54 protein-coding genes and 2 pseudogenes (1 of these 56 running past the window's edge) are annotated in these 56,339 nt (G+C 62.7%); 21 read left to right on the top strand and 35 right to left on the bottom strand.

Annotated elements, in window-relative coordinates; genetic code table 11:
- From NKI16_RS24845 to NKI16_RS24835, 3 genes are all read left to right on the top strand, one after another.
- Window positions 1–188 carry the final stretch of a pilus assembly protein N-terminal domain-containing protein gene (locus NKI16_RS24845; RefSeq protein WP_352455128.1) on the top strand. 235 nt of this gene lie to the left of the window's left edge, so the window shows 188 of its 423 coding nt (coding positions 236–423); the start codon falls outside the window, past its left edge; the stop codon is at window positions 186–188.
- Window positions 189–340: 152 nt separating this feature from the next.
- On the top strand, window positions 341–901 hold the full coding sequence (locus NKI16_RS24840; protein WP_352455127.1) for a TadE/TadG family type IV pilus assembly protein: 561 nt from the start codon (window positions 341–343) through the stop codon (window positions 899–901).
- A 30-nt stretch (window positions 902–931) separates the two neighbouring features.
- The gene (locus NKI16_RS24835) at window positions 932–1,552 is read left to right on the top strand and encodes a TadE/TadG family type IV pilus assembly protein (RefSeq protein WP_023676926.1); all 621 of its coding nucleotides are present in this window, start codon (window positions 932–934) and stop codon (window positions 1,550–1,552) included.
- Window positions 1,553–1,654: 102 nt separating this feature from the next.
- On the opposite strand, the pseudogene NKI16_RS34105 reads toward NKI16_RS24835, so the two are convergent.
- Window positions 1,655–1,783, bottom strand: a pseudogene (locus NKI16_RS34105) (phosphate/phosphite/phosphonate ABC transporter substrate-binding protein); the annotation flags it as partial.
- Window positions 1,784–1,942: 159 nt separating this feature from the next.
- Here NKI16_RS34105 and NKI16_RS24830 point away from each other — a divergent pair.
- The 9 genes from NKI16_RS24830 (at window position 1,943) to NKI16_RS24790 (ending at window position 11,497) form a co-directional block, all read left to right on the top strand.
- Window positions 1,943–3,184, top strand: a complete 1,242-nt coding sequence (locus NKI16_RS24830) for a phosphopentomutase (RefSeq protein ID WP_352570350.1) — start codon at window positions 1,943–1,945, stop codon at window positions 3,182–3,184.
- A complete protein-coding gene (gene mutM / locus NKI16_RS24825; RefSeq protein WP_352448614.1) occupies window positions 3,177–4,067 on the top strand; it encodes a bifunctional DNA-formamidopyrimidine glycosylase/DNA-(apurinic or apyrimidinic site) lyase in 891 nt (296 codons plus the stop codon). Before NKI16_RS24830 ends, mutM begins: the two co-directional genes overlap by 8 nt.
- Before the next feature lie 24 nt (window positions 4,068–4,091).
- On the top strand, window positions 4,092–4,865 hold the full coding sequence (locus tag NKI16_RS24820) for an enoyl-CoA hydratase (protein WP_352448613.1): 774 nt from the start codon (window positions 4,092–4,094) through the stop codon (window positions 4,863–4,865).
- Between the two features lie 160 nt (window positions 4,866–5,025).
- Window positions 5,026–5,292: a 30S ribosomal protein S20 gene (gene rpsT, locus NKI16_RS24815; RefSeq protein WP_023676922.1), complete on the top strand. Its 267-nt coding sequence runs from the start codon at window positions 5,026–5,028 to the stop codon at window positions 5,290–5,292.
- Between the two features lie 916 nt (window positions 5,293–6,208).
- Window positions 6,209–7,681, top strand: coding sequence for a chromosomal replication initiator protein DnaA (dnaA, locus tag NKI16_RS24810; RefSeq protein WP_352570349.1), 1,473 nt, complete (start codon window positions 6,209–6,211; stop codon window positions 7,679–7,681).
- Between the two features lie 199 nt (window positions 7,682–7,880).
- Complete coding sequence (dnaN, locus tag NKI16_RS24805; RefSeq protein WP_023676920.1) at window positions 7,881–8,999, top strand: DNA polymerase III subunit beta; 1,119 nt, start codon at window positions 7,881–7,883, stop codon at window positions 8,997–8,999.
- Window positions 9,000–9,025: 26 nt separating this feature from the next.
- Window positions 9,026–10,174, top strand: a complete 1,149-nt coding sequence (gene recF / locus NKI16_RS24800) for a DNA replication/repair protein RecF (protein WP_352576939.1) — start codon at window positions 9,026–9,028, stop codon at window positions 10,172–10,174.
- A 76-nt stretch (window positions 10,175–10,250) separates the two neighbouring features.
- Window positions 10,251–11,012, top strand: a complete 762-nt coding sequence (locus NKI16_RS24795; protein ID WP_352570347.1) for a molybdopterin-synthase adenylyltransferase MoeB — start codon at window positions 10,251–10,253, stop codon at window positions 11,010–11,012.
- Window positions 11,009–11,497 carry a GNAT family N-acetyltransferase gene (locus NKI16_RS24790; protein ID WP_352570346.1) on the top strand — a complete coding sequence of 163 codons (489 nt, stop codon included), beginning with the start codon at window positions 11,009–11,011 and terminating at the stop codon, window positions 11,495–11,497. Before NKI16_RS24795 ends, NKI16_RS24790 begins: the two co-directional genes overlap by 4 nt.
- Before the next feature lie 64 nt (window positions 11,498–11,561).
- Here NKI16_RS24790 and NKI16_RS24785 read toward each other — a convergent pair whose 3' ends face one another.
- Window positions 11,562–12,563, bottom strand: a complete 1,002-nt coding sequence (locus NKI16_RS24785) for a 2-hydroxyacid dehydrogenase (RefSeq protein ID WP_352570345.1) — start codon at window positions 12,561–12,563, stop codon at window positions 11,562–11,564.
- Window positions 12,564–12,720: 157 nt separating this feature from the next.
- Between NKI16_RS24785 and NKI16_RS24780 the strand changes: the two genes are divergently transcribed.
- Window positions 12,721–13,278: an SH3 domain-containing protein gene (locus NKI16_RS24780; protein WP_023676915.1), complete on the top strand. Its 558-nt coding sequence runs from the start codon at window positions 12,721–12,723 to the stop codon at window positions 13,276–13,278.
- Between the two features lie 81 nt (window positions 13,279–13,359).
- Here the strand turns inward: NKI16_RS24780 and NKI16_RS24775 are convergent, their stop codons facing one another.
- Entirely contained in the window at window positions 13,360–13,719 is a 360-nt protein-coding gene (locus NKI16_RS24775; RefSeq protein WP_352570343.1) for a DUF4260 domain-containing protein, read from the bottom strand.
- 10 nt (window positions 13,720–13,729) lie between these two features.
- Entirely contained in the window at window positions 13,730–14,161 is a 432-nt protein-coding gene (gene irrA / locus NKI16_RS24770; protein ID WP_023676913.1) for an iron response transcriptional regulator IrrA, read from the bottom strand.
- A gap of 240 nt (window positions 14,162–14,401) precedes the next feature.
- Here irrA and fabA point away from each other — a divergent pair, with 240 nt between their 5' ends.
- The 3 genes from fabA to fabI all read left to right on the top strand — a co-directional run bounded on the left by fabA (window position 14,402) and on the right by fabI (window position 17,089).
- Window positions 14,402–14,920, top strand: coding sequence for a 3-hydroxyacyl-[acyl-carrier-protein] dehydratase FabA (fabA, locus tag NKI16_RS24765; protein ID WP_023676912.1), 519 nt, complete (start codon window positions 14,402–14,404; stop codon window positions 14,918–14,920).
- Between the two features lie 122 nt (window positions 14,921–15,042).
- Entirely contained in the window at window positions 15,043–16,263 is a 1,221-nt protein-coding gene (fabB, locus tag NKI16_RS24760; RefSeq protein ID WP_352570342.1) for a beta-ketoacyl-ACP synthase I, read from the top strand.
- Window positions 16,264–16,276: 13 nt separating this feature from the next.
- Window positions 16,277–17,089, top strand: a complete 813-nt coding sequence (fabI, locus tag NKI16_RS24755; RefSeq protein ID WP_023676910.1) for an enoyl-ACP reductase FabI — start codon at window positions 16,277–16,279, stop codon at window positions 17,087–17,089.
- A 36-nt stretch (window positions 17,090–17,125) separates the two neighbouring features.
- Here the strand turns inward: fabI and NKI16_RS24750 are convergent, their stop codons facing one another.
- The 10 genes from NKI16_RS24750 to rimP all read right to left on the bottom strand — a co-directional run bounded on the left by NKI16_RS24750 (window position 17,126) and on the right by rimP (window position 29,494).
- Window positions 17,126–18,139 carry a class I SAM-dependent methyltransferase gene (locus NKI16_RS24750; RefSeq protein WP_352570340.1) on the bottom strand — a complete coding sequence of 338 codons (1,014 nt, stop codon included), beginning with the start codon at window positions 18,137–18,139 and terminating at the stop codon, window positions 17,126–17,128.
- Between the two features lie 89 nt (window positions 18,140–18,228).
- Window positions 18,229–20,376 carry a polyribonucleotide nucleotidyltransferase gene (gene pnp / locus NKI16_RS24745; RefSeq protein ID WP_292654001.1) on the bottom strand — a complete coding sequence of 716 codons (2,148 nt, stop codon included), beginning with the start codon at window positions 20,374–20,376 and terminating at the stop codon, window positions 18,229–18,231.
- Window positions 20,377–20,783: 407 nt separating this feature from the next.
- Entirely contained in the window at window positions 20,784–21,095 is a 312-nt protein-coding gene (gene rpsO, locus NKI16_RS24740) for a 30S ribosomal protein S15 (protein WP_280940423.1), read from the bottom strand.
- A 140-nt stretch (window positions 21,096–21,235) separates the two neighbouring features.
- A complete protein-coding gene (corA, locus tag NKI16_RS24735) occupies window positions 21,236–22,330 on the bottom strand; it encodes a magnesium/cobalt transporter CorA (RefSeq protein ID WP_023676906.1) in 1,095 nt (364 codons plus the stop codon).
- Window positions 22,331–22,463: 133 nt separating this feature from the next.
- On the bottom strand, window positions 22,464–23,417 hold the full coding sequence (gene truB / locus NKI16_RS24730; protein WP_352455118.1) for a tRNA pseudouridine(55) synthase TruB: 954 nt from the start codon (window positions 23,415–23,417) through the stop codon (window positions 22,464–22,466).
- A complete protein-coding gene (gene rbfA / locus NKI16_RS24725; RefSeq protein WP_023676904.1) occupies window positions 23,417–23,842 on the bottom strand; it encodes a 30S ribosome-binding factor RbfA in 426 nt (141 codons plus the stop codon). Before rbfA ends, truB begins: the two co-directional genes overlap by 1 nt.
- A 123-nt stretch (window positions 23,843–23,965) precedes the next feature.
- Window positions 23,966–26,533 carry a translation initiation factor IF-2 gene (gene infB / locus NKI16_RS24720; protein ID WP_352570339.1) on the bottom strand — a complete coding sequence of 856 codons (2,568 nt, stop codon included), beginning with the start codon at window positions 26,531–26,533 and terminating at the stop codon, window positions 23,966–23,968.
- A complete protein-coding gene (locus tag NKI16_RS24715; protein ID WP_352455116.1) occupies window positions 26,530–27,180 on the bottom strand; it encodes an RNA-binding protein in 651 nt (216 codons plus the stop codon). Before NKI16_RS24715 ends, infB begins: the two co-directional genes overlap by 4 nt.
- A 38-nt stretch (window positions 27,181–27,218) precedes the next feature.
- On the bottom strand, window positions 27,219–28,814 hold the full coding sequence (gene nusA, locus NKI16_RS24710; RefSeq protein ID WP_023676901.1) for a transcription termination factor NusA: 1,596 nt from the start codon (window positions 28,812–28,814) through the stop codon (window positions 27,219–27,221).
- Between the two features lie 47 nt (window positions 28,815–28,861).
- Window positions 28,862–29,494 carry a ribosome maturation factor RimP gene (gene rimP, locus NKI16_RS24705; RefSeq protein ID WP_023676900.1) on the bottom strand — a complete coding sequence of 211 codons (633 nt, stop codon included), beginning with the start codon at window positions 29,492–29,494 and terminating at the stop codon, window positions 28,862–28,864.
- 281 nt (window positions 29,495–29,775) lie between these two features.
- Here rimP and NKI16_RS24700 point away from each other — a divergent pair, with 281 nt between their 5' ends.
- On the top strand, window positions 29,776–29,940 hold the full coding sequence (locus NKI16_RS24700; RefSeq protein ID WP_352448601.1) for a hypothetical protein: 165 nt from the start codon (window positions 29,776–29,778) through the stop codon (window positions 29,938–29,940).
- Window positions 29,941–30,000: 60 nt separating this feature from the next.
- Here the strand turns inward: NKI16_RS24700 and trmB are convergent, their stop codons facing one another.
- The 18 genes and pseudogenes from trmB to NKI16_RS24610 all read right to left on the bottom strand — a co-directional run bounded on the left by trmB (window position 30,001) and on the right by NKI16_RS24610 (window position 47,365).
- Window positions 30,001–30,702, bottom strand: coding sequence for a tRNA (guanine(46)-N(7))-methyltransferase TrmB (trmB, locus tag NKI16_RS24695; protein ID WP_352614602.1), 702 nt, complete (start codon window positions 30,700–30,702; stop codon window positions 30,001–30,003).
- 11 nt (window positions 30,703–30,713) lie between these two features.
- The gene (gene metK / locus NKI16_RS24690) at window positions 30,714–32,003 is read right to left on the bottom strand and encodes a methionine adenosyltransferase (RefSeq protein WP_023676896.1); all 1,290 of its coding nucleotides are present in this window, start codon (window positions 32,001–32,003) and stop codon (window positions 30,714–30,716) included.
- 330 nt (window positions 32,004–32,333) lie between these two features.
- The gene (locus NKI16_RS24685; protein ID WP_023676895.1) at window positions 32,334–32,753 is read right to left on the bottom strand and encodes a helix-turn-helix domain-containing protein; all 420 of its coding nucleotides are present in this window, start codon (window positions 32,751–32,753) and stop codon (window positions 32,334–32,336) included.
- A gap of 137 nt (window positions 32,754–32,890) precedes the next feature.
- Complete coding sequence (lnt, locus tag NKI16_RS24680) at window positions 32,891–34,477, bottom strand: apolipoprotein N-acyltransferase (protein WP_352756025.1); 1,587 nt, start codon at window positions 34,475–34,477, stop codon at window positions 32,891–32,893.
- Window positions 34,478–34,570: 93 nt separating this feature from the next.
- Window positions 34,571–35,040 (bottom strand): annotated as a pseudogene (locus NKI16_RS24675) (VOC family protein).
- A 17-nt stretch (window positions 35,041–35,057) separates the two neighbouring features.
- A complete protein-coding gene (locus NKI16_RS24670; protein WP_023676893.1) occupies window positions 35,058–36,131 on the bottom strand; it encodes a hemolysin family protein in 1,074 nt (357 codons plus the stop codon).
- Between the two features lie 28 nt (window positions 36,132–36,159).
- Complete coding sequence (ybeY, locus tag NKI16_RS24665; RefSeq protein ID WP_023676892.1) at window positions 36,160–36,657, bottom strand: rRNA maturation RNase YbeY; 498 nt, start codon at window positions 36,655–36,657, stop codon at window positions 36,160–36,162.
- Between the two features lie 17 nt (window positions 36,658–36,674).
- On the bottom strand, window positions 36,675–37,724 hold the full coding sequence (locus tag NKI16_RS24660) for a PhoH family protein (RefSeq protein ID WP_023676891.1): 1,050 nt from the start codon (window positions 37,722–37,724) through the stop codon (window positions 36,675–36,677).
- Between the two features lie 26 nt (window positions 37,725–37,750).
- Window positions 37,751–39,160, bottom strand: coding sequence for a tRNA (N6-isopentenyl adenosine(37)-C2)-methylthiotransferase MiaB (gene miaB / locus NKI16_RS24655; protein WP_023676890.1), 1,410 nt, complete (start codon window positions 39,158–39,160; stop codon window positions 37,751–37,753).
- Between the two features lie 63 nt (window positions 39,161–39,223).
- Window positions 39,224–40,024 (bottom strand): lyso-ornithine lipid O-acyltransferase, encoded by an 801-nt coding sequence (olsA, locus tag NKI16_RS24650; RefSeq protein WP_023676889.1) that lies wholly within the window; start codon window positions 40,022–40,024, stop codon window positions 39,224–39,226.
- 21 nt (window positions 40,025–40,045) lie between these two features.
- Window positions 40,046–40,540 (bottom strand): ribosomal protein S18-alanine N-acetyltransferase, encoded by a 495-nt coding sequence (gene rimI, locus NKI16_RS24645; protein WP_023676888.1) that lies wholly within the window; start codon window positions 40,538–40,540, stop codon window positions 40,046–40,048.
- Window positions 40,540–41,292 carry a tRNA (adenosine(37)-N6)-threonylcarbamoyltransferase complex dimerization subunit type 1 TsaB gene (tsaB, locus tag NKI16_RS24640; RefSeq protein WP_352923770.1) on the bottom strand — a complete coding sequence of 251 codons (753 nt, stop codon included), beginning with the start codon at window positions 41,290–41,292 and terminating at the stop codon, window positions 40,540–40,542. The genes rimI and tsaB overlap by 1 nt, the downstream gene beginning before the upstream one ends.
- A 159-nt stretch (window positions 41,293–41,451) precedes the next feature.
- On the bottom strand, window positions 41,452–42,558 hold the full coding sequence (locus NKI16_RS24635; protein ID WP_023676886.1) for a DUF1513 domain-containing protein: 1,107 nt from the start codon (window positions 42,556–42,558) through the stop codon (window positions 41,452–41,454).
- A gap of 2 nt (window positions 42,559–42,560) precedes the next feature.
- Window positions 42,561–43,634 (bottom strand): imelysin family protein, encoded by a 1,074-nt coding sequence (locus tag NKI16_RS24630; RefSeq protein ID WP_023676885.1) that lies wholly within the window; start codon window positions 43,632–43,634, stop codon window positions 42,561–42,563.
- Window positions 43,634–45,241 carry a di-heme oxidoreductase family protein gene (locus NKI16_RS24625; RefSeq protein WP_352646426.1) on the bottom strand — a complete coding sequence of 536 codons (1,608 nt, stop codon included), beginning with the start codon at window positions 45,239–45,241 and terminating at the stop codon, window positions 43,634–43,636. Before NKI16_RS24625 ends, NKI16_RS24630 begins: the two co-directional genes overlap by 1 nt.
- A gap of 12 nt (window positions 45,242–45,253) precedes the next feature.
- Window positions 45,254–45,739, bottom strand: coding sequence for a bacterioferritin (gene bfr, locus NKI16_RS24620; protein ID WP_023676883.1), 486 nt, complete (start codon window positions 45,737–45,739; stop codon window positions 45,254–45,256).
- Window positions 45,705–46,016, bottom strand: coding sequence for a (2Fe-2S)-binding protein (locus NKI16_RS24615; protein ID WP_023676882.1), 312 nt, complete (start codon window positions 46,014–46,016; stop codon window positions 45,705–45,707). The genes bfr and NKI16_RS24615 overlap by 35 nt, the downstream gene beginning before the upstream one ends.
- A gap of 56 nt (window positions 46,017–46,072) precedes the next feature.
- The gene (locus NKI16_RS24610) at window positions 46,073–47,365 is read right to left on the bottom strand and encodes an imelysin family protein (RefSeq protein WP_031211806.1); all 1,293 of its coding nucleotides are present in this window, start codon (window positions 47,363–47,365) and stop codon (window positions 46,073–46,075) included.
- A gap of 423 nt (window positions 47,366–47,788) precedes the next feature.
- Here NKI16_RS24610 and NKI16_RS24605 point away from each other — a divergent pair, with 423 nt between their 5' ends.
- The gene (locus NKI16_RS24605) at window positions 47,789–49,042 is read left to right on the top strand and encodes an NAD(P)/FAD-dependent oxidoreductase (RefSeq protein ID WP_352698164.1); all 1,254 of its coding nucleotides are present in this window, start codon (window positions 47,789–47,791) and stop codon (window positions 49,040–49,042) included.
- 9 nt (window positions 49,043–49,051) lie between these two features.
- Here NKI16_RS24605 and NKI16_RS24600 read toward each other — a convergent pair whose 3' ends face one another.
- Both NKI16_RS24600 and NKI16_RS24595 read right to left on the bottom strand, forming a co-directional pair.
- Window positions 49,052–50,329: a 4-aminobutyrate--2-oxoglutarate transaminase gene (locus NKI16_RS24600; protein ID WP_023676879.1), complete on the bottom strand. Its 1,278-nt coding sequence runs from the start codon at window positions 50,327–50,329 to the stop codon at window positions 49,052–49,054.
- Window positions 50,330–50,389: 60 nt separating this feature from the next.
- Entirely contained in the window at window positions 50,390–50,737 is a 348-nt protein-coding gene (locus NKI16_RS24595) for a hypothetical protein (protein ID WP_352756024.1), read from the bottom strand.
- On the opposite strand from NKI16_RS24595, the gene NKI16_RS24590 reads away from it, so the two are divergent.
- Genes NKI16_RS24590 through NKI16_RS24580 form a run of 3 tightly spaced genes read left to right on the top strand, consistent with a single transcriptional unit; the run spans window position 50,736 to window position 55,899 of the window.
- On the top strand, window positions 50,736–51,719 hold the full coding sequence (locus tag NKI16_RS24590) for an efflux RND transporter periplasmic adaptor subunit (protein ID WP_352756022.1): 984 nt from the start codon (window positions 50,736–50,738) through the stop codon (window positions 51,717–51,719). The two genes, NKI16_RS24595 and NKI16_RS24590, sit on opposite strands and share 2 nt — an antisense overlap.
- Window positions 51,716–52,804, top strand: coding sequence for an efflux RND transporter periplasmic adaptor subunit (locus NKI16_RS24585; protein WP_352923769.1), 1,089 nt, complete (start codon window positions 51,716–51,718; stop codon window positions 52,802–52,804). Before NKI16_RS24590 ends, NKI16_RS24585 begins: the two co-directional genes overlap by 4 nt.
- Window positions 52,801–55,899, top strand: coding sequence for an efflux RND transporter permease subunit (locus NKI16_RS24580; RefSeq protein ID WP_352756020.1), 3,099 nt, complete (start codon window positions 52,801–52,803; stop codon window positions 55,897–55,899). The genes NKI16_RS24585 and NKI16_RS24580 overlap by 4 nt, the downstream gene beginning before the upstream one ends.
- A gap of 126 nt (window positions 55,900–56,025) precedes the next feature.
- Here NKI16_RS24580 and NKI16_RS24575 read toward each other — a convergent pair.
- Window positions 56,026–56,339, bottom strand: a 314-nt coding sequence (locus tag NKI16_RS24575; RefSeq protein WP_352923768.1) for a transposase, incomplete at its 5' end; no start/stop codon positions are given.

The raw sequence follows: 56,339 nt of genomic DNA, 5'->3' as shown, positions 1-56,339 counted from the left end.
TCGTCCTCGACCAGGAGGGTAACCCGATCGTCGATGAGCAAATAACCGTCGTGCGCCAGGCAGCGTCGTCGGTGCGCATCTATCGGCGTTCCGAAGTACAGACCATGTCCTGCGCGCCATATTGCGAAAGCTCGTATAAGAGCGATGCCGAGAAGGCCTCTGAAGCCGAAATGAGCGCCGGGCATTAGCTAGCCGACGTGTCCGCCTTTGGCGGGAACGTGCTTCGGTTATCGCCGGGTTAAGGCCTTCCCGTTGAATTTAACGGTCATTCCAACCGGACTTCAATCGGTTCCGACTAAGGGTGGGACCGATACAGAAGCGGCATCGGCGGGCAGAGGACATGAACAAGGCAGGACGAGCAGGTTCTCCAAGACGGTTTTTGGGCGACCGCCGCGGAAGCACGGCGATCGAATTCGCCATGCTTGCAATTCCTTTCGCGCTTCTTGTCTTCGCCATCCTGGAGAGCTGCATTTCTTTTGCCGCACAGGAAGTGATGGCAAACGCCACCGACGACATCGCGCGCCAGCTGCGTACCGGCCAACTAAGACCGGCCGATGTGTCCGGGACCAAGCTGCGGGATATGATCTGCACCAAATTGGAGATCATGGTCGCCAAGACCTGTCCCGGATTGCTGGTGGACTTGCGGGAATATCCGACCTTCGCCGATGCGGCGCTGGCCGGTTTCAAGATTCAGGATGGCGATGTCGTGCTGACCAAGGGCACGAGCACACAGACCTTCACCGTCGCACCTGGCCTGGCGGAGTCGAGAAACATGCTGCGTGTTTTTTACAAATGGCCGGTGATGACCGACTTCATGGCCAAATCGATGGCCAACCTGAAGGACGGCAAAACGCTGCATTTTGCTTCGATCACTTGGCAGAACGAGCCGTTCGACAACTGAACCACGTAGTCGCTTGAAAAGGGCAAAGCCATGATTCGTGCGGGGGCACAGCTGGGCATCGCAGGGATTTGTACAAGAGCAGTCCGGCTTTGCTCGGACCGCCGCGGTATTGCGGCTGTCGAGTTTGCCCTCATCGTGCCTGTCCTGTTGATCATGTACTTTATGACAATGGAGGCCTCGCAAGCCATCGAGACCAGCAAGAAGGTCAGCCGCATCGGCAGCATGGTAGCGGACCTCGTCACGCAGCAGCAGACCGTCAAGGCGGCCGATGTCGATGCCATCATGGCGATCGGCAGTTCCACGCTCCAGCCCTACAACCGCTCGAAACCGAAGATCATTATCACGGCGATACAGGTGACGAACGAGACGACGCCGAAAGTCCTGGTCGTGTGGTCGCGCAAACTGGTCGATGGCGTCTCTAGCGTCGACGCTGTCAAGGATTCCACCACAACGGTCCCGAGCGCGCTCAAGATCAAAGGCACGTTCCTCATTCGGGTCGAAAGCGATCTCGCCTACAAGCCAATCATCACCTGGTCGGCGGACGGCCAAAGCCGGTTCGGGTTGAGCTCGGTCTTCAATTCGATATCGATGGCGGAAACTTATTATCTGCGGCCGCGCAGGAGCCCGACCATTCCGTGCAGCGATTGCTGACGCCTGAAGCCCGCTAACCGGTCTGTTGCTATTGCTTGCGACCGCGGGCCGAGACTAGACGCACGATGGCTGCAGCCAGCACATAGTCCCTCGGACCGGCAACGGTTCGGCGACGATACCGATACGGAACGTTCCGATAACATCGCGCCAATCGGCTCGCGCCAGGTTTGTGCAAGACGCATCCAGCAGCAAAGCCAGTACGGCGGCGAATGCCGTCAGGGCAAGCCTCATGCGAGCTCCGCGCCGCGCATTTCCATCCGCAGATCGACCATGCCGCGATTCGTCTCTCCGGGACCAGCACGCCAAGCCGTGCCGTTGGGTTTCCGAATTGCCAATGGCGGCGCGGAACCCTATGTCTGAGCCAACACACAGGCAATGATGAACCTTTCGATGGCACGCGCCTTCCTTTTTGTCCTCGACTCCTTCGGCATCGGCGGCGCGGCCGATGCCGAACGTTATGGCGACACCGGCTCTAATACGTTCGCACACATCGCGCGGGCCTGCGCAGAAGGCCGCGCCGATCGCGAAAGCCTGCGTGCCGGACCCCTTCTTGTACCAAACATGCTCGCGCTCGGCCTCGGCCAGGCCGCGGCAACGGCGACGGGTTTCAGGTTCGAGAATGCCGGCAGTGCGCCGCTTGCCGCCGCCTTTCACGGCGCGGCCCAAGAGGTTTCGAGCGGCAAGGACACGCCATCGGGCCATTGGGAAATAGCCGGCCTGCCGGTCCGTTTCGACTGGGGTTACTTCCCAGACAAGATTCCCGCCTTTCCGGCCGAGTTGACCGACGCAATGGTGCGTGAAGGGAAGGTGCCTGGCATCCTCGGCAATTGCCATGCTCCGGGCACCGAGATTATCGAACGGTTCGGCGAAGGCCATATCCGCACCGGCAAGCCGATCTGCTACACCTCGATCGACTCCGTCCTGCAGATCGCCGCGCATGAGGTTCATTTCGGCCTGGAACGGCTTTACGAGTTCTGCAAAGTGGTGCGCAGGCTCGTCGATCCGCTGAATATCGGCCGCGTCATCGCGAGGCCGTTTATCGGTGAAACCGCCGCCACGTTCGAGCGAACGCATAATCGTCGCGACTATGCCGTACCGCCGCCGGAACCGACGCTGCTCGATCGGCTGACGGCGCGCGGCAGCCGGGTTATCGCGATCGGCAAGATCGGCGACATTTTCGCCCATCGGGGGATCTCGGAAGTCCGCAAGGCTGCCGGCAACATGGCGATGTTCGACAAAACGCTTGGTGCCATGGAAGACGCCCGCGACGGCGACCTCGTCTTCGCGAACTTTGTCGACTTCGACACCGAGTTCGGGCATCGGCGCGACGTTGCGGGATATGCCGCCGCACTCGAAGCTTTCGACCGGCGCCTGCCCGAGGCATTCGCACGGCTGAGGCCAGGCGATCTGCTCATTTTGACCGCCGATCACGGCAACGATCCGACGTGGCGCGGCACCGACCACACGCGCGAGCGTATTCCGATTATCGGGACACGGCCGGGTTTCAAAGGCGCAGAGATCGGACTGAGGACAACATTTGCCGACATCGGCGAAACCGTGGCCGAACATCTCGGGCTGGCGCGCGGCCGTCACGGCACCTCCTTCCATGCCACGATAGGTGGCCATGCCTGAGCTGCCGGAGGTAGAGACAGTCAGGCGCGGTCTGCAGCCGGCCCTTGAAGGTGCCCGCATTGTCGGTGTCGAGGCACGCCGGCCGGATTTGCGGTTTCCGTTCCCCGAGAGATTTTCGGAGCGGCTGACCGGCAAGACGATTGCGGCGCTCGGCCGCCGTGCCAAATATCTGACAATGCACATGGACAACGGCCCGGTTCTGATCTGCCATCTCGGCATGTCGGGTTCGTTTCGCATCGAAACGGCCGACGAGAGCGCAACGCCCGGCGCGTTCCACCACGAACGTTCGAAAAACACTGCTCACGATCACGTCGTCTTCGACATCGCATCCCCTGCCGGCGTCCGCTCTCGCGTGATCTTCAACGACCCGCGCCGCTTCGGGTTCATGCTGTTTTCGGAAGGCGAGCCCGACATGCATCCGATGCTGGCGGGATTAGGCGTCGAGCCTACAGGCAACGCACTGGACGGCGCGCTGCTCGCTTCGTTGCTGAAAGGTCGCAAGTCACCGCTGAAAGCGGCACTTCTGGACCAGAGGCTGATTGCCGGGCTAGGCAATATCTACGTCTCGGAAGCGCTTTGGCGGGCCGGCCTGTCGCCGCTGCGCGAAGCGGGCACCCTCGCGAGAGCCGGCAAGAAAGCCAAAGAGCAGAGCGAACGCCTGGCCGAAGCAATCCGCTCGGTCGTCGCCGATGCGATCGCCGCCGGCGGCTCGTCGTTGCGCGATTATATGCAGACCGATGGATCGCTGGGCTACTTCCAGCATTCCTTCGCGGTTTACGATCGCGAGGGGGAAGCCTGCTCCAAGCCTGGTTGTGGCGGCCACATCGAGCGTATCGTGCAAAGCGGTCGTTCGACTTTCCACTGCCGGGCCTGTCAGGCTTGAACCAGAAGCGAGGAGGAGCAAAGCATGGGCTATGAAACCATCATCGTCGAAACCCGCGGCAAGGTCGGGCTGATTACGCTGAACCGGCCGCAGGCGCTCAACGCGCTGAATTCACAAGTGCTGGCGGAACTGGTCGCGTCGGTGAATAGCATGGGCGCCAATGCCGACATCGGCGCCATGGTCATCACTGGTTCGGAAAAGGCTTTCGCGGCAGGTGCCGATATCAAGGAAATGCAGTCCATCTCCTATGTGGATGCCTATCTGCAGGATTTCTTCGTCGGCTGGGAAGAATTTACGCGGGCACGAAAGCCGATCATCGCGGCGGTGGCGGGCTATGCGCTGGGGGGCGGCTGCGAACTGGCGATGATGTGCGACTTCATCATCGCCGCCGACACCGCCAAGTTTGGCCAACCCGAGATCACGCTGGGCGTCATGCCCGGCATGGGCGGATCGCAGCGCCTGACCCGCTTTGTCGGCAAGTCAAAGGCGATGGATATGTGCCTGACGGGTCGAATGATGGACGCAGCCGAGGCCGAGCGTTCCGGCCTTGTCTCGCGCGTGGTGCCAGCCGGCGAGTTGATCGAGGAAGCGCTTAAGGCAGCGTCCAAGATCGCTGGTTTTTCCTTGCCGTCGGTGATGATGGCAAAGGAGGCCGTCAACCGCGCCTATGAGACGACGCTCACCGAGGGTCTGCGGTTCGAGCGCCGGCTGTTTCATTCGCTGTTTGCGCTGGATGACCAGAAGGAAGGCATGGCGGCCTTCAGCGGCAAGCGGAAGCCGAATTTCACGAACCGATGAGATGACGAAGGCGCCGGTCAAAAAGAAAGCGCTGCAGCGTTGACGCGCCGGAAAAGCTGAACTATAAGCCGCACCAACCGAGGCGGCCCTGTGGCTGCCCGTTTGTTTTTTGCGCCCTGCGGTATCCCGCAAGCGCCCACCAGATCAGAAGAGAGGCACCATGGCCAATACCTCCTCGGCCAAAAAGGCAACGCGCAAGATCGCCCGTCGCGCAGCGATCAACAAGAACCGCCGCTCCCGCGTCCGGACCTACATCCGCCAGGTCGAAGAGGCGCTCGCGGCTGGCGATAAGGCGGCCGCACAGGCTGCCTTCAAGGTGGCCGAGCCGGAATTGATGCGCGCCGCGACCAAGGGCGTGGTGCACAAGAACACGGCATCGCGCAAGGTGTCGCGGTTGGCCCAACGGGTCAAGGTGCTGTCGGCCTAATATACCTTTTCCTGAACTGCGCTTCTTCAAACCCGGCCAATCGCGCCGGGTTTTTTTTCGTTTGCCGGCAAGTACTTAAAAGAAAGCCCGCAAAATGGCGCTCCGGGTGCATTTCAAAGTTCGAAATGCTTTGCCGGCATATACATGCCCGCTGATATTCGCAGCCTTCGAAACCGCCAATACGAAAATTTCCGAGCGTCACAGATTACTGTTTTTTTTCAGAGGCTTACCGATGGTGATCCACAGCTTGTTCACATCGGCTGTGGCCGATAGGCGGCAATTGGCTGTCAAGTGAATTATTTCAGAAAATTTCGCATTGTGTGGCCTTTTTCACATTCGCCGGAAAAGGGTTTGAATCACAATGGCTTTGTCAAAATCAACTGTTGCAGCATGGCGTTCGAAACGTCCCTTTCTAGTCAGATTCCTTAAAAATCCGTTAGGGGTGGCCTTGCCCTATCCACAGCGATTTCGGTAATGTCTGTCCATCGAAGGGACGGGCCCTTGGCCCTTGACCAGCCTGAAACCGGCCAGCTCAAATTGGCAGAGTTTACACCGCGGATTCAACTCCGCGGACGGGGTTGGTTTGTCTTTTCGATACGGTAGGGGACTGGCGTAATTGTACATGGCAGGTCGACGGTGCGCCGGCGGTTTTTCGCCGGACGGCATTTTGTTGCCCTGACATGACCAAAGCGGATCGGCTCTTCGGCGCCGGACCGACAACGAGGCGATTCATCAGCCGGCGGCGGCGATGGTGTCGCAGCGAAGACACGGTCGCCGGAAACATGGATGCAGGAGGCGCATCCCCGGCGGAAAACAGGTACAAGAGACAAGGAACTCGATCATGCAGAGCGGCGGCATCGAAAGGGAGCTTACAGGCGACCTCCCATTTCCTGGAACGTTAATCGGAAGGAACGACATGGCGGCTTCCAATGAAGCTGAACAGAAGTTCGATCGGGTCAAGGCCCAGTTGAAGGCGCGTCTGGGAACCGAGGTCTATTCGAGCTGGTTCGGGCGCATGAAGGTCGCTGAATCCTCTAAGGGCATTGTCCGCATCTCAGTGCCAACCGCATTCCTGCGTTCATGGATCAACGGCCACTATCTCGATCTCATCACCGAGTTGTGGAAGCACGAGGATCCGGAGATCCTCAAGATCGAGATAGTGGTTCGCACCGCCACACGGCAGGGCCGCAACAACGTCGAGCCAGAAGTGGCCCCGGCGCGCAAGATGACCAGGCAGACGCAAACCGCGCTCTCTGCGGGCACGGCGAGCCCCAGCAGGGTCGAACGGGTCCCGGTACCCCGCCCGGGGATGCCGGCAGAAACCGAGTTCCGGCACAATGTTCTCGGTTCGCCACTCGATCCACGCTATACTTTCACCTCCTTCATCGAAGGACCATCGAACCGAGTGGCTTTTGCCGCCGCCAAGGCGGTCGCGGAATCGCAGTCGAGCGCGGTGCGTTTCAATCCGCTCTTTCTTCACGCGACGGTCGGGCTGGGCAAAACGCACCTGTTGCAGGCGATCGCCGCAGAATCGCTGAAGCAGAATCCGAAATCGCGGGTCGTCTATCTGACGGCTGAGTATTTCATGTGGCGGTTCGCCACCGCGATCCGCGACAACAACGCACTGACGCTGAAAGAACAGCTGCGCGACATCGACCTCCTCATCATCGACGACATGCAGTTCCTGCAGGGCAAGTCGATCCAGCACGAATTCTGCCATTTGATCAACATGCTGCTCGACAGCGCCAAGCAAGTGGTGGTCGCTGCCGACCGGCCGCCGTCGGAATTGGAGTCGCTGGAGCCACGCGTCCGCTCGCGCCTCAACGGCGGCGTCGCGCTGGAAATGTCAGCCCCGGATTTCGCCATGCGTATCGGTATGCTCAAGCTCAGGCTTGCCACCGCCAAGCTCGACGATGCGTCGCTCGATATTTCCGAAGAGATCCTCAACCACGTCGCCCGCACGGTGACCGGCAGCGGACGCGAGCTCGAAGGTGCCTTCAACCAGCTTTTGTTTCGTCAATCCTTCGAACCGCAGATCACCATCGACCGCATCGACGAGATCCTTGGCCACATCTATCGTTCGGGCGAACCCAAGCGGGTGCGTATCGAGGACATCCAGCGCATCGTCGCGCGCCACTACAACGTGTCGAAGACCGAACTTCTGTCCAACCGGCGCACACGCACCATCGTCAAGCCACGGCAGGTCGCCATGTATCTGTCGAAGGTGATGACGCCGCGCTCGCTGCCGGAGATCGGGCGGCGGTTCGGCGGTCGTGACCATACGACCGTGCTGCATGCGGTGCGCAAGATCGAGGATCTTTCCGGTGCCGACAACACACTGGCGCAGGAACTCGAATTGCTGAGAAGGCTGATCAACGACCAGGCCTGACGGCCCGAAAAACGCCGGCTCGCGGACTCCGGCCTTTTTATCCCCAGAAAGCCCGTGCAGCCGGTCCGAACCGGTGGCGCGGGCTTGCGTTTGCCGGGTTTTTCCTGTCAGTTTACGCAGATTCTGAGCCTGTTCAGACCTTTCGCGGGGCGCCGCTTGCCGGAGACCCGTTCATTCATTCAAGCGAGCCTGTTTCGTCATGCGTGTTATCCTGGAACGGTCAAATCTCCTGAAGTCGCTCAACCATGTTCACCGCGTGGTCGAGCGGCGCAATACCATTCCGATCCTGTCGAACGTGCTGCTCAGCGCCGAGGGGGCCAGCCTTGAAATGAAGGCGACCGACCTCGACCTGGAGGTGACCGAAGCAACGCCGGCAAAGGTCGAACGTGGCGGGGCGACGACGGTCCCGGCACATCTGCTCTACGACATCGTGCGCAAGCTTGCCGACGGCGCGGAGGTGGCGCTGAAGACCGACGAAGACGGCAACGCCATGACGGTGACGTCGGGGCGCTCGAGCTTCCGCCTGCAATGCCTGCCGCAGTCCGACTTTCCCGAGCTTTCAGCCGGGTCGTTCTCGCATATTTTCCGGCTCGATTCCGTCGGACTAAAGGGCCTCATTGAAAAGACCCAGTTCGCCATCTCGACCGAGGAGACGCGCTATTATCTGAACGGCATTTATCTGCACACGCACGAGGCCGGCGGCAAGCTGAAGCTGCGCTCTGTCGCGACCGACGGCCACCGGCTGGCGCGCGCCGAGATCGATGCGCCGGCAGGCTCTGAGGGCATGCCTGGCGTCATAATCCCGCGAAAGACGGTCAGCGAGCTGCAAAAGCTGGTCGACGATCCCGATGTTGCAGTCACCACCGAGTTGTCCGACACCAAGATCCGTTTCACCATCGGCAGCGTTATCTTGACCTCCAAGCTGATCGACGGCACTTTCCCGGACTACCAGCGCGTCATTCCGACCGGCAACGACAAGAAGCTGATTATCGATCGCCAGAGTTTCGCCGCTGCCGTCGATCGCGTTTCGACCATTTCGTCCGAACGCGGCCGGGCGGTGAAGCTTTCGATCGCCGAAGGGCAGGTCACGCTTGCGGTCAACAACCCGGATTCGGGCAGTGCCACCGAGGAACTGGCGGCCGACTATTCGTCCGATCCGATCGAAATCGGCTTCAACGCCAAATACCTGCTCGACGTTGCCGCGCAACTGACCGGCACGGAGGCGAAGTTCATGCTGGCGGATGCCGGTTCCCCGACGCTGATCCACGACATGGCCGACGAGACCGCGCTCTACGTGCTGATGCCGATGCGGGTGTAGGGCCCGAACGGGGCCATCTTGCTGTCGTGACCAGATCTGCAAAACCGCAGCAGACGTACATAAGTAAGCTCACACTTACGAATTTCCGCAACTATGCGGCGTTGGCAATCGACCTTGATCCCGGTGCTGTGGTTTTCTCCGGCGACAATGGCGCCGGCAAGACCAATCTGCTTGAAGCGATCTCGCTGCTCACGCCGGGCCGCGGCCTGCGCCGCGCACCCTATTCCGAGGTGGCGCGCGAAGGCGGCGACGGTGGCTTTGCGCTGCATGCCCGGCTTGACGGGCCGGAAGGCCAGGTCGAGATCGGTACCGGAATATCGGGCAGCGACGGCGAAGCCGGCCGGCGGGTGCGGATCAACGGCGCGACGGCACGCTCAGCCGAAGACATGCTGGAATGGCTGCGCGTGGTCTGGCTGACACCGGCCATGGACGGCCTGTTCCCCGGGCCGGCTGCCGACCGCCGGCGCTTCCTAGACCGGCTGGTGCTGGCGATCGATCCTGGCCACGGCCAGCGCGCGCTTGACTACGAAAAGGCAATGCGCGGCCGCAACAGACTGCTCGCCGACGGTTCACGCGACGGTGCCTGGTTCGATGCGATCGAGATGCAAATGGCCGAGACCGGCGTGGCGATTGCCGCGGCGCGTGCCGAACTGGTGCGCCTGCTCGCCGCCATGATCGACCGGCTGCCCGGCGACGGACCGTTTCCGCAAGCCGACATCGGCATCTCTGGCGAACTGGAAGGCGAACTCGGTATTTTGCCGGCCGTCGACGTAGAGGAACGGTTCCGTCGTGCGCTTGCCCAGGGGCGCGACCGCGACCGCACCGCCGGACGCACGCTCGACGGCCCGCACCGTTCCGACCTCGTGGTGCGCCACCGGCCCAAGGCGATGCCGGCCGAGCTCTGTTCGACCGGCGAGCAGAAGGCGCTGCTGGTCGGCATTGTCTTGTCGCATGCGCGGCTAACCGGCGAGATGTCGGGCATGACACCGATCCTGCTGCTCGACGAGATCGCCGCCCATCTCGACGGCGGTCGACGGGCGGCCTTGTTCTCGATCCTGGAGGAACTAAACTGCCAGGCCTTCATGACCGGGACCGATGCCGCGTTGTTTGACAGCCTCAAGGGACGCGCGCAATTCCTGACCGTCGATCACGGCACGGTCAGGCCGACCATTTGAATTTCGTCCATGGCGCATTTCTGAGCTGCATGCATTGACGCCTGACAAGTTTTTTCCTCCGTTATATGGTCCGGCGATGATCACAGCCGCCCTCACCGATGAAGAGCTCGAACGCTACGCCCGCCACATCGTGCTGCCCGAGATCGGCGGCGCCGGCCAGCAGCGGCTGAAGCGGGCGCGGGTGCTCGTCATTGGCGCCGGCGGATTGGGAGCGCCGGTGCTCGAATATCTCGCCGCCGCAGGGATTGGCACTCTCGGTATCGTCGACGACGACATCGTTTCGCTTTCCAACCTGCAACGACAAGTGATCCACGCCACGCGCGATGTCGGGGTGGCGAAAACCGACAGCGCCAGAGCGGCGATCATCCGCATCAATCCAAACGTCGTCGTGGAAGAGCACAATTTCAGGCTGACCGTGGACAACGCCCCTACCCTCATTGCCCGTTATGACATCGTCGTTGACGGCTCCGACAATTTCGAGACACGCTACGCGGTGGCCGACGCCTGCGCCGCGGAAAGCCGGCCGCTCGTGCATGCCGCCGTTGGCCGCTTCGACGGCTCGGTCACCGTACTGAAGCCATTCGAAACCGGCCCGGACGGCAAGTTGAACCCAAGCTACCGCGATCTCTTTCCCGAGGCGCCGCCGCCGGGACTGGTGCCATCCTGCGCGGTGGCCGGCATTGTCGGCGCGCTGACCGGGGTCATCGGCACGCTGCAAGCCATGGAAGCGATCAAGCTGATCACCGGGATTGGCGAGCCGCTGGTCGGACGACTGCTGCTCTACGATGCGCTGGCGGCACGCTTCGACACGATCCGCTACAAGCGAACCAGCCCGTGAGCCTGCCTGCCGACGTTTCCATCGTGCAGCTTGCAGCCGATTTCGACCGTTGGGACGAGGTGCTGGCGCTGGTCATGCGCGCCTTCGCCTTTATGGACGGGGTTATTGACCCGCCGTCCTCGGCGCATCGGCTCACCGTTGAAAATCTCAGGGCTAGAGCGCTGGAGGAGACAGCATTCCTGGCGCTGAAGGAAAACGAGATCGTCGGTTGCGTCTTCATCCTGAAGCGCGCAGACGAGCTCTATGTTGGAAAGCTCGCGGTCGAGCCGGTTCTTCAGGGACAAGGCATTGGAAAACAGCTGATGCAGGCCGTCGAAGATCTTGCCCGCAGCCACAACAGGACCGCCATCGAGCTCCAGACCCGGATCGAGCTGACCGGAAATCACGCAGCCTTTGCCCGCCTCGGTTTTCGTGAAACCGAACGGACAGCGCACAAGGGCTACGACCGGCCGACCTCAATCACCATGCGCAAGGCGTTTTCGTAAGCCAAAGCTATCCAACGACGAACGCGTGGTTGCCGCGGCAAGACTGTGCCGGCGTGACGGCAGGTCACGCCCTCAACGGCAGCACGCGGTCGGGCGGGCGATGACCATCGAAGAAGGCGCGGATATTGATGATCACCTTCTCGCCCATGTCGATACGGCCTTCGAGCGTCGCCGAACCCATATGCGGCAACAGCACGACCTTGCCTTTGTGGGCAAGCTTCAGCAGCTTGCTGTTCAGCGCCGGCTCGTGCTCGTAGACGTCGAGGCCGGCGCCGGCGATCTTGCCGTCATGGATGAGCTTGATCAGCGATTCCTCATCGATGATATCTCCGCGCGCGGTGTTGACTATGTAAGCGGACGGTTGCAGAAGCGCCAGCCGCCGTGCCGAAAGCAGATGGAAAGTTGCCGGTGTCGATGGGCAATTGACCGAGATAATGTCCATACGGGCAAGCATCTGGTCGAGGCTTTCCCAATACGTGGCTTCCAACTCCTCCTCGATTGCCGGCAGCACGCGGTGGCGGTTGTGGTAGTGGATCGAGAGGCCAAACGCCTTGGCGCGCCTGGCGACAGCGGTGCCGATGCGACCCATGCCGACAATGCCGAGCCGTTTGCCCCAAATGCGCCGGCCGAGCATCCAGGTCGGCGACCAGCCCGCCCATTTCTTATCGCCGGTCAGCACGTTGGCGCCTTCGGCCAGCCGTCGCGGTACGGCCAGCAGCAGCGCCATGGTCATGTCGGCCGTATCTTCGGTCAGCACGTTCGGCGTGTTGGTGACGGTGATGCCTTTCTTGGCCGCTGCCGCAACGTCGATCTTGTCGACGCCATTGCCGAAGTTGGCGATCAGCTTGAGGTTGTCGCCGGCCTGGGCAATCAGCGCCGCGTCGATATTGTCGGTCACAGTCGGCACCAGCACGTCGGCCTCCTTGACCGCCGCCACCAGTTCCGGCTGCGTCATCGGCCTGTCCTCCACATTCAAGCGGGCGTCGAACAACTCGCGCATGCGGGTCTCGACTAGGTCGGGCAACTTGCGCGTGATGACGACGAGGGGCTTCTTTTTGCCTGCCATTGTTTCCTCGAACCCGATCTCGTTGAGACCTCTTTAACCAAGAACGGCGAAACTGAGAGCCGATCGCGGTACCGGTCATCCATGTAACAAGCGGTTCCGCCGAAGACAAAGAAAAATGGGCGCGAAGGCCGATTGGCGGGCGCCGAAAGGAACGAAAGTGTCTGGTTTCGCGTCGCTCCGCCTGACCCTCAGTGCAGCATTCCTCGGCGCTCTCATCCATAGCCCACTGGTGATGGCGCAAAGTGCCGCCGCACCCGCCCAGAGCGTCACGCTCGGACCAAGCGGCTTGCCGCTGCCGCGCTTCGTCAGCCTGAAATCCGGCCGCGTCAACTCGCGCGTTGGGCCGGGCGTCAATTATTCCGTCGACTGGATGTATATGAAGCCAGGCCTGCCGATGGAGATCATCCAGGAGTTCGATACGTGGCGCCGTGTGCGTGATGCCGACGGCTCGGAAGGCTGGATCAATCAGTCGCTGCTTTCGGGCCGTCGCACGGCGATCGTCGCCCCCTGGCAGCGCGGCAAGGACGCTCGCGTCAACCTCCTTGACGACCCGGCAAAAGATGCAGGCGTCATCGCGATCCTCGAACCGGGGGTAATGGGCACGATCAAGTCCTGCGATGGCCAGTGGTGCGAAATGACCTTCGACGGCCATACCGGCTGGCTCGCGCAGTCGCTGGTCTGGGGTGCCTATCCCGGCGAAAAGGTCAAGAACTGACCTTTCCGAACCGGAGATCAGGCCAGCGCTGCAAGCACCGGATCCGGCATTTGTTTCGCTGATCTTCGGTTCGGGGATGGTTTAGCGGCCGATGCGGCCGAGATGGGTATCCTGGAAACTGCTCGACAGCTTCAAACCATAGCCCAGAGCGCGGTCGACGGCGATGTGGGCGATCCAGATCAGCGCGACAGCTATCGCCATTGCATTGTCAAAGACGCTGCCGACAAGCGCCAGCAGAACGGGCAAGATCAGTATGTGCAAGGCGTTGTAGGCGACGGCGCCGACGCGCGGCCCGGCCATGTAACCCAGCATCGACAGGTCGGGCGCCAGAATGAGCACGGCAAACAGCCACCAGGAAACACCGGCGATTGCATAGAAGACAAGAGCCGCCACCGCGACGGCGACCCATTCGAGCCGGAGCGTCAAATCCAGGAATTTCATAAGGCGCCGGTCAGTCGCAGCGTTTCGGACGCAGTCTCACCACGATATCGACATTGGCGATCTCCATGCCCTCCGGCGGTTCCGGCAGGTTGGAAACCGTCACCGGGCCGCTGTCGATATCGAAGATCCTGTTTTCGCCCTCGATATAGAAATGATGGTGATCGGAGGTGTTGGTGTCGAAATAAGTCTTCGATCCCTCGACGGCAAGGATGCGGAGAAGACCGGCCTGGGTAAACTGGTGCAGAGCATTGTAGACGGTGGCCAGAGACACCGGCACGCCGGCGGCAAGCGCCTCCTCGTGCAGTTCCTCGGCCGAAAGATGGCGGTCGCCCTTGGCGAAAAGCAGATCGGCCAGCGCGATGCGCTGGCGTGTCGGCCTCAGACCGGCCTCGCGAACCCGCTTGTCCACAGCGACATTATCCTTCCGGCAACCCAGATCCATCTATCCGTCGCGCTCACAGTTCCGCCTCAGACAGGTCCAAAATGGCAGAAATTGAGCATCTGCCGAAACTGGACGTGTCCTGACATATATTCTGTCGACCGAATGCGATCAATAGCGCGCATTGACCCGGGCAGACGGGCAGGTTAAGCGCAAGCGCCGGTTTCCGGCCTGAAACAGATTGTGTTAGGAAACCACCGACAAGGGCGCCTATCGCCCGGGACGATCACGGGGACGAGATTGATGGCGGGTTCGAAATCCAGCTACGGTTACGAGGAATTGCTTGCCTGCGCCCGCGGCGAGCTGTTCGGACCGGGAAATGCGCAGCTGCCCTATCCGCCGATGCTGATGTTCGACCGCATCACCGAGATCAGCGAGACCGGCGGTGCGTTCGACAAGGGTTTCATCCGCGCGGAATTCGATATCAAGCCGGATTTGTGGTTTTTCGCCTGCCATTTCATCGGTAATCCGATCATGCCAGGATGCCTAGGCCTGGACGCCATGTGGCAGTTGACGGGGTTCTATCTCGGATGGCTCGGTGAACCCGGCAAGGGGATGGCGCTGTCGACCGGTGAGGTGAGGTTCAAAGGCATGGTCACGCCTTCGGTCAAGAAGGTGGAGTATGGCGTCGACTTCAAGCGAGTGATGCGCGGTCGGCTTGTGCTTGGCATCGCCGATGGCTGGCTGAAGGCAGATGGCGAGCCCATATACGCGGCAACGGATCTGAAGGTCGGTCTGTCCAAGCAATCGGCCGCCGTCTGAACGAAGACCCTACAGTACGACGTCTTGGACGTCTGATGAACGCTGTAGCACTTTAATTTTGCGCATGGTTCCATTCCGGAAATTGATTTCAGGTTCGGGGTCCGCGCTGGAAGGAGTTGCGAATGAGACGGGTCGTAGTCACAGGTCTCGGCATCGTGTCGTCGATAGGCAACAATGCCAACGAGGTGCAGACCTCGCTGCACGATGCCAGATCCGGCATCAGCTTCTCCGACTCTTTCGCCGAGCATGGCTTCCGTTGCCGGGTGTGGGGTGCGCCGACGCTGGACCCATCGGGCATGATCGACCGTCGCGCCATGCGCTTCCTGTCGCAGGGTGCTGCCTGGAACCATGTCGCAATGGACCAGGCGATCGCAGACGCCGGCCTCGACGGGGCCGACATCACCAACGAGCGCACCGGTATCGTGATGGGCTCCGGCGGACCGTCGACCCGTGCAATCGTCGAGGCGGCCGAGACCACGATCAAAAACGGCAGCCCCAAGCGGATCGGGCCGTTCGCGGTGCCAAAAGCGATGTCGTCGACCGCGTCGGCGACGCTTGCCACCTGGTTCAAGATCCACGGCGTCAACTATTCGATCTCATCGGCCTGCTCGACGTCTGCGCATTGCATCGGCAATGGCTACGAGCTGATCCAGTGGGGCAAGCAGGACATCGTCTTCGCCGGCGGCCATGAGGATCTCGACTGGACGATGTCGGATCTCTTCGATGCCATGGGCGCCATGTCGTCCAAGTTCAACGACAGGGCATCGGTCGCCTCACGCGCCTACGACGTCGATCGCGACGGTTTCGTCATTGCCGGCGGCGCCGGCGTGCTGATTCTTGAAGAGCTCGGGCATGCCAAGGCACGCGGCGCCAAGATCTATGCCGAGATCGTCGGCTATGGCGCGACATCGGACGGCTACGACATGGTGGCGCCGTCGGGCGAAGGCGCGGCGCGCTGCATGAAGCAGGCGCTCGCAACGGTGTCCTCGCCGGTCGACTACATCAATACGCACGGCACCTCGACGCCGGTCGGCGACTCCAAGGAAATGGGCGCCATCCGCGAGGTGTTCGGCGAGAAGATGCCTTTCATCACGTCGACCAAATCGCTAACCGGCCATTCTCTGGGCGCCGCCGGCGTGCAGGAATCGATCTACTCGATCCTGATGATGCAAGGCGGCTTCATCGGCGAGAGCGCCCACATTGAGAACCTCGATCCGGAATTCGAGGGCATGCCGATCGTGCGCAAGCGCATCGACGATGCAAGGATCGACACCGTTTTGTCCAATTCGTTCGGTTTCGGTGGCACCAACGCAACGCTGATTTTCCAGCGCTATTCCGCATAAGGATTTGCCGACCATGGACGGATTGATGAAGGGCAAGCGCGGGCTTGTCATGGGTGTTGCCAACGATCATTCGATCGCCTGGGGTATCGCCCGCAAACTGTCCGAACATGGCGCGGACCTCGCCTTCACCTATCAGGGCGAGGCCTTCGGGCGCCGGGTCAAGCCGCTCGCCGAGAAATTGGGCGCATCCCTGGTGGTGCCTTGCGACGTCGAGGACAGCGTGTCGGTCGCCGCGACTTTCGAGACTTTGGGGAAGGCGTGGGGCGGGCTGGATTTCGTCGTCCATGCAATCGGCTTTTCCGACAAGAACGAGCTGAAAGGCCTCTACGCCGACACGAGCCGCGACAACTTCATCCGCACAATGGTGATCTCCTGCTACTCCTTCACCGAGATCGCCCGTCACGCCGCCACATTGATGAAGGATAGCGGTTCGATGATCACGCTGACCTATGCCGGTTCGGTCCGTGTCATGCCGAACTACAACGTTATGGGTGTCGCCAAGGCGGGGCTGGAGGCCAGCGTCCGCTATCTCGCCAACGACTACGGCCCGCGCGGCATCAGGGTGAACGGCATATCGGCGGGACCGGTACGGACGCTTGCGGGCGCCGGGATTTCCGACGCACGCCACATGTTCTCCTACCAGCAGCGCAACTCGCCGCTACGCCGTACAGTGACGATCGACGAAGTCGGCGGCTCCGCGCTCTATTTGCTGTCCGACCTGTCCTCCGGCGTCACCGGCGAAATCCACTATGTCGATTCCGGCTATCACATCGTTTCCATGCCGACGCTTGACGAATTGAAGCAGACCGACGGCGGGCGGGAATAGCGCGAGCGACGTATCGCCGGCTTGCCCCGCAGGATTTCAGCGTCGCGCCGATAAGACCTTGAACATGCCGTCGCGGGCGAGCTCCGCATGGCTGGAGAAGGCGGCCGCCAGCACCGGTTCGTAGGGAAGTTGACGGTTCGCCACCATGAACAGCCGGCCGCCCGGCTTCAGCGCCTTGCCTGCCGCGCGGATCATGCCGGCACCGATTTCCGGCTCAGTCGCCCGACTGCGATGAAAGGGCGGGTTCATGACGACGACGTCATAGCGGCGCTCGACCGGCTCGCTCAAAAGATCGATCCAGAAGAAACCTGGCTCCACGCCTGTGTTGCCGAGATTGGCCTTCGCCGCCTCCAGCGCCTCGAAATCCGCTTCGTAAAGGTCAAGCGCCGATATGCCAGGTGAGCGGGCGCCGACCTCGGCGGCGACATAGCCCCAACCGGCACAGAAATCCGCAACGCTGCCACGCAGATCGTTGGGCAGATTTTCGATCAGCAGTTTCGATCCGGCATCGATCTTGTCGAAGGAAAACATGCCTGGCGCCGTGCGGAAGCAGCCCTCGACCACCAAATCCGGATTGGCAGCGCGAAGCGTTGCCGCGGCAACGGTATCGGCCGGCCGGCGAAACCAGAAGGCAATGCCGTGATGCTTCGGCAGGTGGCCTTCGAGCGGCACAAGGGCGCCGACATGCTTGCGCAGGCTGGCGATTCCATCGTCCTTGCTGCCGGCGACGACGATCAACCCGCCTGGTGCTGCGCGTTCGACCGCTTCGGCAACGCGCAACTCGTTTTGGCCGCGATGGCGGCCAGCGAGCACAAATGCCGCGTCGAAAGCCTCGCCTTCGACCTGCGGCGTGACCGCGAAGCCGGACGCCTGCAAGGCGCGAAAGTGCGGCCTGAAGCCTTGGACAAGATGAAGCTTGGCATCAAACCCTTCCGGCAAGCGAAAGCCGGGCTCGGCACCGAGAAAGAGTATGCGTTCATCCTTTCGTGGCAGGGAAACAGCACCGGCCTCGAACGAATGGAAAAGCGTTTTCAGCGGCTCGGCGGACATTCACCACTCTTGAACTGCAAGGCTGTTGTTGAAACGCAAACGGGCGCGACCTTCCGGCGCGCCCGCTTCGATTGCATAGTTAGATCAGCTTAGGCGGCGTTTTCTTCGCCTTCGCTCTTCTTGTCGCGCACGATTTCCTTGCCGGTGGCCTGATCGACGACCTTCATCGACAGGCGGACCTTGCCGCGCTCGTCGAAGCCCATCAGCTTGACCCAGACCTTGTCGCCTTCCTTGACCACATCGGAGGTCTTGGCGACGCGGTCATTGGCGAGTTGTGAGATGTGGACGAGGCCGTCACGCGGACCGAAGAAATTGACGAAAGCGCCGAAGTCGGCGGTCTTGACGACCGTGCCTTCGTAGATTTCACCGACTTCCGGCTCGGCGACGATGGTGTGTATCCACTTCTTCGCCGCCTCGATCTCCTTGGCGTTGGCCGAAGCGATCTTGACGGTGCCGTCGTCCTCGATGTTGATCTTGGCGCCGGTCTTTTCGACGATCTCGCGGATGACCTTGCCGCCCGAGCCGATCACGTCGCGGATCTTATCGGTCGGGATGTGCATGACCTCGATGCGCGGCGCGAACTCGCCGAGCTCGGCACGTGCGCCGGACAGCGCGTGGGCCATTTCGCCGAGAATGTGCTGACGGCCATCCTTGGCCTGGTCGAGCGCGATCTTCATGATCTCCTCGGTGATGCCCTCGATCTTGATGTCCATCTGCAGCGAGGTGATGCCGTAGGCGGTGCCTGCAACCTTGAAGTCCATGTCGCCGAGGTGGTCCTCGTCGCCAAGGATGTCGGAGAGCACGGCGAAGCGCTCGCCTTCCTTGATCAGGCCCATTGCAATACCGGCGACCGGCTTGGCCAGCGGCACGCCCGCGTCCATCAGAGCCAGCGAGGTGCCGCAGACGGTAGCCATCGACGACGAGCCGTTGGACTCGGTGATCTCCGAAACGACGCGCAACGTATAGGGGAACTGGTCGGCGGTCGGAAGCATCGGCCGGATGGCGCGCCAGGCGAGCTTGCCATGGCCGATTTCGCGGCGGCCCGGCGAACCCATGCGGCCGGTTTCACCGACCGAATAGGGAGGGAAGTTGTAGTGCAGGAGGAACTTCTCCTTGTACATGCCGGTCAACGAATCGACATACTGCTCGTCCTCGCCGGTGCCGAGCGTGGCGACGACCAGTGCCTGGGTCTCGCCGCGAGTGAACAGCGCCGAGCCGTGCGTGCGCGGCAGGACGCCGACTTCCGAGACGATCTTGCGGACCGTCTTCAGGTCGCGGCCGTCGATGCGCGAGCCGGTGTCGAGGATGTTCCAGCGCACGACCTTGGCCTGGAGCTCCTTGAACACGGTGCCGATCTGTTCGGACGTGTATTTGGCCTCTTCGCCTTCTGCCGGCGCGAACGCGGCCTTGACCTTCGCCTTGACGGCGTCGACGGCGGCATAGCGCTTCTGCTTGTCGGTGATCTTGTAGGCGTCGCGAAGCTCGCCTTCGACGATCTTGAGCATCTCCGCTTCAAGTGCGGAATAGTCCGGCGCGGTGAAGTCGCGCGGGTCCTTTGCCGCGACTTCAGCCAGCTTGATGATCGCGTCGATCACCGGCTGGAAGCCCCTGTGGCCGAACATGACGGCGCCGAGCATAAGGTCCTCGCCGAGTTCCTTGGCTTCGGACTCGACCATCAGCACGGCGTCGGCGGTGCCGGCGACGACCAGGTCGAGCTTCGATTCCTGCATCTCGTCGACATGCGGGTTGAGCACATATTCGCCGTTGATGTAGCCGACGCGGGCGCCGCCAACCGGGCCCATGAACGGCACGCCGGACAAGGTCAGGGCGGCGGAGGTGGCGACGATCGACAGGATGTCCGGGTCATTTTCGAGATCGTGCTGGACGACGGTGACGACGATCTGGGTGTCGTTCTTGTAGCCTTCGGCGAAGAGCGGGCGGATCGGGCGGTCGATCAGGCGGGAAACCAGCGTTTCCTTCTCGCTCGGACGGCCTTCCCGCTTGAAATAGCCACCCGGGATCTTGCCGGCGGCGTAAGTCTTCTCCTGGTAGTTGACCGTCAGCGGGAAGAAATCGAGGCCGGGTTTCGGCTCCTTCATCGAGACGACGGTGGCGAGAACCTTGGTTTCGCCGTAGGTGGCCAGCACCGCGCCATCAGCCTGACGCGCGATCTTGCCGGTTTCGAGAATGAGCGGACGGCCGCCCCATTCGATTTCCACTTTGTGGTAATTGAACATGTCTTGTCCTTCATATGCGGAAAGGGCCGCGCCGTTTCAGCGTGCGCGGATGCCCCTTTCCCTTGGCTTCCTTTCTCGGGCAGCCACGGGCAAGACAACGGGAGGCTCGGTTTATTCGGCGCGGTGCCGCACGAGCGTCCTGCAATCCTGCCCCATGACCGTCCATGGGCGGTTTCGAGCGGCCCTCTGCTGTTTCGAAACCGGGTTGGCCAATCGATCCGAGTGGCCTTGCGCGTGAACCCGAAAACCAGGTTTTCGGAAAATATCCTGCGCAAATCTAAACTTCAGAGCGTCCTTTGCGCATCCAAACCGATGCGCGGCGCTCTACTTCCTTCATGGAGCCTTGGATGACCCGATGCTCCAATGCGCGACCGGCGGGCTCTCGAAAGAACCCGCCGGTCAATTCGTCAACGGCGCAGACCGAGCTTCTCGATCAGCGTCTGATAGCGCGCGTCGTCCTTGCGCTTGAGATAATCAAGCAGGCTGCGGCGCTGGGAAACGAGAGCGAGCAGACCACGGCGGGAATGGTTATCCTTCTTGTGGTCCTTGAAATGGTCGGTCAGGTTCTTGATGCGCTCCGAAAGGATGGCCACCTGGACTTCCGGAGACCCGGTATCGCCCTTGGCGGTAGCGAATTCGCCCATCAATTCCTTCTTGCGTTCGGCAGTAATCGACATCGTGTTTTTCCTTGTCTGTTTGAGGAAACGGGACGCCCTCAGCCGGGATGTCGTCCAGCAGGGGCCGGTGCAAGCAACGCGTCAAAGCGCGAGGCTGCGGCGCATATAGTGCAATTCCGACAAAAAGGCCAGCCTAATTCACAAGCCGGCTTTTTGCTGCATAAACGGGCACTTCCGCCTAGTCAGAGCCATTTCTTCCATTTGAAGTACGCAAAGAGCCCGACCGCAACAAGCGCCATGAAGACGAGCGACAGGGGATAGCCGTAATAGGCTTTCAGCTCCGGCATGTTCCAGGGCGAGGTGTCGGGGTCGAAATTCATGCCCCATACGCCGACGAGAAAGGTAAGCGGCATGAAGATCACCGAGACGATCGTCAGATAGCTGATGACGTCGTTGGTGCGCGCCTGGCTGAGCGACAAGTGCATCTCGATCAGGCCGGTCAGCATGTCGCGCTGGGTTTCGACCAGTTCGATCAATCGCAGCGAATGATCGAGCGTGTCGTTCAGAAATATCTTGGTTTCGGCCTTCACATAAGAGACGTCGTTGCGGATCATGGTCGCCAGCGCGTCGCGCATCGGCCAAAGCACGCCCTTCAGCACATTGGCATCGCGCCGCAATTCGTGAAGCTGCCGCATCTGATGCTTGTGCGCCTGGTTCAGCATCTGGTCCTCAATGCTGTCGACCAATTCGCCGGCAGCCTCGATCGGCGGGAAATAGCTGTCAACGATGGCGTCGATCAAAGCATAGGCGAGATAGTCGGCGCCGCGCGAGCGCAAGCGGTTGGGCACCGAGCTTGCGATCCGCTTGCGCACGGGATCGAACGGGTCGCCTTCGCGTTCCTGGAAGGTGACGACGAAGTTCCTGCCGAAGAAGACGGCGATCTGTTCGTAGCGATGCGCGGTGACATCGTCGATCATCCTGACGACGACAAAGGCATGGTCCTCGAAGAAATCCACCTTCGGCCGCTGGCCGGTGTTGACGACATCTTCCAGCGCCAACGGATGCAGGTTGAAGATCCGGCCGATCTCCTCGATCAGCTGGATGTTGGCGAGGCCTGTGCAATCGAGCCAGATAACCGGCCAATTGTGGCAATGGGTGTTGACGTCGTCGATGCTGGCATTGTCGATGGTCTTGAACTTTTCGGGCGAGATCAATGTCAGCCTAAGCTCGGAACGGCGTGCCGCCGGGTCGGCGATCAGCGTGCCGGGCGAAGCCCCGACGGGCGGCCGCCGTGTGTTGAGCACCGCCCGCTTCCTGCCCGTCTCAGCCTTTGCCATGTGCCCCCTCGAATGCAGCGTCGGTGCCGCGCATCCCTTCGGACGGCAAACGACGCCGTCGCCCTGTTGATTTAGCGCATGATCCTTTCCCAAAATAGAATCCGGTTGGAGATCATGCGCCGAGAGACAGCTGTTACCCGATAAAGACCCGCTTTGGCTTGAACATGCCTTGCTCGATGGCGCCGATGGCGACCAGCTTGCCGCGCGCGGTGGCGCAGGCCTCCTCCGCTTCTACCGGCGCGTCACGGCCGCGAATGATGACCGGATTGCCGAGGCGGATTTTGGTTGCCGCATCATCGCTGATCGCGACCTGCGGCAGGCATTCGAGCGCGGCGGCGGTGTCGACCAGAAGTGCATCGATGGCACCGAAGTCGATCGGGGCGTCTGCTTCTTGCGGCTCGCCCTGCTCGCCGAAGCGGGCGGCTTCCAGCTCGGCCAGGGTAACGAAATCTTCCTGCGTGAACGGCTCGACCTCGACCCGCCGCAGCTCGGCGATGTGACCAAAGCAGCCAAGGTCGCGGCCCATGTCGCGCGCCAGCGAGCGGACATAGGTGCCCTTGCCGCATTCGACCTCGAAGATGGTGCGATCGGCCATGTGCTCGACCAGATCGAGCCGGCCGATCTCGACCTCGCGTGCCGGAATGTCGATCGTCTCGCCATCGCGGGCAAGGTCGTAGGCGCGCTCGCCGGCGATCTTGATCGCCGAAAATTGCGGCGGCGTCTGCATGATGACGCCGGTATATTTCGAAAGCAGCGCCCGTACGTCGGCTTCCGCCGGACGGCGGTCCGAGCTTTTGGTCGCCGGGCCTTCGAGGTCGTCGGTCGAACGCTCCTCGCCCCAGGCAACCGTGAAGCGGTAGACCTTGGCGCCGTCCTGGACGTATGGCACGGTCTTGGTCGCTTCGCCGAGCGCGATCGGCAGCATGCCGGACGCCAGCGGGTCGAGCGTGCCGGCATGGCCGGCCTTTTCCGCCTGGAACAGCCATTTGATCTTGGAGACGGCTTCAGTCGAGCCCATGCCGACCGGCTTGTCCAGTACCAGCCAGCCCGAGATCGGCCGGCCCTTCTTCTTGCCGCGACGCGCCACTATTCGCTGTCCTTCCGGTCGTCTTTGTCTTTGTCGTCGGCGCTGAGATCGCGCGCCACTTCGGGCGAGTGCAGCAACTCGTTTATCTTCTGGAAATTGTCGTAGCTGGTGTCGAGCCGGAAGCGGAATTCCGGCATGTACTTCATCTGGCGCAGCGCGCCGGAGACGCGGCCGCGCACGAACTTCGCATGCTTGTTGAGCGCCTCGATCACCGCCCCGGCATCCTTGGCGCCGAGCGGCGAAACGAAGGCGGTGGCGATCTTGAGATCGGGCGACATGCGCACTTCCGAGACCGAAACCACCGTGTTCTCGATCAGCGGATCGAGGATCTCGCCGCGCTGCAAGGTTTCCGACAGAGCATGGCGCACCTGCTCGCCTACGCGAAGCATGCGCTGGGATGGGCCTGATGTGATTGAACGGGGCATTTTTCTCTATCCTGAAATCGTGGGGCGCGGGATAGGACCGCACCACATGTCTCATATGGTTTGGGCGGCGGTCTTTCGACCACCGCCCGGTCTCGATGGATGCCCGAACTCGAACGTTCGAGCTCAGAGCGTCCTGGTCACCATCTCGACGCGGAAGCACTCGATGACGTCACCGACGCGCATGTCCTCGTAGTTCTGGAAGGCCATGCCGCATTCCTGGCCGCCCGGAACTTCCGAAACCTCGTCCTTGAAGCGCTTCAGGGTCTTCAGCGTGCCTTCGTGGATGACGACGTTGTCGCGGATCAGGCGCACGCCCGCACCACGCTCGACCTTGCCTTCGGTGACACGGCAGCCGGCGATCTTGCCGACCTTGGTGATGTCGAAGATCTCGAGGATCTCGGCATTGCCGATGAAGGTCTCGCGACGCTCCGGCGAGAGCAGGCCGGAGAGCGCCGCCTTCACGTCATCCACGAGATTGTAGATGATGGAGTAGTAGCGGATCTCGATGCCTGCCGCGGCCGCTGCCGCACGCGCCTGCACATTGGCGCGAACGTTGAAGCCGATGATCGCGGCCCCCGAGGTCTCCGCCAGCGACACGTCGCTTTCGGTGATACCGCCGGCTCCCGCATGGACGATGCGCGCACGCACCTCGTCGGTGCCGAGATTGTCCAGCGCCGCGTTGATCGCCTCGATCGAACCCTGCACGTCGCCCTTGATAACCAGCGGGAATTCTTTCAGTCCGCTGGTCTGCAACTGCGACATCATCTGCTCCAGCGAACCGCGCTGGCCGGCATGCCTGGCAACCGCCTTCTCGCGTGCCAGACGCTGGCGGTATTCGGTGATCTCGCGGGCGCGGGCCTCGTTGTTGACCACGGCGAAGCGGTCGCCGGCCTGCGGCGTGCCTTGCAGGCCGAGCACCTCCACCGGCATTGCCGGCGGCGCTTCCTTGACCTGCTCGCCGCGATCATTGACGAGCGCGCGTACCCGGCCCCATTCGTTGCCGGCGACGAGAATGTCGCCCGGCATCAACGTGCCGGTCTGCACCAGCACGGTAGCGACTGGGCCGCGGCCCTTGTCGAGCTGGGCTTCGATGACCACGCCTTCGGCGGTGCGGTCCGGATTGGCCTTCAGGTCGAGGATTTCGGCCTGCAGCAGGATCGCTTCGAGCAACTTGTCGAGATTGATGCCCTTGGTCGCCGACACCTCGACATCCAGCACCTCACCGCCCATGGATTCGACGAACACCTCGTGGCGCAGCAGTTCCGAACGCACCTTCTGCGGGTCGGCGTCATGCTTGTCGATCTTGTTGATCGCCACAATGATCGGAACGCCGGCCGCCTTGGCGTGATTGATCGATTCGATCGTCTGCGGCATGACGCTGTCGTCAGCTGCCACCACGAGGATGGCGATATCGGTCGCCTGGGCACCGCGGGCACGCATCGCCGTGAAGGCGGCGTGGCCGGGCGTGTCGATGAAGGTAACCTTGTGACCGTTCTTCTCGACCTGATAGGCGCCGATATGCTGGGTAATGCCGCCGGCCTCGCCGGAGACGACGTTGGCATTGCGGATGGCATCGAGCAACGAGGTCTTGCCGTGATCGACATGACCCATGATCGTTACCACCGGCGGACGCGGCTGCAGGTCCTCGGGACGATCGGCGATGTTGAACAAGCCCTCTTCGATGTCGGACTCGGCGACGCGGCGGACCGTGTGGCCAAATTCGGTGGCGACGAGTTCGGCCGTGTCGGCGTCGATGACGTCACCAGGCTTCAGGATCTGGCCCTGCTTCATGAAGAACTTGACCACGTCGACAGCGCGCTCGGACATGCGCTGCGCCAGCTCCTGGATGGTGATGGTTTCGGGCAGGATCACTTCACGCATGACTTTCTCGCGTGGCTCGTTATGCAACGCGCGCTTGAATTTCTCCTGACGGCGGCGCATCGACGAGAGCGAGCGGGCGCGCGCATCCTCGTCGGAAAGCGCCGAATTCAGCGTCAGCTTGCCGCGGCGGCGGTCTTCCTCGCCCTTGGTCGGTTTGGCCGGACGCGCCACTTCCGGCGTGACCAGACGGCGCACTGGTGCGCCGGCACCGGCCCGCTTCGGTTTGACCTCTTCCTCGTCATCGACTGTTGCCAGTTCGGCGGCGAGCGGCGCACGGCGGCGCGCCTCTTCCTCGGCACGGCGGCGGGATTCGGCCTCGGCTTGCAGCCGTGCCTCTTCCTCGGCCTGACGGCGAGCCGATTCCTCGCGCTCGCGGCGGCGGCGCTCTTCGTCCTCGCTGCGGCGCTTGGCTTCCTCGATGGCGCGCTGGCGATCCTCGACATCGCGGACCTTCGAGCCCTCGAGAGCCCGGCGGCGTGCTTCCATTTCCTGGCGCGACAACTCGTTCAGCACCATGCCGCCGCGTTCGACCGGCGGCGGAGGGGGAGGCGCCTTGGGAGCTTCCTGCACGGCGGGCGCTGCCGCGACCGGCTTCGGCGTGAAGACGGACACAGGCGCTGCCGCCGGCTCCGGCTTGTCGCCGGGCAGCGAGAACTTGCGCTTCTTGGTCTCGACGACCACCGACTTGGTGCGGCCGTGTGAGAAGTTCTGGCGCACCGTGCCCTGTTCCATACCGGGGCGCTTCAGCGTCAAGGTCTTCTTCGGCGTAACACTCAGCGTCTTGTCGTCGCCCGATTTCGTATCGCTCATTCCATATCCTCTGCGGCATCATCTTCGTCAGCAACGGCCGCAAGCATTGCCAGATCGTCCGGGGAACCGCCCCGATATCGGTCGAGCGCAACCATGCGCTTCTGGACCGCCCTGCCCGCGTCTCCCGCGAGAACGGCAGCATGTATCACATTTGTACCCCCCAATGCCAAGCTCAACTCGGCCTCGGAGAAAAGTTTGTAAGCGCGGATCGCAGGCCCGCCGAGGTGGACGGTTGCCCGTCGCGCCTGGCTTATCTTGCGGACGCCATCGTCGGAAGCCTCGGTCGCGTGGAGCACGAAAAGTGCAAGTCCGCCGCGCACGGCGCTCTCGACCTTGGTCGCTCCGAGCGCTATGGCGCCCGCCTTGCGGGCCAGGCCAAGCATGCCCAGAGCGGACCTGGAAAGCAGCGCGTCGACCATGCCGCCAAGATCGGCCGGCACGCTCACCTGCGCCTTAAAAGCACGGGCAAACAGGTTTTTGGCCGCTGCCTTTTCTATATGTAGGCGGTCGGCCGTCACCCAGCAACCGCGGCCGGGCAGGTTTCTCTTGATGTCCGGAACGACGGCCGAATCCGGGCCGACGACGAAACGGATCAGTTCATCCGGTTCGGCTTGCCTGCGGGTGACGATGCAGGTGCGATCGTTCATCTCGTCCAAGGGCGGGTTCGGTGCGATGCGGTTTCACCTCACGCACCGACGGTTTCGTCAGCCGGCACGCCCTCGGCGGCAAGCTCGTCTTCGGTGATCCAGCCAGCCTTCAGGCGAGCGGCCAGGACCATCTGCTCGGCATCGGCGCGTGATACGCCGTGGTTGGCGAGCACACCCGGGAATACCTTCGTCTCGCCGTCCTTGCGTTCCTTCCAACCGGTCAGGTCGTCGGCGGCGTAGCCGGCGAAATCCTCAATCGTCTTCACGCCGTCCTCGCCGAGCGTCACCATCATGGCGGTGGTGATGCCGGGAATCTCGCGCAGCTCGTCCTTGACGCCGAGCGCCTTGCGCTTCTCGTCATGCTCGGCTTCGATCTTCTCCAGATATTCGCGGGCGCGAGTCTGGATTTCCGAAGCCGTGTCCTCGTCGAAGCCGTCGATCGACGCGATTTCGCCGGAGTCGACATACGCGACCTCCTCGACGCTGGTGAAGCCTTCAGAAGCGAGCACCTGGCCGACCATCTCGTCGACGTCGAGGGCTTCCATGAACAGCGACGACCGTTCGACGAATTCCTTCTGGCGGCGTTCGCTCTCTTCCTGCTCGGTCAGGATGTCGATATCCCAGCCGGTCAGCTGCGAGGCAAGACGGACGTTCTGGCCGCGGCGGCCGATGGCCAGCGACAGCTGATCGTCGGGAACGACGACCTCGATGCGCTCGGCATCCTCGTCGAGCACGACCTTGGCGACTTCCGCCGGCTGCAATGCATTGACAATGAAGGACGCCGCCGATGGCGACCACGGAATGATGTCGATCTTCTCGCCCTGCAATTCACCGACGACCGCCTGGACGCGGCTGCCGCGCATACCGACGCAGGCACCGACCGGATCGATGGAGCTGTCGCGCGAGATGACAGCGATCTTGGCGCGCGAACCCGGATCGCGGGCGACCGACTTGATCTCGATGATGCCGTCGTAGATTTCCGGCACTTCCATGGTGAACAGCTTCGCCATGAACTGCGGATGGGTGCGCGACAGGAATATCTGCGGGCCGCGCTGTTCGCGGCGTACGTCATAGACATAGGCACGGACGCGATCGCCATACTTGTAGTTTTCGCGCGGAATCAGCTCGTCGCGGCGGATGATCGCTTCGCCGCGGCCGAGATCGACGATGACGTTGCCGTATTCGACGCGCTTGACGGTACCGTTGACGATCTCGCCGATACGGTCCTTGTATTCATCATATTGCCGGTCGCGCTCGGCCTCGCGCACCTTCTGCACGATGACCTGCTTGGCGGACTGGGCGGCGATGCGGCCAAAATCCATCGGCGGTAGCTGTTCGGCAATGAAATCGCCGAGCTGGGCGTCCGGATTGCGCTCGCGCGCCGAGGAAATGGCAATCTGCGTCGCGTAGTCATCGACCTTCTCGACCACTTCCATCAGCCGCTGCAGCTTCATCTCGCCGGTGTTGGCATTGATGTCGGCGCGGATATTGGTTTCCTGGCCGTAGCGCGAGCGCGCGGCCTTCTGGATCGCATCGGCCATGGCGGCGATGACGATCGACTTGTCGATCGACTTTTCACGCGCGACCGCATCGGCGATCTGCAGCAGTTCAAGCCTGTTGGCGCTTACAACCATCTTCTTTCTCCCGAGCTTGTTGCCGACCCTTACGGCCGGCAGCCCAATCACATTTCCTGTTCGGTTTCGTCTTCCGCACCCTCTGGTGCGTCTTCGGGTTCGCCGCGGCGTTTCCTGGCTTCCTTGCGCGCCCGATTGTCCTTCGAGAGCGCATCGCGGATAAGGTCGTCGGTCAGAATCAGCCGCGCTTCGGCAATCGCATCGTAGGGAACACGTACCGTCGGCTCCTCGCCGTAAGCGGCCTTGTCACGCTCGATCAGCACACCGTCCGCGTCGCTTTCGGCGATCTTGCCCTTGAAGCGCTTACGGTCGGCGACGAGAACCGATGTTTCCATCTTCACCAGATGGCCGGTCCAGGCTGCAAAGTCCGATTTGCGGACCAGCGGCCGGTCGATGCCCGGCGACGACACTTCGAGATGATAAGCCTTCTCGATCGGATCATCGACATCGAGCGCCGGCGACACCGCCCGGCTGACCTCTTCACAATCCTCGACCGTCATGGTGCCGTCTTCGCGCTCGGCCATGATCTGCAGCGTCAGCCCGTTCTGGCCCGACAGGTGCACACGTACCAAGCGGAAACCAATGGCGCGCAGTACCGGCTGAACGATCAGCGCGATGCGCGCATCGATGCCGCTTTCGCGGATGATGCGGTCGTCGCCTTCGCTTGCCGTCACTGTCATTCGGTCCTGTCACTCGATTTCTGTTGGTCGGCAGGTAATAAAAAAGAGCGGGACCGGGTGGACCCACTCTTCGTCACAGCGACCAAGAATTTGAAGCTGATATAGACGATCGTGGTCCTCGTTTCAAGCCCGTCCTGCATGACGGCAAGGCTCCGAGTCCGCAGCGCTGCGCCAAATGCATGGCGCCCGTGCAGTGATCCCCCTTTGAGCACCGGCCACGCACGACTATCTATGTTGCATTGCACAATTGGAGCGCTCACTGCGCTCAAAAGGGTACCATCATGAACAATCGTGGATTTTTTTCAGCCATAGGCGATGTCTTTAGCGTGTTCGGCAGCGCCGTAGCCGCGTCCCGGGCTGTGGAAAGCGGTCGCAAGCCGCGTGCGCATGATCTGCGCAATCTCGGCATGGAGCCGGCAGCCTTCGACAAGATCCGTCGCTTCTGAGCCAAGTGAGCGCCGAGAGCCTTCGGCCCGCTCGCCTTGTGCTCAGCTCTACTTTCCCGCTTATTTCCGCACGAAGGTGAGATAGGCGGGCCGTCGGCCTTCGCGAATGGCCTTGGCCTCATAGCGCGTCCCCGGCCAGCCATCATAGGGCCGGTGCCAGTCGGCTGCTTCGCTTGCCTGCCACGTGAAGGCGTCGTGCGCCCGACAATGCAGGAGCGTCCAGTTCACATAGCTATCGATATCGGACGCAAAGTGGAACTTTCCGCCGTGCTTCAGGACGCGCGCGAAGCGGTCGAGATTGACCGGGCTGACGAAGCGCCGCTTCCAGTGCTTCTTCTTCGGCCACGGATCCGGATAGAGAAGGTCAATGCCGTCAAGCGAAGCCTGCGGCAGCCAGTCCAGCAGACGTGTGGCGTCGTCGTCATAGACGCGCAGATTGGCAAGCGGCCGCTCCCGGACCGCCATCATCATCTTGGCCATGCCGTTGACGAAAGGCTCGACGCCGATAAAGCCGGTCGCCTGGCTGGCCGTAGCACGGTGCAGAAGATGTTCGCCGCCGCCAAAACCGATTTCGAGCTGGACAGCCGAAACTTCGGCTTCGAAAAGGCTGCGCAAGTCGGCCGGCGGTTCAACCGTCAGATCGAGCCTGTAGGCGGCGAAGCCGCTCTCCAGCGCCGCTGCCTGTTGTGGTCGAATGGTCTTGCCGCGCCGGCGACCGAAAAAGGCCTCGGTCGCACGGCTTGGCCGGTCCTTCGGATCCATAGGCGCCGCGGTTAGGCGGCGACTGCTTCGGCGACCGGTTCGGCGAGAGCGTCCTTGAGCGCCTTGGCGAGATCGGTCTTCTCCCAGGAGAAGGATCCGTCCCGGCCGGCCTTGCGGCCAAAATGGCCGTAGGACGACGTCTTGGCATAGATCGGCTTGTTGAGATCGAGGTGGCGGCGGATGCCGGAAGGCGACAGGTCCATCACGGCGCGCAGTGCACGCTCGAGTTTTGCCTCGTCGACCTTGCCGGTGCCGTGCAGGTCGACGTAGATCGACAGCGGCTGGGCGACACCGATCGCATAGGAAAGCTGGATGGTGCAGCGATCGGCGAGCTTTGCGGCAACCACGTTTTTGGCGAGATAACGCGCCGCATAGGCCGCCGAGCGGTCGACCTTGGTGGTGTCCTTGCCAGAAAAAGCGCCGCCGCCATGAGGCGCAGCCCCACCATAAGTGTCGACGATGATCTTGCGGCCGGTCAGGCCGGCGTCGCCATCAGGCCCGCCGATGACGAACTTGCCGGTCGGATTGATGTACCAGTTGCAATTGTCGGCAATCTTCAGGTCGCCCAGTGCTTCGCGAATATAGGGCTCGACGACGTTGCGCACCTTCTTCGAATCCCACGTCTCATCGAGATGCTGGGTCGACAGCACGATCTGCGTCACTTCCGCCGCTTTGCCGTCGACATAGCGGACGGTGACCTGGCTCTTGGCATCCGGCCCGAGCCTGCCGGCATCACCGCTGCCTTCATGGCGCGCAGCCGCCAGCAATTCGAGGATCTTGTGGCTGTAATAGATCGGCGCCGGCATCAGGTCCGGGGTTTCGCGGCAGGCATAGCCAAACATGATGCCCTGGTCGCCGGCTCCCTCCTCGCCTTGCCGGTCGGAGGCGTTGTCGACGCCTTGGCCGATATCCGGCGACTGGCCGTGCAGCAGGACCTCGATCTTGGCTGTCTTCCAGTGGAAACCGGCCTGCTCGTAGCCGATTTCGCGGATCGCCTTGCGAGCGACCGACTTGAACTTGGCCGGGTTGACAATCGGATGGCCGGCCGCATCCTTCAGGACGTTGCCCTCCTTGTCCTTCTTGAGCAGCGTCTCGGGGACGCGCACCTCGCCGGCGATGACAACGCGATTGGTCGTCGCAAGCGTCTCGCAGGCAACCCGGACCTTCCACGGGTCCATGCCGGTCTTTCTGGCTTCGCGATAGACGAGATCGACAATCTCGTCGGAGATGCGGTCGCAGACCTTGTCGGGATGGCCTTCGGCAACGGATTCCGAGGTGAAGAAGTAATTGTGCCGCGTCACGGGTGTCCCCTCTTGAAAAAAATATCGGCAGGCCGCCGATTTTGGCGCGCCAGTTGTTAACGGTGCCGGGCGTCGCTCGTCAAGCCATGCAGCCGTTCTGGCATGAATTTTGACGTTATTATCTTTGCATCCCAAGACGGCGGCAGGGCGCACTGCGATCAGCCCTTGCACCAACAGACTGAGGAAAACGGCTTCGAGGAAGCGTGTCGAGCGAAATCGATCTGCGCTTTAGCGCATTTGCGGAATGAACATCCCTCAATGCGCGCAGCCGCGAGAAATTGCATGCCCAGCTACGACGACCCCTTCCTTGTTGAACTCTTCACGGGCCAGTCAATCGACTTCGTCGGTGGAAAGCGACTTCACCAGCTCGATGATCTTGCGGCGCACTTTCACGTCGGCGATCTTGACGAAGGCGCGATTCAGCTGGAGGCCTTCCGGGCTGCCGCAGAATTCGACGGCGGAGGTCATCGAAGCATCCTCGGCAAATCCACGGTTGCCCACGGGCTCCTGACCGGGCGCATCCTCGAAAAAGAAGGCGACGGGGACGCCGAGTATGGAGGCGATTGCCTGCAAACGGCTGGCGCCGACGCGATTGGTGCCCTTTTCGTACTTTTGGATCTGCTGGAACGTTATGCCGAGGTTTTCACCCAGTTTTTCCTGGCTCATTCCCAGCATATTGCGGCGAAGCCGGATGCGGCTTCCGACGTGGATGTCGATCGGATTCGGCTTTTTCTTGTTTTCTTCTGTCATTTTTTCCTCGCCGAATTTTTCCGGCTTTTTCTATTTTGCTGCCCAAACGACGCCGCGGCCCGTGCCCCAACAGAACGACCTTATCGACTTCGAAAATTTTCAGGCGCTTACAGTATGAGTTTCTAATGTGTCGGCTGTCAATTCGCCCGTAGCCTTTGCCTTACGTTCAAAATGCATGCCGCAACGGCAAGCAAAAACATGATCAGCATTCCGTTAATGCGTCGTTGGCCGGAGGAAACGATGGCTTGGTTGGAGATCGGCACACGCACATCGATCGCGCCGCGTGCATCGATTGCCAGCGCGTCGACGATGCGACCGCGCGGGTCGACAACGGCCGAAATGCCGTTATTAGCCGCGCGCAACAGGGGCACCCCATTCTCCACCGCCCGGATCTGCGCCTGCCTGAAGTGCTGGTACGGCCCCGGCGTGTCGCCGAACCAGGCGTCATTGGTGACGTTCACAATAAGCTCGGCTGACGTTGCGTCAACTGCGACCAGATCGGGAAAGATGACCTCATAGCAAATAAACGGCAGCGCCCGGATACCGCCGGGCAGCGCGATCGGATGCCGCTCATTGCCCGCCGCGAAGGTCATTGGACCGGCAACAAGCTGCTCAAGCCCGAAGCGGCCGAGCAGATCGGCGAAAGGCAGGTATTCGCCGAAGGGTACCAGGTGGACCTTGTCGACGGCATCGACGATTTCGCCCCTTTCGTCGATCGCCACCACAGAGTTGTAGTAACGGCTGCCGGCCGCCGAGCCGCCTTCCTCGCGAACGACGCCGGCGACCAGCATCTGGCCATCGCCAAGCATCTCTCCGATCGCAGGCAGGGCATCCGGACGTTCGGTGAACAGAAACGGCACGGACGTCTCCGGCCACAGGATCAATTGCGGCCTGTCATGGCCGGGTTCCGGCGCCTTGGCCGAAAGCCCCATCATGGTGGCGAAGATACGGTCACGCACCGAGGTATCCCATTTTTCCGTAAGGTCGACGGCAGGCTGCACGATACGGACGTCAAGGCTGCGGGCGGCCGGCTTTTCGGGGGCGGCGAGCCGGATATAGCCGAAGCCGGCATGGGCGGCGACGAGAACGACAAGCAACGCCGCGCCGAGGCGAAGATGCCGGCGCGCCGCAAGCAGCGCCGGCAACGCGAAGACGAAGACCGCAAGCGCGTTCATGCCGACCATGCCGGTCACCGAGACGCTCTGCATCAGCAAAGGCACCGGCATCGCCGCATAGCCGACGGCATTCCACGGAAAGCCGGTGAACAGGAAGCCGCGCAGCCATTCCGCCAGCGCAAAGCCGAAGGCGAGCGCGGCGATGCGGCCGATGTCGTTGCTCCACAACAGCCGGGCAACCACGGCAGCGAAACCGTAAAAGAGGGCGAGCGCGAGGGGGATGCCGACCACCGCGAACGGCAAGGCCCAGGCGAAGCTGTCGGCCTCGACCAGAAGCGCCGAGCCGACCCACCAGAGACCGGCAAGAAAGTAGCCGAAACCGAACCACCAGCCGATGGCGAAAGCCGGCAGCAAGCGCCGCAGAAAACCGTCCGAGGCTTCGCCGGTCGCGCCGTCGAGTAGCCACACCAGCAGGGGAAACGAAACGAAACAGACGGCGAAGAAATCGTACGGCGCCTGGGCAAGAACCGCCAGCGCCCCGGCAAGAAACGCAACCAGCGCGCGCCGCCAGCCCCAAAGCAGAATTATCCGGCCGGCCTGGCGCTCCATCTATGCTTCCGAGTCGTGCGAATCAGGAAGCAAGATTTATCAGGCCGCGGGCTTGGCTCCAAACCGGATAAGAGCGAACAAGTCCGCTCATAGCTATCGATGCCAGCCTTCGATCTTCAGTCCACCCAGCCGCTCAGCCTCTTCGCGTGGGACGGAGCGGACAGTCTGGGAAAAGGTCCAGATATGGCCTTCAGGATCGCGCGCCCTGTACTGCCGTTCACCGTAGAGCTGGTCGGCAGGCCCCTCGACGATCTCGGCTCCCGCCGCCCTTGCACGATCGCAGTGGGCATCTATCCCGTCCTTGAGACGTACATAGACCGACTGCGTGTTCTTGCCTGCAACTGAAGCCGGGCTGGCTATATGGTCGGCCCATTCGGAATCGACGATGATATAACCATCGCCGAACCGCATCTCGGAATGGACGAGCCTGCCATCTGCATCGCTGACCACCATGCCCGGCTCGAAGCCGAAGGCTCTTCAAGCCAGGTCAATGCGGCTCGCGGATCCTGGTAGAAGACGCCGGAGCCCAGCGTCGAGTGCTTGAACGGGTCCTCAACCGGCATCGGGCAAGCCGCGTCCTTCAAGCCTGCTCGGTGCGGACGGCGCGGCGGCGGCGCTCGCCCTTCAGGGTCTCGACGATGCGCACGCGCTTGACGCGGCGTGGGTCGGCGTCGAGCACATGAAACTCGAAGCCGGGTATGGCCTGCACCACTTCGCCGCGCGCCGGCACCCGGCCAAGCGTGTTGAAGATCATGCCGCCGATCGTGTCGACATATTCGCCGTGCTCGCCGGCGGCGAAATCCTCGCCGATCATCTTGGCGACGTCGTCGATCTCGGCCTTGCCGTCGACGATGAAGACGCCTTCGCCGGCCTGGGTAATCATCGGCTCGTCCTCGTCATGCTCGTCCTCGATGTCGCCGACCACCATCTCGACGATGTCCTCGAGCGAGACGAGACCGTCAGTACCGCCATATTCGTCGATGACCAAAGCCATCTGGGTCCGCGTCGTCTGCATCCGCCCCATCAGGTCGGAGGCGAGCATCGACGGCGGCACGAACAGCACCGGTCGGATCAGGTTGAGATCGCCGATGGTGCGCGCCAGATCGACCTGAGCGAGATCGAGAACCGTCGCGACCGGAGTTTTCCTTGTCGTCCTGCCCTTTCTGACGCGGGCGACCTTGGTGATGTGCGCCAGCACGTCGCGGATATGAACCATGCCGCGCGGATCGTCGAGCGTCTCCGAATAGACCGGCATGCGGGAATGGCCGGACTGCTCGAACAGCCCCAGAAGATCACCCAGCTTCGTGGTGATCTCGACCGCCTCGATGTCGGCGCGCGGCACCATGACGTCCTCGACGCGCACTTCGCGCAGGCGCAGGATGTTGTTGAGCATGGCGCGTTCGCCAGGCGAGAAGGATTCTGCATCGCTCGCCGTTTCGGCAAGCGCACCGGCAATCTCCTCGCGCAGGCTGGTGCCGTTGCGGTGCCTGAAAAGCCCGAGCACGCGATCAAACAGGGAAGGACCGGCAGGCGATGCCTCGCTGGCGAAGCTGCCGGTCGAGGTACTCGGACTCGAGCCCTCTTCCGTCGTTTCGGAAGGCTTGATCACACTGCCGGCGTCGGAGCGGGCGGCAGTCTCTGGTTTGTCGTTCATCATCGTCCGGTCAATTGGTCTTTTGTAATTACGTGTAGGGATCGGGAATGGCAAGCCTCGCAAGTGCTGCGCGCTCTGTCGCTTCCATCAGTTCCGCTTCGGCATCGGTTTCGTGATCATAGCCCAGCAAATGCAGCAGGCCATGGATGACGAGATGGGAGATATGGTCCTCGATGGGCTTGTCTTCCAGTGCCGCCTCGCGCGCGACAGTCTCGGCGGCCAGCACGATGTCGCCGAGCATCGGCGGCAGAGGCCCGCCCCTGGCAAACGGAAAAGCCGGAAAAGACAGGACGTTGGTCGGCTTGTCCTTGCCGCGCCAGCCGGCATTGAGCGTACGGATATGGGCATCGTCGGAAAAGACGATGCTGAGCTCGGAACGGCCGTCGGCACCGGTTTCGGCAAAGCCGGCCGAGACGGCGTGGTCGACCAGCCGCGTCAGCGTCGTCTCGTCGGGCCAGTCGCCCGCCTCGATCGCGATGTCGATCTCGACGGGAAGCGGCCCCCCCGCCTTTTGCTCCTCAGCCATGCGGCCGCATAATCATATCAGCTTTCGACACCCAGGCCCCTGGCCAGCTTGCCGTCGCGGTCATAGGCCTTGACGATCTCGGCGACCAGCGGATGCCTGACGACGTCGCCTTCGTTGAAGCGGACCGTCACCATGCCGGTGACGCCGTCGAGGATTCTCAGCGCCTCGACCAGGCCGGACTTGGTGTTTGGCGGCAGATCGATCTGGGTCGGATCACCGGTGACGATCATGCGCGAGTTCTCGCCGAGGCGGGTCAGGAACATCTTCATCTGCATCGGCGTAGTGTTCTGCGCCTCGTCGAGTATGACGGCAGCGTGCGCCAGCGTACGGCCGCGCATGAACGCCAGCGGCGCGATCTCGATGACCTCGGCGGCAATCGCCCGCTCGACCTTGTCGGCCGGCATCATGTCGTAGAGCGCGTCATAGAGCGGCCGCAGATAGGGATCGACCTTCTCCTTCATGTCACCCGGCAGAAAGCCAAGCCGTTCGCCCGCCTCGACCGCGGGGCGCGACAGCACGATGCGTTCGACCATGCCGCGTTCGAGCAGCATTGCCGCATGCGCCACCGCCAGATAGGTCTTTCCGGTGCCGGCCGGGCCGATGCCGAAGACGAGTTCCGACCGCTCCAGCGCGCGCATGTAGGCGTCCTGGTTGAGCGAGCGGGCATAGATGGTCTTCTTGCGCGTCGATATCTGGGCGGCGGACACCTTGCCCTTGCGCTCCAGCGTCGGCAGCGTCAGCTGGTCGTCGCTGGCGATCGCCATGCGCACGGCGCCGTCGACATCGGACTGGCCGATGTCGGTGCCTTTCTGCAGAATGCCGTAAAGATTGTCCAAGGCGCGGCGTGCCTGCTCGGCGGCCGAGGAAGAGCCCTTGATGGTCAATTGATTGCCGCGCGAGCGGATATCGACGCCGAGCTTCTGCTCGAGTCGGGCCAGATTCTCGTCGAACTGGCCGTAAAGGGCGCTGGCAAGCTTGTTGTTGTCGAAAGTCAGTACGATGTGCGCGATATCCGAGGCCCCCGAGGGTAGGTTCTGGGGCAGGTTCTTCACTTCAGCAGCGCTCAACCGTCTCTCCTCATCTGCCGAGACCTTCAGGCCAATTCGGCGAACAGGCTGTTGTAGCCCGTCTTCGTGATTCGTACCTGGATAATGTCACCGATTTCGCCGGCCTTTTCATCAACAATAACCGGCTGCAGCCAGGGCGAGCGGCCAACCTTCTGGCCGGCCTGGCGGCCCGGCTTTTCGATCAGCGTGTCGATGGTCCTGCCGACCAGGCTGGTGCCGAAATCCTGCTGCTGTTTCAGCAGCAGCGCCTGCAGCCGCTGCAGGCGCTCGTCCTTGACGGCCTCCGGCACGTGATCGCTCATCTCGGCGCCCGGCGTGCCGGGGCGCGGCGAATATTTGAACGAAAAGGCCGAGGCATAGTTGACGTCTTCGACCAACTGCATGGTCGCCTCGAAATCCGCTTCCGTCTCACCGGGAAAGCCGACAATAAAATCGCCGGACAGTGCGATGTCGTTCCGTGCGGCACGGATGCGGTCGATCAACGTCAGATAGTCCTTGGCCATATGCCTGCGGTTCATCGCCTTGAGTATGCGGTCGGAGCCGGACTGCACCGGTAAATGTAGATAGGGCATCAGCGTCGGCAAATCACGATGGGCGGCGATCAATTCATCCTCCATGTCGCGCGGATGACTGGTCGTGTAGCGCAGCCGCGCCAGGCCTGGAATCTCGGCCAGCCTGAACAGCAGTCGGCCAAGGCCCCATTCCCCGCCGTTTTCGCCTCTTCCATGCCAGGCATTGACGTTCTGGCCGAGCAGCGTCAGCTCGCGCACGCCGGCATCCGCCAGGCGCTCGGCCTCGGCGACGATCTGTGCCACCGGCCGCGAGACTTCCGAGCCGCGCGTATAGGGCACGACACAGAAGGTGCAGAACTTGTCGCAGCCTTCCTGAACGGTCAAGAACGCCGTCACGCCGCGCCTGATCAGTTCGGCGCGCTTCGGCTGCGGCAGATACTCGAACTTGTCCTCGACGGCATAGTCGGTCTCGACGATCTTTTCGCCGCCACGCGCCCTCGCCAGCACACCGGGCAGCCGGTGGTAGGTCTGCGGGCCGATGACCAGGTCGACGGCCGGCGAGCGGCGGATGATCTCGGCACCCTCGGCCTGCGCCACGCAGCCGGCGACGCCGACCAGCATTTCGCGCCCGGCCTTTGCACGCTCGGCCTTCAACTCACGGATGCGCCCAAGTTCGGAATAGACCTTTTCCGCCGCTTTCTCGCGGATGTGGCAGGTGTTGAGCAGCACCAGATCGGCCTCGCCGATAGCGTCTGTCGCGGCATAGCCGTCGGCCGCCAGCGCATCGGTCATGCGCTGCGAATCGTAAACATTCATCTGGCAGCCATAGGTCTTGACGAAGACCTTTCTGGTCGCGGCAGGCGGAACGACCAGGTCTTCGGCGGCAGCGCCGATGTCGTCGCGTTCTATCGTGTTCAATTCCATTTCGCGGCTTCTAGCGCCTTTCCCCGACAAAAAACAGACGAATCTGGCCGGAACCTGCGCAGCCTACCGGCTCGGACGCGGTTCGGCGAGCGCCGCTTGTACCATCTCGCGTACCTGGCGTTCCATCTGCTTTGCTGTCTCCTTGCGGCTGGAGCCCTTGGAGAAAGCAATCGCCTCGCCAAAATGCACCTCGACGTCGAGGGCGCCCTCGGCCATCAGCACCTTGAGGTGCGGCATCAGCTCCTCGTCGCCGATCCAGGCGGCAACCGGCCGATGCCGGCGGCCGAGCGGCACGCCATGCAGGCGCGTATAGACGATCGCCACCGGCTGGATGAAGACCTGTTCGGCCGCCCCTTCCGCAATCGCCATTGTAGCGGCGCCGAACAGCGTGCTCTTGAACGGCAGGATCATGTTGCCGTCGCCGGTCGAGCCTTCGGCAAACAGCACCATGGCGTCGCCCTTGGCCATGCGGCCGGCGATCTCGCTCGCCTGGTCGCCCGACGAACGCTTACGCTCACGTTCGATGAAGACCGTGCGTTGCAGCTTCGACAGCATGCCGATCAACGGCCAGCCGGCCATGTCGGCCCTGGCGATGAACGTCACGTCGACCATCGACCCCAGCACCATGATGTCGGTCCAGGAGATGTGGTTGGACGCAACCAGCAATGGGCGTTGTTCGGACAGAGTCCCCTTGACATGGATGCGCAGCCCCAGCGTCCTGACGATCATCCTGTGCCAGATTTTCAGGATGAAGGTCTCGCGCCAGAGCCCGGTCCGCATCGACAATATCTGCAGCGGCACAAGCACCAGCGAGCCGACGACAACCAGCCCCAGGGCCAGGAAAATCCTGATTTTTCCGATCATCCGCACCACCCCGGCGTTTGGCTAGCGAAGATCGCGGCGCATGACAAGCGCGCCGGTCGGGCCGTGCTCCGGCGACTTGTAATAGTTGGCGCGCTTGCCGACCTCGCGGAAGCCGAACCGCCGGTAGAGCGCGATCGCGGCGACATTGGTCTCGTCGACCTCGAGGAAAAGCGCCTCGGCGCGCTGTGCGTGCAGTTCGCGCAGCACCGCATCCATCAATTGCCAGCCGAGCCCCCGGCGCCGATGCGAGCGTGCCACCGCGACCGTCAGGATCTCGCCCTCGCCGGCCGCGAGCCGCGCCAGCACGAAGCCGACCGGCGGCTTGGCACCCTGTCCGGTCTCGCGCGCGGCATAGCCGAACACCGTGTCCTGCTCGAGCAGCGCGGCGAATTCGTCGTCGGTCCACGGCCGCGCGAAATCCTCGCGATGCAGCACCGACATGGCCGCGCTATCGGCAACCGTCAACGGCTCGAGCGCATAGTCCCTGCGGCGCGACTGGAGGAAAGGAATGCGCATCAGGACTTGTTTCCGTTTGGACCATGATCTTTTCCCAAAACCGGTTTCCACTTTTTGGGATCATGGTCTTGCCTCGATAGAATAAAGCCTGCCTGAGACTTTGCGTCGGCGCCGCGCAGATAGAGTGGTTTCGGCTTTTCGCCCTCGCCCTTTTTACCGGCACGTTGGGCGGCGGCCAGCCGGGCATAGACGGCGATGTCGGCGGTGGCCGCTGTCGCGCCGACGTCGAAGGCGCGCCCGGCCGAGGCGGCAATTTGCGTTGCCGCCGTACCGGCCAGAACCGCGGAGCTGTCAACCGCCTTGGCGGCGGCTTGCGAGAGCGTGGTCACCGAGGGACCGTAAATCAAAACGGATGCTTCATCGTAAAGTGCCGCATGGATCTCCTCGCGACCTGCATCGAGCGCGGCGAGCACGGCGCGACCGGGAAATGCCGCTCTCGCTTGCGCCGCCAGGGCCTCCAGAGTCGTCACGCCGATCGCCGGGATTTTCAGCGCCAGCGCAAGGCCGCGCGCCGCCGAGACGCCGACGCGCAGACCGGTGAAGGAGCCCGGACCCGTCGAAACGGCAATGGCGCCGAGGCCGGAATAGTCGGTTCTGCTGGTCCCCAACGCCTTTTCGATGACACCCATCAGATGCTCGGCATGACCCTTACCGAGATCGAGCACCGAACGGCCGAGTTCTTTCCCGGCCGCCGCGTCGTAGACGCAGGCGGCGCAGAGATTGGCGGCACAGTCGATGGCAAGCAATTTCATGAAGCGGCCGGTTGAGACAGTTTCGAAAACAACTTCCCTCTGCCCGCCAGGGCTGATCCCCGCAAGGGAATAATGGATAAATCGTCAGGCGACTTGGCTTCGGCGCGGGTCCAAGAATGTAAGTTCCAACGCACGCAATCGCCACAATAGGTATCGGGACTAGCCGACCTGCTCGATACGCAGCACGTGATTGTCCCAGACATAGTCCGGCTCGGAACGTATCGAGCCACCGGACTCGACGATATCGCCGGCGCCGGTCGTCGCCATGAAGCTTTCCCCATCGGCTGCAACGCCGCAAACCTCGACCAGCGCCTTGGTGGCGACGATGCGGCCGCTGGCCGCGTCGATCACGGCAAGCGAATTGCCCTCAGGCGAAGACACGGCGATGGTGCCGGCGGCAGGGTTGGCGGCGACCGAGCCGATATAATTCCTGAAGCCGGAGAGCACATCCTGCGACATATCGAGCAATTGCAAGTCCTTGCCGCGCGGCGCGCGGCCAACCAGCGGGGGACGATCGGTACCCGGCCCCCTGTACTGGCAGCCGAACCAGACGGTGCCGGACCGGTCGGCATCCATATGGCGGATCGACAATTGGTGCAGCGCCGGCGGCAATTCGTGCTTTTCGGTGAGATCTCCGGTAAGGCGGTCGACCAGAACGTAGGAAGGCTTCATCGTTGCGATGTTGAGCTCGGCGCGGCCATAATCCGGATGCGTCTCGATGCCGCCATTGGCCACAGCAATCGTCCTGCCGTCGGAAAGCAGCAACAGCTCGTGCGGGCCTGTGCCGTAGGTCGGGAACTCGCCGATGCGCTTGAATTTCGCATGCGCGTCATAGACGCCGACGACGCCGGCGGCATTGTCGAAATCGTTCTCGGTTGCGTAGAGCAGCGTGCCATCGGCCGAGAACACGCCATGGCCGAAGAAATGCCGGCCGGCAACGCTGGCAATGGTGCGCGGTTCACCGCGGCCGGTATGGTCGAAGACGACAGCAAAGGTGCCCGGCTGCCTGGCAAACACCACCGAACGCTTGGACACCGGGTCGAAGGTAACGTCGTGACCCCGATCGGGCAGATCGATCGTGTGCAACAACTTGCCGGCCTCGGACAGGACGGCCGCGCCATAGCTGCCGTCGCGCTTGACGAAAGCGGTGGCGAAGACCGCGTCGGCGTCGAGTGTCTTTGCCCAGGCCGACGGCGCCATCGCCGCTACGAAACCAGCGCCGGCGGCCCTCAGGAAATCGCGCCGATCGATCAGCGGCGTCCTCATGATCAGTCGCCATCCAATGACGAGAACCCGGCGGTCAGGCCGAATTCGGCGGTCAGCCTGGTGCCGATCAGGGTCGTCAGGCTGGATGTCACCAGCGAGAAATAGTCGAGCTTCTGGCGCAGCGCCGGATCGGCAAGTGCCTTGTCGATCGGTCCCCTGATCGCCTTGGCCGCCTCGATCCCGTTGGTGAGCTGGATGTGGACCGATTCTGCCATCCAGCGCGCATCGGGCGGCAGCGCGTCGCCAAGCTGCGAGGCCTGGAACAGCGTGTCCATGCCGGCCAGATTCCCGGTCAGCGAGCGGGCGGTGTTTTGCGAGCGCCAATAGATCGCCTGTTTCGGTTTGTCGGCCTCCGGCTTGGCGCCCAGGAAGCCTTTCAGGCGTACGTCGCGGACCATTTCCAGCTCGTTGATGAAGACGCCGACCAGTTCGGTCACCGCTTCAGTTCCGTGGTGGTAGAGCGCGTTCTGCGGACCCGGATTGGCCCAGAGCGCGGCAAAGCCGTTGGGCTCGTTCCAGTCATCGCCAACCTCGCCGGCAATCGTCTCGACATTGCCGGCAATGGCCGCACCGTAGGCGCAGCGATAGGCGTCGTCCCTGCCGACCAATTGACCGGCTCCGTCGCCGTAGAGGACGAATTCCAGTGCGCCGAGCCCTTGCATGGCGACGCTCTTTGTAGCCAGCTGGGCCGGATCGGCGGCTGTCGGATCCTTGCCGGCAAGTGCCGCCTGCACCTGCTTCAGGCCGATGCTCTTGCGGTCCGGCCAAAACAGCATGCGCTCAAGCCGGTTGTTTTCCGCGATCGGCCCGAAACGGATGATTTCCACCACCGACCAGGCATCCACGACACCCGAGAATTCGGCGCGTGCCGCATCGAGATTGTCTCGCGAGGGCGCTTGGCAAAGCGCGTGCATGGTCTTGGCCAAGCTGTCCGCATGGTCATGCAGTCTGGCATAGGCCGGGCGGACGAAGCCGTCGATCGCCCGCTGGATCACATCCGAAGCCTTCACCGCCGCGGATGCCGGCAGCGCACCGGCGAGGACCAGCATCAGAGCGAATGCAAGACGCTTCCGCATCAGAGCGACTCCAGAAACTTGATCAGCGCGGCGCGGTCGGCCGCATCGGCAGCGGCAAAGCGGTCACGCGCCTTCTGGCCCTCGCCGCCATGCCACAGAATCGCCTCGGCCAGGCTTCGTGCGCGCCCGTCATGCAGGAAGAAGGTGTTGCCGCTGACGGTCTGGGTGAGCCCGATGCCCCACAGTGGCGGCGTGCGCCATTCGCTTCCCGTGGCCTCGCCCACCGCCTGTCCGTCGGCAAGGCCGGGTCCCATGTCATGCAGCAGGAAATCGGAATAAGGCCAGATCAGCTGGAAGGCCTGCGCCTTGTTCGGGGTGCCGCGACGGGTGACGAATTTCGGCGTATGGCAAGAGATGCAGCCCATATCGTAGAACAGTTTTTTGCCGGCGAGCACGTCCGGTCTGTCGAGATCGCGCCGGGCCGGCACGGCAAGGTTTTGCGAATAGAAGGTCACGAGGTCCATGACCGGCGGCGGCGCTTCGACCGGACCGAGGCGCTCCTGTACACCGTTAGGTTGGGCAAGGCAGGTCTTTTCCGCGGCGCTGCAATCGCCCCAGTGCTTCGGCACCTCAGGCGTCGAAATGCCGATATCGCCGGCAAAAGCGTCGGCCGATTGCTGGCGGATCGATGCCGCCTGCGCCTTCCAGCCGAAACGGCCGAGCGTCAGTTCACCGCTGCTGGCGTCGCGTATTATGTTTGGCCTGCCGGAAATCCCGTCACCATCGCGGTCGGCCGCATCGGCACGCGTAAGGATGTCGGCAGGAGCGATCTGCTCGACCAGGCCAAGGCCGATCATCGGCGGCGTCATGCGCGGCGACAGCGTGGTGTGTGGATCGAGCGCCCCGTAGGCGAGACCGTCGACCGAATAGCTCGGCTTGCGCAGCGACACGACGCTGCCGTCCGCCAGTTTTACTTTTTGCTCCTGATAATCGACATGCATCCTGCCTTCGCCCTGCAGGCCGGGAACGGCTAGCTCCTGAAGTTGTGTGCCATAGACCGGGTCGGGAAAGTTGAGCACCTTGTGATCGGCGAGCGCGGCTTTCTCCTCCTCGGTACTGGCTTCCCTTGCCAGGCGCAGGAACATCGAGGTGGTGCCGCTGTCGCCTTGGGGCGGATGGCCGCGGCCGTCCTTCAGATGACAGTTCTGGCAGGCGCGCTCGTTGAACAACGGGCCGAGCCCATCCGAGGCTTGTGTCGAGGATGGCGAGGACACCCAGTTCTTGCGGAAAATGGCGTTGCCGAGCTTGAAGGTACCCTCTTCCTCGAAGCTGATGTTGGCAGAGGATTGCGAGAAGGCGTCCTTGTTGACGTCCTTCTTCGAGGTGCCGGCGCCGCCCTGCATCAGCTCGAATTGCTCGGGCTTGGAGAAATCGCTGGTCGGCCTGGTGATGGCGATGACGCGCGCCAGATCCTTCGGCGTCAGATCCGTGCGGCTGGTGGCAAGCCCCGCCGGTTGCGGCGCCCCGGCCAGCGCCGAGGCTGTGAGCGTCGCCACCACGGCAAGAAAGGCGCCGCGAAGGATACCGTATCGCGGCTTCTTCTGAGGCGGCAGGCCACAATGCTCGGCCGGCCGCAAGCGGCGCATGAAATCTAGGGGGCGCCGCATTCCGGCATGTCCTTATTCCGCCTCGTCGGCCGACGCTGCGTTGAGTTGGCCGTACTTTTCTTCGCCGATCGAGGCGAGCAGGTCGAGTTGCGTCTCGAGGAAGTCGATGTGACCTTCCTCGTCAGCCAGCAATTCCTCGAACAGCTTCATCGTCACGTAGTCGCCTGCTTCGTTACAAACCTCGCGCGAACGCTTGTAGGCGGTGCGCGCGTCATATTCGCCGGCAAGATCGGATTCGAGCACTTCCTTGACATTCTGCCCGATGCGCAGCGGCGCCACGGACTGCAGGTTCGGATGGCCCTCGAGGAAGATGATGCGCGCCACGAGCCGGTCGGCATGGTGCATTTCCTCGATCGATTCAGCGCGTTCCTTCTTCGCTAGCTTGGCGTATCCCCAGTCTTCCAGCAGCCGGAAATGCACCCAGTATTGATTGACCGCCCCAAGTTCCAGAAACAGAGCCTCGTTAAGCCGCTCTATGATCTGCTGTTCGCCTTTCATGGGTTCTGCTCCCGTATTGGACGCGTAGGCCTCTGACGCGATCCAGGTGTGAAACGATGTCCACGCCACTCGCCGCCGAGCGGGCATGGTAATTTTCGGTGACCCGAATGATCGTTTCGACCACATTTGGGAAGCAGCCGCAACAGCGACCGCGCTTGTGCATGGCGTGATAGACCTTGGCCGGCACGATCAGCTGCCAGGGGTCCTCATCCAGCAGTCCGACGATCGTCTGCTCTATCTCCTTTTCGGTGATGATGTTGCAATGGCAGATCAGCATTTGTCGCTCTGGCTAACGGCGCTTCGTTGCGGCGTGTGGCTGGTGGTTTCGATAGTTTATTGGAACACCTTGTCCGGTGAATCGAGGCTGTCCGAACCCTCGAAGGCTATCGCATTGAGCTTCAGGGTGCCGACGGCGCGTTCGATCGACTTGGTCTGATCGACCAGCGCGTCGATCGCCGCCTGCACGGTGGCATTGCCTTCCGTGTTGCCTTCTCCGATCTGCTGGTCATAGGCCTCGCCGGCAAGCGCCCGCGCCTTGATGGCCTCCATCTTGGCGACGGTGACGTCCAGTTTGTCCGACAATTCCTTGTCAACCGCCGGGTCGGCCGCCTTGACCATGTCGGCCACCGACGGCCCCTCGACGACAGTGCCGTCGAGCCGCTTGTAGCTGCCGTGATAGGCGGCACGGATGCCGATCGCATCGTAAAGATGGGAGTTGTAGGTATTGTCGGAGAAGCAATCGTGCTCCTCTTCCGGGTCGTGCAACAAGAGGCCGAGCTTCATCCGCTCTCCGGCGAGCTCACCATAGGACAACGAGCCCATGCCGGTGAAGATGGTCGAAATGGCGGCGTTCAGCTCGCCATCGACAAGGTTCTTGCGGGCGGCGCCGCCTTCCTTCCAGTCGTCGACCATATCCTTTAGATCGGAAACCAGAAGGTCGCTCGCCGATTTCAGATACTGTCCGCGACGGTCGCAATTGCCGCCGGTGCAATTGGCGAGGTCGTAGTCGGTGTAGGGCCGTTCGCCGGCGCCCGGACCGGTGCCGTGCAGGTCCTGACCCCAAAGCAGGAATTCGATAGCGTGATAGCCGGTCGCCACATTGGCCTCGATACTGCCGGCCTCCTGCAGGGTGCCGGAGAGGAACTCCGGCGTCAGGTCGGTGGCGTCGACCTTCTTGCCGTTGATCTCGATCGACTTGTTGGCGATCACATTGGCGGTGTAGAGCACGTTGGCGTCCGACTCGGTGCCGTAGCTCTTGGCGACATAGTCGATCAAGCCTTCGTCGAGCGGCCAGGAGTTCACCTCGCCTTCCCAGTCGTCGACGATGGCATTACCGAAGCGATAGACCTCGGTCTGCTGATAGGGAACGCGCGATGCCTTCCAGGCCTCGCGGGCGGCGTTCAGCGTTTCGGCAGATGGCTTGGCGAGCAGCGCATCGACAGCCTTGTCGAGCGCCTCGGCCGTGATCAGCGAATCCTCGTATTTGGCGAGCGCAATGTCGGAATAGGTCTTGATGACCGCCTTGGCATCGGTTTGCGCCTTGGCCGGCAGCACGAACACGGCCGCCGTCAGCATCGCGGTGGCGCCGATCGCCGCAAGCCTGCCGCCATACCGCGCCGTGATCATCGTTCTCATGATTGTCTCTCCTCGGGAATCAATGAAATGCCGGCGCCGCGGCGGGCAGTTGCCAGCGGGCAAAGAAGGGTCGCGCCATCGCGCGGTTCGCGGAAGAAAGACACCGAAATGCCTCCAATCGAAAGGGTTCAAGGCCCAGACATCAAAGGGATGCGCTGACGCGCGAGCTTCCATAAAACGGCGAAGACGCCGGATGTCAACTGGTGGCATAGAAAAAATTCAATTGAAACAATAGTTTAGAATTATTCTAAACTAGAACTGTCAACTTTAACACCGACGTATGAGGAATGCCGGCGCATGACGCAGTTGACAGGCGGCCGTTCCGGGTGCGACCCGGATCGGCGCTCTTGCGGCGGCGCCGGACAATCGCCACCTGGCGAGACGTCCTAGATTTGGATGAGGAATCGGGCTGTTATGAAGAACGGGGTCGTCATTGTCGGTGCGGGTCATGCGGGCGTGCAAGCGGCCGCCAGCCTGCGCGAAGAAGGCTATGACGGCCCGGTGATCCTGGTCGGCGACGAAAACGAATTGCCCTACCACAAGCCGCCGCTGTCGAAGACCTTCATCAAGGATCAGCAAGCAAAGCCGCAGCCGTTGCGCGGCGAGGCTTTTTATACCGGCAGCGCCATCGACTTCCGGCCAGGCATCCGGGTCGAGCGGATCGACGTAGGCGGCCGCAGGCTGGAGATATCGGGCGGCGGCGTGCTGCCGTTCGGCCGGCTGATCCTCGCCACCGGCGCGCGGCCGCGCCTGCTGCCGCTGCCGGGTTCGGAGCTTTCTGGCGTTGTGTCGCTGCGCTCGCTCGGCGATGCCCGCCTGATCCGCGAATTGAGCGCGCAAAGCGAGGAGGTCGTCATCCTCGGCGGCGGCTTCATCGGCCTGGAGATTGCCGCGACGCTCACCGCGGCAGGCCGCAAGGTTACGGTGGTCGAGGCGGTCGACCGGCTGCTCGGCCGCGCCGTGGCACCGGTCATCGCCGGCCATGTGCGCCAGCGGCTGGAGGCCACCGGTGTGCGCATTCTTACCGGCACCACCATCGAACGGCTGGAGGGCGAGAACGGCCGTGTTTCGGCTGCAATCACCTCATCTGGCGAGAGATTGCCGGCGCAGGTGGTCGTCATCGGTATCGGCGTCGTGCCGAATGTCGAATTGGCCGAAGCCGCCGGCATTGCCATCGCCAACGGCATCCGCGTCGACCAGCAGATGCGCACGTCGGTGCCGGAAATCCTCGCCATCGGCGATGCCGCCTCCTACCGGCACTGGTTCACCGGCGGCGATGTGCGGCTGGAATCGGTACAGAACGCCACTGACCAGGCGCGGCTCGCCGCGCGCACCATCGTCGGCCACACCGACAATTACTCGGCGGTGCCGTGGTTCTGGTCCGATATCGGCGACATGAAGCTGCAGATGGTCGGCCTGATTTCGGGCGGCGACAGCCATGTCGTGCTGGGCGACGTGGCCGAGAACAAATTCTCGATCTACCACTATGCCGCAAGCCGGCTGCTCGGCATCGAATCGGTCAACCGGCCCGGCGACCACATGCTTGGCCGCAAGATGCTCGGCGCCGGCTTTTCGCCGTCGCCGCAGACTGTCGCGACCGGGCCCGACGGGCTGAAGGCCGCGCTCGCCGCCTTCCAGCAGGCAGAGCCGGCCCGCGCGGCAGGATAATCGTATCGCTCAGGCAGCGCGGGCCTCGCGGATCGAACTTTCCAGGATGTCGAGCGCCTCGTTCATGACTCCGTCCTGGATGGTGATCGGCGCGAGGAAGCGGATGACGTTGCCGTAGACGCCGCAGGTGAGCAGGATCAGGCCCTTGTCGAGCGCCTTCAGCCGGACCGCATTGGCGAGTTCCGGCGACGGCAGCCCCTTCGCCACATCGTTGAACTCGACCGCGTTCATGAAGCCGGGGCCTCTGATATCGACGATTTCCGGGGCTTCGTCGCGGATCGCTTGCAGGCGCTGCTTCAGACGGTTGCCCAGCGTGTTGGCCCGGTCGCAGAGCTTCTCCTCGTCGATGACGTCGAGCACGGCATGCGCCGCGGCGACGCCGATCGGGCTGCCGCCATAGGTGCCGCCGAGTCCGCCGGGGTTCGGCGAATCCATGACCTCGGCACGCCCGGTGACCGCCGCCAACGGGAAGCCGCCGGCCAGGCTCTTGGCCATGGTGGTGATGTCGGCCGCCACCTCGTGATGGTCCATGGCAAACATCTTGCCGGTGCGGGCAAAGCCGGTCTGCACCTCGTCGGCGATCAGCAGCATGCCGTGCTGATCGCAGATCTTGCGCAATGCGGTCATGAAATCGCGCGGCGCCTCGTAGAAGCCGCCCTCGCCCTGCACCGGCTCGACGATGATCGCGGCGACGCGGGCCGGATCGACATCGGCCTTGAACAGCCGGTCGAGCGCAGCCAGCGAATCGGCGACCGACACGCCGTGCAGCGCAACCGGGAACGGCGCATGGAAGACATCCGCCGGCATGGCGCCGAAGCCGACCTTGTAAGGCACGACCTTGCCGGTCAGCGCCATGCCCATGAAGGTGCGTCCGTGGAAGCCGCCGGAAAAAGCGATGACCGCCGGCCGGCCGGTGGCGTTGCGGGCGATCTTGATTGCATTCTCAACCGCCTCGGCGCCGGTGGTGACAAAAATCGTCTTTTTGTCGAACTTGCCGGGCAGCATGCCGTTCAGCCGTTCGGCCAGCCGGATATAGCTCTCGTAGGGCACGACCTGGTAGCAGGTATGGGTGAAGCGGTCGAGCTGCGCCTTGACCGCTTCGATCACCCTGGGGTGACGGTGGCCGGTGTTGACGACGGCGATGCCGGACGAGAAATCGATGTAGCGGCGGCCTTCCACATCCCAGATCTCCGAGTTTTCGGCGCGATCGGCATAGATCTGAGTGGTCATGCCGACGCCGCGCGAAATCGACTGGCTCTTGCGTTCGGAAATGGCTGAATTTGTCATCGTACCCCTCACCGGGCCGGCGCCCGCTCTCGTTTGATGGCTGTTGAGACTCTTCTGGGCTTATTTCAGGTTTTCCTCAAGTTGGCACTGGCGGCGGGCGATTGGGCCTGTCGCCGATGCGTTAACTGGCCAGCTTACCCAACCGCCTATACGCGTACGAGAAGAGGTTTCCTTTTTGCGGGGATCAATTATCCTCGCCATTGTCCGCGCCGTCTTGCTACAGGGGGCGGTCCGCGCGGTTGAGGGAGCTATGAGCAGGAACGCGACATCGTCCGTCTCGCCGCCGTCGGTCAAAACCCATTTGTCTTTTCCTGCCTCCACAATTCTAGCCTGCGCAATGGCAATGCTGCCTTTGCTTTTGGCCGGTTGCCAGAAGCAGGAGGCCGCCGCGAAGAAACTGCCTGTCATGGTCCTCACCGAGACCGTGGCGATCGCCAACTATGCGCCAAGGACTTCGCTCACCGGTGTGATCGCGGCGCGCACGCTAAACAATCTTTCGTTCCGGGTCGGCGGCCGCGTCGCCGAACGGCTTGTCGACGTCGGGCAGCATGTCGATCAAGGTACCGTGCTCGCCCGCATCGATCCGCAGGAACAGGAATTCGACTTGCGCTCGGCGCAGGCCGATCTCGACGCCGCGCAGGCGCAATTGACCCAGGCCGCCGCCGCCTTCGAACGGCAAAAGACACTGCTTGCCCAGGGCTACACCACGAGGCGCGACTATGATGCGGCCGAACAGGCGTCGAAGGTGGCGCGAGGCAGCGTCGATGCCGCTCAGAGCGCGCTCGCCAATGCTAAAGAGGACCTTTCCTTCACCGAACTCAAGGCGGGTGCGGCAGGCGTGATCACAGTGCGCCAGGTCGAAGCCGGGCAGGTGGTGCAGGCGGCGCAGACCGTCTTCACCCTTGCCGAGGACGGCGACCGCGATGCGGTCTTCAACGTAGAGGAAACGATGGTAGCAAGGACGCCGGCAGCACCCGCGGTGACAATCACGCTGTTGTCGGATCCGCAGATCAAGGCGATGGGCAAGGTGCGTGAAATCTCGCCGGCGGTCGATCCGGCTTCAGGCTCGATCCGGGTCAAGGTCGCCATTCCCGACACGCCCGCGGGCATGCCGCTCGGCGCGGCCGTCATCGGCTCGGTCAGCGCCCAGCCGTCGAAGGCCGTCATCGTGCCGTGGCAGGCATTGACCTCGAGCGCGGGCAAGCCGGCCGTCTGGGTCGTCGATCAAGCGACCAAGGCGGTGGCAGCGAGACAGGTGGAGGTGCTGGCCTTCGGATCCGGCTCGGTCATCATCGACAAGGGGCTCGAGGCAGGCCAAACGATCGTCACCGCCGGCGGCCAGTTGCTCAGCCCCGGCCAGACCGTCGAGATAGCGGCAGCGGAGCAATGAACCGGCTCCTGCGCAGCCCTGCCCCGCTTGTTCCTGCCCTGTTTGGGCTCGTGCTCGGCGCCTGCTCGCAATCGGAAGAGCAGCCGCCCGAGATCATCCGGCCTGTGCTGTCGGTGGTGGTCGAGCCCCGCACCGTAGAGACCTTCGGATTCGCCGGATCTGTCGAACCGCAGTTCAGCGCCGACCTTGCCTTCCGCCTGCTTGGCCGGGTCGTCGTCCGCGATGTCAAGGTCGGCGATATCGTCACCAGGGGCACGACGATCGCGGCGCTCGATCCGACGGCGCTGGAGCTTGCCGTGCAAGCGGCGAAGGCAGAACTCTCCAACGCGCAGGCGCAATTTGCCAGTGCCGCCGCCAGCGAGGAGCGCCAGCGCCAGTTGCTTGTCGCCGCTAACACCTCGCAGGCCGTCTTCGACGCCGCGCGGCAAGCCAGGCAGGCCGCCGCGGCCGGTGTCGAGCGGGCCAATGCGGCGCTGGCCAAATCGCAGGAACAGCTTGGCTATACCAGGTTGTTCTCGGACTTCGATGGCGTGGTCACTGCCGTCGGCGCCGAGGTCGGCCAGACGGTCTCGCCCGGCCAGACCGTCGTCACGGTGGCGCGCTCTGACCCGCGTGAAGCAGTCGTCGACATTCCCGACCAGTTGACCGGCGATCTCGCCTTCGGCACGCCCTTCCAGATCATCCTCCCATCGCTGCCGCCGAACCGCCGCTGCGCGAAGCTGCGCGAGCTCGCCCCGCCGGCCGACGGTTGGCCCCGCACGCCCCGCGTCCGGCTGACGCTCATCGATCCGCCGCCGGCATTCAGGCTTGGTTCGACGGTGACGGCGACCCGCATTGCCAAGATCACGCCGACGATCGAGTTGCCGCTGTCGGCGCTACTGGAGAAGAACGGCAGAGAAAAGGTCTGGATCGTCGACCAGCAGACGTCGAGCGTGAGTGCCCGCGACATCAAAATTGCCGCCAAGGGTGCCGCCACTTTCACCGTCGCCGAGGGCCTCAATGCAGGCATGCGCGTCGTCACCGCCGGCGTCCACAGCCTGACCGAGGGACAGAAGGTCAAGATCTCTGAGGGAGAGGTCATATGAAGGGCTTCAACCTCTCCGACTGGGCGCTGAGCCATCGCTCGTTGGTGTGGTATTTCATGCTGGTCTTCGTCGTGGCCGGCGTCTTTGCCTATCTCAATCTCGGCCGCGAGGAAGACCCCGCCTTCACCATCAAGACCATGGTCATCCAGGCCAACTGGCCGGGCGCATCGGTCAACGAGACGGTGCGGCAAGTGACCGATCGCATCGAGAAGAAGCTCGAAGAGCTCGACAGTCTCGACTATACCAAATCCGTCACCTCTGCCGGCAAGACCGTCATCTTCGTCAACCTGAAGCCGACGACCAAGGCGCGCGACGTCGTGCCGACCTGGCTGCAGGTGCGCAACATGGTCAACGACATCTGGGCGCAGTTTCCGCAAGGCGTGCAGGGACCATTCTTCAACGACCGCTTCGGCGACGTCTACGGCAACATCTATGCCTTCACCGCCGACGGGCTGACCCCGCGTCAGTTGCGCGACTATGTCGAGGATGTCAGGACAAAGATCCTGACCGTGCCGAACGCCGGCAAGGTCGATCTGGTCGGTGCCCAGGACGAAGCGATCTACCTCGAATTCTCGACCCGCCAGATCGCGGCACTAGGGCTCAACCAGCAAGCGATCGTGGCCAGCCTGCAGGCCCAGAACGCAATCACGCCTTCCGGCGTCATTCAGTCCGGGCCGGAGCGCATCAGCGTGCGCGTCGGCGGCCAGTTCACCTCGGAAGAGAGCCTTCGCGCCATCAATTTGCGCGTCAACGATCGCTTCTTCCGGCTGAGCGACGTGGCGACGATTTCGCGCGGCTATGTCGACCCGCCGACGGCCTTGTTCCGCTTCAACGGGCAGGACGCGATCGGCCTTGCCATCGGCATGAAGCCCAACGCCAATCTGCTGGAGTTCGGCGAGGCCCTGCACGAGGAGATGAACAAGGTGCTGGCCGACCTGCCGGTCGGCGTCGGCGTGCATCTGGTCGCCGACCAGCCTGTCATCGTCGAGGAGGCGGTTTCCGGTTTCACGCGCGCCCTGTTCGAGGCGGTCGCCATCGTGCTTGCCGTGTCCTTCATCAGCCTCGGCATGCGCGCCGGCTTCGTGGTGGCGCTGTCGATCCCGCTGGTGCTGGCCATCACCTTCACGGTCATGGCCTATCTCGGCATATCGCTGCAGCGCATTTCGCTCGGCGCGCTGATCATCTCGCTCGGCCTTCTGGTCGATGACGCCATGATCGCGGTGGAGATGATGGTGGCTCGGCTGGAGGTCGGTGACAATCTGCGCAAGGCGGCGACATATGTCTATACCTCGACCGCCTTTCCGATGCTGACCGGCACGCTGGTGACGGTCGCGGGCTTCATCCCGATCGGCCTCAACAACAGCGCCGCCGGCGAATACACTTTCACGCTGTTCGTCGTCATCGCCGTGTCGCTCCTGGTGTCATGGATCGTCGCGGTGCTGTTTGCGCCGCTGCTCGGCGTCACCATCCTGCCGGCGACGATGAAGCAGCACCATGAAAAGCCCGGCCGCTTCACCGCGCTGTTCCGGCGCGTCCTCGTCGGATCGGTGCGCCATCACTGGCTGACCATCATCGCCACGGTGCTGTTGTTCGCGGCGTCGCTCGGCGGCTTTGGCCTCGTCCAGCAGCAGTTCTTTCCACCATCCGACCGTCCCGAACTGATCGTCGACTGGAATCTGCCGCAGAACTCCTCAATTGCCGAGACCCGGGACCAGATGGAGCGGTTCGAACAGCGGGCGCTGGTCGGCAATCCCGATATCGACCACTTCAGCTCCTATATCGGCCAGGGCGCGGTTCGCTTCGTGCTGGCCTATGACGTGCAACCGGCCAATCCCTATTTCGGCCAGACCGTCATCGTCACCAAGAGCATCGAGGCGCGCAATCGGGTCAAGCCGGCGCTCGAAAAGCTGCTGCGCGACGAGTTCGTCGGCACCGACGCCTTCGTCAAGCCGCTCGAACTCGGGCCGCCGGTCGGGCGGCCGGTGCAATACCGCGTCGGCGGTCCTGACGTCCAGACGGTACGGACACTGGCGCAAGAATTCGCCGGCATCATTTCCGCCAATCCGCAGCTGGCCGCACCCACTTTCGACTGGAACGAGCCCGAGCGCGTGCTGAGGGTCGACGTGCTGCAGGACAAGGCACGGCAACTCGGCATAACTTCTTCGGACATCGCCAGCGCGCTGAACAGCACGGTCGGCGGCTCCACCATCACCCAGGTGCGAGACGCGACCTATCTGATCAATGTGGTGGCCCGTTCGCGCGAGGCCGAACGGGGTTCGATGGGCACACTGCAGAACATGCAATTGCCAACCGGAACCGGCGAGGCGATCCCGCTGGCCGCTGTGGCGAACTTCCGCTACGAGCTCGAACAGCCGACAGTGTGGCGCCGCGACCGCATCCCGACCATCACCGTGCGCGCCGGGCTGGTCGGCGACGTGCTGCCCGCCACCGTGGTCAACGAGTTGAAGCCGTCGGTCGACGCCTTCATCGCCAAATTGCCACCGGGCTATTCGATCGCCACCGCCGGCTCGGTCGAGGAAAGCGCCAACAGCCAGGGGCCGATAGCCGCAGTGGTGCCGCTGATGCTGTTCATCATGGCGACCATCCTGATGGTGCAGTTGCAGAGCTTCCAGCGCCTGTTCCTGGTCGTGGCGGTGGCGCCGCTCGGCCTGATCGGCGTGGTGGCCGCGCTGGTGCCGAGCGGGGCACCGCTCGGCTTCGTTGCCATCCTCGGCGTGCTGGCGCTGATCGGCATCCTGATCCGCAATTCTGTCATCCTGATCGTCCAGATCGAGGATCTTGTGAACGAGGGCAAGGACCGCTGGGCCGCCGTCATCGAGGCGACCGAGCATCGCATGCGGCCGATCGCGCTGACGGCGGCGGCCGCGAGCCTGGCGCTGATCCCGATCGCACGCGAAGTGTTCTGGGGGCCGATGGCCTATGCCATGATGGGCGGCATCATCGCCGGCACGGCGATCACACTGCTGTTCCTGCCAGCGCTCTATGTGACGTGGTTTCGGATCAAGGAGCCGAAGCAGCGGCAGGAGGGTGAGGCGGGAGATAGCAGTGCCATTGTCGAGGGTAGCGGGGCCTAAGGCGGAAGTTGAGTTCCTTCGAGTTGTGTGCGTCAAGTTCTGCAAAATGGCGTGGCATTGCGGTGACGTCGGCGTGTCCGCCGCGCAGCCCCCGTGTTTAGCGGAGCGGCGGACACATGACGGTGCTCAGGCGGCCAAGGCCCTCAGGCTCTCCTTCTTGTGCTCGCGCAGATGATCCATGTTGAGGTAGCGGGTCGCCTCGAGCCAGTTCTCGTGGATCTCCACCGCCAATGCCCGAACCAGCCGCAGACAGCTCCGCGGGTTGGGGAAGATGCGAACGACCAGGGTGCGCCGCTTGATCTCCTGGTTCAGCCGCTCCAGCATGTTCGTCGACTTCATGTGCTTGTGGTGAGCCAGCGGCAGCCGATAGAAGCTCAGCGTCTCCTCGATGTTATCTTCCACCCAGTTGACCAGCTTCGGGTATTTGGCCTGCCATTTGG

This window comes from Mesorhizobium sp. M0698, assembly GCF_040320455.1.
Taxonomy (GTDB): domain Bacteria; phylum Pseudomonadota; class Alphaproteobacteria; order Rhizobiales; family Rhizobiaceae; genus Mesorhizobium.
The sequence above is the reverse complement of the archived record's forward strand: the minus strand, read 5'-3'. Positions and strand labels throughout refer to the sequence as shown.

Coding starts and splice junctions, on each gene's coding strand:
- NKI16_RS24840 (WP_352455127.1), top strand. CDS start 341: ATGAACAAGGCAGGACGAGCAGGTTCTCCAAGACGGTTTTTGGGCGAC.
- NKI16_RS24835 (WP_023676926.1), top strand. CDS start 932: ATGATTCGTGCGGGGGCACAGCTGGGCATCGCAGGGATTTGTACAAGA.
- NKI16_RS24830 (WP_352570350.1), top strand. CDS start 1,943: ATGGCACGCGCCTTCCTTTTTGTCCTCGACTCCTTCGGCATCGGCGGC.
- mutM (WP_352448614.1), top strand. CDS start 3,177: ATGCCTGAGCTGCCGGAGGTAGAGACAGTCAGGCGCGGTCTGCAGCCG.
- NKI16_RS24820 (WP_352448613.1), top strand. CDS start 4,092: ATGGGCTATGAAACCATCATCGTCGAAACCCGCGGCAAGGTCGGGCTG.
- rpsT (WP_023676922.1), top strand. CDS start 5,026: ATGGCCAATACCTCCTCGGCCAAAAAGGCAACGCGCAAGATCGCCCGT.
- dnaA (WP_352570349.1), top strand. CDS start 6,209: ATGGCGGCTTCCAATGAAGCTGAACAGAAGTTCGATCGGGTCAAGGCC.
- dnaN (WP_023676920.1), top strand. CDS start 7,881: ATGCGTGTTATCCTGGAACGGTCAAATCTCCTGAAGTCGCTCAACCAT.
- NKI16_RS24795 (WP_352570347.1), top strand. CDS start 10,251: ATGATCACAGCCGCCCTCACCGATGAAGAGCTCGAACGCTACGCCCGC.
- NKI16_RS24785 (WP_352570345.1), bottom strand. CDS start 12,563: ATGGCAGGCAAAAAGAAGCCCCTCGTCGTCATCACGCGCAAGTTGCCC.
- NKI16_RS24775 (WP_352570343.1), bottom strand. CDS start 13,719: ATGAAATTCCTGGATTTGACGCTCCGGCTCGAATGGGTCGCCGTCGCG.
- irrA (WP_023676913.1), bottom strand. CDS start 14,161: ATGGATCTGGGTTGCCGGAAGGATAATGTCGCTGTGGACAAGCGGGTT.
- fabA (WP_023676912.1), top strand. CDS start 14,402: ATGGCGGGTTCGAAATCCAGCTACGGTTACGAGGAATTGCTTGCCTGC.
- fabB (WP_352570342.1), top strand. CDS start 15,043: ATGAGACGGGTCGTAGTCACAGGTCTCGGCATCGTGTCGTCGATAGGC.
- fabI (WP_023676910.1), top strand. CDS start 16,277: ATGGACGGATTGATGAAGGGCAAGCGCGGGCTTGTCATGGGTGTTGCC.
- NKI16_RS24750 (WP_352570340.1), bottom strand. CDS start 18,139: ATGTCCGCCGAGCCGCTGAAAACGCTTTTCCATTCGTTCGAGGCCGGT.
- pnp (WP_292654001.1), bottom strand. CDS start 20,376: ATGTTCAATTACCACAAAGTGGAAATCGAATGGGGCGGCCGTCCGCTC.
- corA (WP_023676906.1), bottom strand. CDS start 22,330: ATGGCAAAGGCTGAGACGGGCAGGAAGCGGGCGGTGCTCAACACACGG.
- rbfA (WP_023676904.1), bottom strand. CDS start 23,842: ATGCCCCGTTCAATCACATCAGGCCCATCCCAGCGCATGCTTCGCGTA.
- infB (WP_352570339.1), bottom strand. CDS start 26,533: ATGAGCGATACGAAATCGGGCGACGACAAGACGCTGAGTGTTACGCCG.
- NKI16_RS24715 (WP_352455116.1), bottom strand. CDS start 27,180: ATGAACGATCGCACCTGCATCGTCACCCGCAGGCAAGCCGAACCGGAT.
- nusA (WP_023676901.1), bottom strand. CDS start 28,814: ATGGTTGTAAGCGCCAACAGGCTTGAACTGCTGCAGATCGCCGATGCG.
- rimP (WP_023676900.1), bottom strand. CDS start 29,494: ATGACAGTGACGGCAAGCGAAGGCGACGACCGCATCATCCGCGAAAGC.
- NKI16_RS24700 (WP_352448601.1), top strand. CDS start 29,776: ATGAACAATCGTGGATTTTTTTCAGCCATAGGCGATGTCTTTAGCGTG.
- trmB (WP_352614602.1), bottom strand. CDS start 30,702: ATGGATCCGAAGGACCGGCCAAGCCGTGCGACCGAGGCCTTTTTCGGT.
- NKI16_RS24685 (WP_023676895.1), bottom strand. CDS start 32,753: ATGACAGAAGAAAACAAGAAAAAGCCGAATCCGATCGACATCCACGTC.
- lnt (WP_352756025.1), bottom strand. CDS start 34,477: ATGGAGCGCCAGGCCGGCCGGATAATTCTGCTTTGGGGCTGGCGGCGC.
- NKI16_RS24670 (WP_023676893.1), bottom strand. CDS start 36,131: ATGAACGACAAACCAGAGACTGCCGCCCGCTCCGACGCCGGCAGTGTG.
- ybeY (WP_023676892.1), bottom strand. CDS start 36,657: ATGGCTGAGGAGCAAAAGGCGGGGGGGCCGCTTCCCGTCGAGATCGAC.
- miaB (WP_023676890.1), bottom strand. CDS start 39,160: ATGGAATTGAACACGATAGAACGCGACGACATCGGCGCTGCCGCCGAA.
- olsA (WP_023676889.1), bottom strand. CDS start 40,024: ATGATCGGAAAAATCAGGATTTTCCTGGCCCTGGGGCTGGTTGTCGTC.
- rimI (WP_023676888.1), bottom strand. CDS start 40,540: ATGCGCATTCCTTTCCTCCAGTCGCGCCGCAGGGACTATGCGCTCGAG.
- tsaB (WP_352923770.1), bottom strand. CDS start 41,292: ATGAAATTGCTTGCCATCGACTGTGCCGCCAATCTCTGCGCCGCCTGC.
- NKI16_RS24635 (WP_023676886.1), bottom strand. CDS start 42,558: ATGAGGACGCCGCTGATCGATCGGCGCGATTTCCTGAGGGCCGCCGGC.
- NKI16_RS24630 (WP_023676885.1), bottom strand. CDS start 43,634: ATGCGGAAGCGTCTTGCATTCGCTCTGATGCTGGTCCTCGCCGGTGCG.
- NKI16_RS24625 (WP_352646426.1), bottom strand. CDS start 45,241: ATGCGGCGCCCCCTAGATTTCATGCGCCGCTTGCGGCCGGCCGAGCAT.
- bfr (WP_023676883.1), bottom strand. CDS start 45,739: ATGAAAGGCGAACAGCAGATCATAGAGCGGCTTAACGAGGCTCTGTTT.
- NKI16_RS24615 (WP_023676882.1), bottom strand. CDS start 46,016: ATGCTGATCTGCCATTGCAACATCATCACCGAAAAGGAGATAGAGCAG.
- NKI16_RS24610 (WP_031211806.1), bottom strand. CDS start 47,365: ATGATCACGGCGCGGTATGGCGGCAGGCTTGCGGCGATCGGCGCCACC.
- NKI16_RS24605 (WP_352698164.1), top strand. CDS start 47,789: ATGAAGAACGGGGTCGTCATTGTCGGTGCGGGTCATGCGGGCGTGCAA.
- NKI16_RS24600 (WP_023676879.1), bottom strand. CDS start 50,329: ATGACAAATTCAGCCATTTCCGAACGCAAGAGCCAGTCGATTTCGCGC.
- NKI16_RS24590 (WP_352756022.1), top strand. CDS start 50,736: ATGGTCCTCACCGAGACCGTGGCGATCGCCAACTATGCGCCAAGGACT.
- NKI16_RS24595 (WP_352756024.1), bottom strand. CDS start 50,737: ATGACAGGCAGTTTCTTCGCGGCGGCCTCCTGCTTCTGGCAACCGGCC.
- NKI16_RS24585 (WP_352923769.1), top strand. CDS start 51,716: ATGAACCGGCTCCTGCGCAGCCCTGCCCCGCTTGTTCCTGCCCTGTTT.
- NKI16_RS24580 (WP_352756020.1), top strand. CDS start 52,801: ATGAAGGGCTTCAACCTCTCCGACTGGGCGCTGAGCCATCGCTCGTTG.